This is a genomic window from Pseudomonas sp. AL10 (assembly GCF_029960685.1).
GTDB classification, from domain to species: Bacteria; Pseudomonadota; Gammaproteobacteria; order Pseudomonadales; family Pseudomonadaceae; genus Aquipseudomonas; species Aquipseudomonas lactis.
Genome location: NZ_JASBQZ010000011.1, coordinates 1 through 57,534 on the forward strand (window position 1 = coordinate 1; position 57,534 = coordinate 57,534).

Below are 57,534 nucleotides of genomic sequence, written 5' to 3' on the forward strand. Positions count from 1 at the left end.
GATATGTACACAATCCAACTGTGTCGCCTGCCAGGCCGCCTTCGCGAGCAAGCCCCACATTGGGATGGTGGGGGTGTCAGGGAGATAGCCGTCGGCTGGCAGGGCGTCATCGCAGGCAAGCCAGCTCCCACAATTGGATCGCGGGGCGTCAGATAGATATCCGTAGTCACGGGAGCAAGCTCCTTCGCCACAGGTCCAGCATGCAACCGTGCATAAAAAAGCCCCGCCTGCATCACTGCAGGCGGGGCTTTTTATAGTGCCGGGTAAGGCTGGCTTACATCATGCCGCCCATGCCACCCATGCCGCCCATGTCTGGCATACCGCCGCCAGCTGCGCCTTCTGCCTTCGGTTTGTCAGCGATGGCAGCTTCGGTGGTCAGGATCAAGCCACCGATGGAGGCTGCTGCTTGCAGCGCCGAACGAGTCACCTTGGTTGGATCCAGGATGCCCATTTCGATCATGTCGCCGTAGACGCCAGTCGCAGCGTTGTAACCGTAGTTACCTTTGCCGTTCTTGACTTCGTTGACCACAACGCTTGGCTCGTCGCCGGAGTTGGCAGCGATCTGGCGCAGCGGTGCTTCAACGGCACGACGCAGCACAGCGATACCAACGTTCTGGTCGGCATTGTCGCCGCTCAGGTTGGTCAGGGCTTCCAGAGCACGGATCAGCGCAACGCCACCGCCAGGTACCACGCCTTCTTCAACGGCTGCACGGGTTGCGTGCAAGGCGTCTTCAACGCGGGCCTTCTTCTCTTTCATTTCAACTTCGGAACCAGCGCCAACCTTGATCACCGCAACGCCGCCGGACAGCTTGGCCAGGCGCTCTTGCAGTTTTTCACGGTCGTAGTCCGAGGAGGTTTCAGCAACCTGGGCACGGATCTGCGCGATGCGGGACTCGATGTCACCTTCAACGCCAGCACCGTCAACGATGATGGTGTTTTCCTTGGAGATGGTCACGCGCTTGGCGCTACCCAGGTTTTCCAGGGTGGCGCTTTCCAGGCTCAGGCCGATCTCTTCGGAGATAACGGTACCGCCAGTCAATACGGCGATGTCCTGCAGCATGGCCTTGCGACGGTCGCCGAAGCCTGGAGCCTTGACGGCTGCAACCTTGACGATACCACGCATGTTGTTCACAACCAGAGTCGCCAGGGCTTCGCCTTCAACGTCTTCGGAAACGATCAGCAATGGACGGCCGGCTTTGGCAACGGCTTCCAGTACTGGCAGCATTTCGCGAATGTTGGAGATCTTCTTGTCGACCAGCAGGATCAGCGGGCTGTCCAGCTCGGCAACCATGGTCTCAGGCTTGTTGACGAAGTACGGAGACAGGTAGCCACGGTCGAACTGCATGCCTTCTACAACCGACAGTTCGTTTTCCAGGCCCGAGCCTTCTTCAACGGTGATCACGCCTTCTTTACCGACTTTTTCCATGGCTTCGGCAATGATGTCACCGATGGAGCTGTCGGAGTTGGCGGAGATGGTGCCTACCTGAGCGATGGCCTTGGTGTCGGCGCATGGCTTGGACAGATTTTTCAGCTCGGCAACGATGGCGATGGTCGCCTTGTCGATGCCACGCTTGAGGTCCATCGGGTTCATGCCGGCAGCGACGGCCTTGTAGCCCTCGTTGACGATCGCCTGAGCCAGGACGGTAGCGGTGGTGGTGCCGTCGCCTGCGTCATCGTTGGCACGGGAGGCAACGTCTTTGACCAGCTGCGCGCCCATGTTCTCGAAACGGTCTTCCAGTTCGATTTCTTTTGCTACGGAAACGCCGTCCTTGGTGATGGTCGGAGCGCCGAAGCTCTTCTCGATGATCACGTTACGGCCTTTCGGGCCCAGGGTCGCTTTTACTGCGTCAGCCAGAACGTTGACGCCAGTGAGCATTTTTTTGCGGGCGGAGTCGCCGAATTTAACTTCTTTAGCAGCCATGATCGATATTCCTTAAATACTTTGTAGTAACGGGAAAATGAGCGAGGAAATCAGTCTTCCAGAACGGCGAGAATTTCGTTCTCAGCCATTACCAGCAGGTCTTCGCCGTCTACTTTCACAGTGTTGCTGCCGGAGTAAGGGCCGAAAACAACCTTGTCACCCACTTTCACGGCCAGTGCGCGTACATCACCGTTCTCCAGGGTTTTGCCTGGGCCAGCAGCGACGATTACACCGTGGTTGGCTTTTTCAGCAGCCGAACCTGGCAGAACGATCCCGCCAGCGGTTTTCTTTTCTTCTTCGCTGCGACGGATTACGACGCGGTCGTGCAGAGGACGAAGCTTCATTGTCGATCTCTCCTAATTGTGTTTTTCATCGGCCGGTATCAATTCCGGCGGGTTAAATTCCGGCGGTGCCGGTCGCGGCTCGCGGGGCGAGACGCGGAAGTCTGTCTGATGTCACCACCAGAAACCTTGCGGTGACCGTTACATAAGGGCGCCCAGGCTTATTACAAGGGGCCGGGGATGAAATTTTTTGCGTCGGCTCAAGGGCAAATGCAACACGGCACCCGAAGGTGCCGTGCCAGTGAAGCGGTTACTTAGGGTCGCGGTGTTCGAATTCGCCTTCGATCACATCACCTTCACGCCCCAGGGGTTGGCGTGGAGCCGGACCACCACGGGGTTGCAGGTCGTCGGCGAACGCACGCTGGCGCATCGCGGCCTCTTCAGCACGCTGGCGCATTTTGCCGGCCAGCAGCTTGCGGGTGAACGGCAGCAACAGCACCAGGCCGAGCACATCGCTGATAAAGCCCGGCAGGATCAGCAGGCCACCGGCCAGGGCCATCATCAGGCCCTCAAGCATGGTCTGGGCGGGCAGTTCGCCGCGGTTCAGGCTTTCACGGGCACGCAGCGCGGTCGCCAGGCCGGCGACACGCAGCACCAGCACGCCGAGCATGGAGCCTACGATGATCAGCAGCAGCGCCGGGAAGAAACCGATCGCACCGCTGACTTTAACGAATACGAACAGCTCCAACACCGGAAACAGCAGAAAGAGCAATAAAAAAGGGCGCATCAAATGGTTCCTCAACGCAAGAATGCCTTGCCAGTTCACCTTAGATGACGTCGCCATTGCGTGAATTCAAGCAGTAGCCACGGTTTTTTTCGGCCAGACCTCGGCGTGCGCCAATGAAACCAGGGCTTCGCGTACTTGTGTCGGCGTATTGCAGGGTTCGGCAAACCCTAGCCAATGTAACGATTGGCCAATGCGCAGGTGCATGCCTTCGCTGTCGATACCGGCCAACTGCGCAGGCTCGGTGGTTGGCAAACCGCCCAACTCAACGTAATGGGCGATGGCCTTGGTGTGATCGCTGTTCATGTGCTCGATCATGCTGCGCTCGGCCTTGCCCGCAAACGGGTTGGCCAAGGTCAACTGGTCGACCCAATGGATCGCGCCAAACCCACCGATATAACGGTGGCGCACCGGCTTGAGCACCCAGAAATCAAAATCGTGGGCCTTGTGGTAGTTGGCCGAATCAGGGAAGTAGCGGTAGTAGCGCTCTGCAGCCGCTTCGATGGCGGCGGGGTCTTCCAGCTTCTCGGCTTCGGCCAGGTAGGTCAGGCGCCCGACGGCTTGCACATCATCGGCCTCGCGCTCACCCACCAGCAGCGAACACTTGGGGTCTTTTTGCAGGTTATGGGTGTGCTGGGCAATGCGGCTGATCAGGATCAGCGGGCGGCCCTGCTCGTCCAGGCAGTAGGGCACCACCGAGCCGAAGGGAAAGCCGGGCATGGCTTTGGACTGTGTGGCGAGCGCCCCACGGTATTCCTTGAGCAACAGCTCTCGGGCGTTCTTGGCAACCTGCGTGCTCAATATAGGATTCCTCGGATGTTCCGCGACCCATGGCATATGGGAATGGATCTCAACACAAGGTAATCAATATCTGCGCAGGTTGCCAGAGGGGCCGACGCCGGTTTACCAGGCCACGCCAAAGCCTGCGGTGTAGCGGGTCTTGCTCAAGCTGCTGTCGGAGTCGCCGCTGATGACGTCACGCTCAGCCTTGAGGTTGAGGGACGCCCACTCGGTGACTTTGTAGCGCAGGCCCATCTCGGCATCCAGGGAGTAATCGGCCGGACCGTCCAGAGGCTTGCCCAATTCGCCGTTGGTGAAGAACTCTACGGTCTTGCCCACCAAGTAGCGGTTGTAGTTCCACTTCATGGCCAGAGAGTAGAAGTTGTCCTTGCCGCCGTCGGCATATTCGTAATCGGTACGGTTGACCAGCGACCCGAGGGAGAACGCGCCCAACTCATCGTCCCAGAACTGGTAGCCCGGGCCGGTACCCACGGTGCGCTGGCGCGCCAGGTCTTCGACCTTGTCGCGCTTGTAGGTCAGGCGCCCCTGCCAGAACCAGTGCTCGGTGATAAAGCGGTCCAGGTCGTATTCCAGGGCCCAGTTGTCGGTGGTGGTGACGTCGTCCTGGAACTCGCGGTTGTACTCGCCCTTGCCCGTATGGCGCCACTGGCCGTGACGGGCCGAGGTCTTGAAGTCGATGTCGTAGTCGTTGGTGTCTTTGTCCGCGCGCTTGTAGTCCAGCGCCAGGTCGACGTTACCCTTCCACACCAGGTCTTCGATCACCGGCTTGGGCTTCATGATCTGTTGGATACTTGCCAGTTCCACCGTCTTGGGCGCCTCGCCATTGGCCAGCACCACCTTGCCATCATCGGCTGCCTGCAACGACTTGGCCTTTTCACCGGTGTAGGCGTCCTGCTTGACCAACAGTTCCTGGTCGCTTTCCAGGGTCTTGACCTGTTTCCAGTCCACCGGGATGGAGCCTGCGTAGGTGGTTTGGATCAGCAACTTGCCACCGTCGAAGACTTTGATCTTGCCGGTGAGCCGATCACCGTTTTTCAACCAGACGGTATCGGCGAGCAAGGGCGTGGAAGCACTGAGAACAGCAAGGCACAACAGGGTTCTGGACAACATAAGCAAGTACGGGGCTCAGGATAGGCGAAAAAAAGGGGCGTTATAGTGTTACATGGCTAGAACTGACTCAAGGATTTATATTGAGTTCAATACTCATCGCCATGTTTACAGACGTTTCTGACAAAACAACGACGATCTCAACGGATATGCCCACAGTGATCTCACCTGCCGACACGCCACAAAGCCCCGCCGAGATACGCCGCACTGCCCTTTACCTGACACTGTCGCAGGTGCCCGAAGGCTGCGTGGTCAGTTACGGCGAGCTGGCACACCTGGCAGGTTTGGGGCGTGCTGCCCGTTGGGTCGGGCGCACCCTGAGCCAGTTGCCGCAGGACACGCGATTGCCCTGGCATCGGGTGCTGGGTGCCGGCGGTCGGATAAGTCTGCCGGTGGGCAGTGCCTCGGGTGACGAACAACGTGCGCGTTTACGTAGCGAAGGCGTCACTATCCTGAACAATCGTGTTGATATTCAGCGTCATGGCTGGCGCCCGGTAGAGCACAGCGGTTAGAGTGCGCGCTTTGTTTCCGCAAATCTGAGGCAGACTCCAGCCCATGCCCCGTAAAACCTGGCGCGCCGCGCTCGCCGCCTATGCCAGCCCTTCGACGTTAGTGCTGTTGTTGCTCGGTTTCGCCGCCGGCATGCCTTACATGTTGGTGTTTTCGACGCTTTCAGTGTGGCTGCGTGAAGCCGGTGTGGCCCGCGAGACCATTGGCTATGCGAGCCTGATCGGTCTGGCCTACGCCTTCAAATGGGTCTGGTCGCCGCTGCTCGACCAATGGCGCCTGCCGTTGCTGGGTAAACTGGGGCGCCGTCGCTCGTGGCTGGTGCTGGCCCAATCGCTGGTGATCCTCGGATTGATCGGCATGGGTTTTTGTGACCCGCAAAAACACCTGTCCTGGTTGATCGCCATTGCGGTGGTCGTCGCCTTCGCGTCGGCCACCCAAGACATCGCTGTGGATGCCTACCGCCTGGAAATCGCCGACGACAGCCGTCAGGCCGCCCTGGCGGCAAGCTACATGTCTGGTTATCGCATCGCCGCCCTGCTGGCCACGGCCGGTGCGCTGTTCTTTGCCGAAGGCTTCGGCTCCACCGGTTTCAACTATAAACACTCGGCCTGGACCGGCACCTATGTGCTGTTCGGCGTGTTGATGGTGCCGGCGTTGCTCACCACGTTGTTTATGCGTGAACCCGATGTGCCACTGCGCACCCAACTGCAGGCCGGGCGCTACAGCTTCGCGCACCAGTTGGTGTCGGTGTTTGTACTGATCGTGCTGTTGGTCTCGGTGCCGGCGATGTTTACCCAGCTGTATAACACCGACTTTGCCAGCGTACTGTTCCAGGGCGTGAGCCTGTGGGAACTGCTGATGGAAGACCGCGCCTTCCTGCGTGCCATCCTCTATATCACCCTCACTGCGCTGTGCCTTTCGGCCATGGGCCGCCGGGGCCTGGCGCCGGTGCTGACGCCGGTCAACGACTTTATCCTGCGCTACCGCTGGCAGGCGCTGCTACTGCTCGGGCTGATTGCGACCTATCGCATGTCCGACACCGTGATGGGCGTCATGGCCAATGTGTTTTATATCGACCAGGGTTTCACCAAGGACCAGATCGCCGGGGTGAGCAAGATCTTCGGCCTGATCATGACCCTGCTCGGTGCCGGCATGGGCGGGCTGTTGATCGTGCGGTTCGGGATATTGCCGATCCTGCTCATCGGCGGCGTGGCCTCGGCCGGCACCAACCTGCTGTTCGTGATGCTCGCCGACATGGGCCCCGACCTGCAGATGTTGATCGTCACCATCTCCCTGGACAACTTCAGTTCGGGCATGGCCACCTCAGCATTCGTGGCTTACCTGTCGAGCCTCACCAACCTCAAGTTCTCCGCAACCCAATATGCGTTGCTCAGCTCGATCATGCTGTTGCTGCCACGTTTGATCGGTGGGTATTCAGGGGTGATGGTGGAGAAGTTCGGCTATCACAACTTCTTTCTGATCACCTGCCTGCTGGGCGTGCCGACGCTGCTGCTGATTGCGCTGCACTGGTTCCAGGAGAACCGCCGCGCCCGGCTGAATCCCCCGCAGGAAGACTGATACGACTCGGTCAATGTGGGAGCTGGCTTGCCTGCGATAGGGATGGTGAACCCAACGCCGCTATCGCAGGCAAGCCAGCTCCCACACAAGCGACGGTTACGACAGATACACCCTGCCACCTCACGCCTGTACTCCGGCGACAAGCGCCCGTACAATCCCAAGTCATTTCAAGTCCAAGCAACCGACAACGGCCTACCATGCGTACCAGTCAATATTTGCTCGCCACACAGAAAGAAACGCCTTCCGACGCGGTTGTGATCAGCCATCAGCTGATGCTGCGCGCCGGCATGATCCGCAAACTGGCCTCGGGCCTGTACACCTGGTTGCCCATGGGCTTGAAGGTGATGCGCAAGGTCGAAGCCATCGTTCGTGAAGAAATGAACGCTGCCGGCTCTCTGGAAGTGTTGATGCCGAGCACCCAACCGGCTGAGTTGTGGCAGGAATCCGGGCGCTGGGAAGAGTACGGCCCTGAGTTGCTGCGTTTTAAAGACCGTCATGGCCGCGATTTCTGCGCCGGCCCGACCCACGAAGAAGTCATCACCGACCTGATGCGCAATGAGCTGAGCAGCTATAAGCAGTTGCCGCTGAACCTGTATCAGATCCAGACCAAGTTCCGTGATGAAATCCGCCCACGCTTCGGCTTGATGCGTGGCCGCGAATTCATCATGAAGGACGCCTATTCGTTCCACGCCGACCAGGCTTCCCTGCAAGCGACCTACGACCGCATGCACCAGGCCTACTGCAACGTGTTCACGCGCCTGGGCCTGAAGTTCCGCCCGGTTGAAGCGGACAACGGCTCCATCGGCGGTGCCGGCTCTCACGAATTCCACGTGCTGGCCGAGTCTGGCGAAGACGATATCGTGTTCAGCAACGGTTCCGACTACGCGGCGAACATCGAGAAGGCCGAAGCCATACCACGTGAAACCTCGCGCCCTGCTCCCACCGAGGAGCTGCGCCTGGTCGACACGCCAGACACCAAAACCATCGCGGCCCTGGTGGAGAAATTCAATCTGCCGATTGAAAAGACCATCAAGACCCTGATCGTGCGCGCCGAAGAAGAAGGCAAGCTGATCGCCCTGGTGATCCGTGGCGACCACGAGCTCAACGAAATCAAGGCCGCCAACCAGCCTGGCGTAGCCAGCCCGCTGGTCATGGCCACCGATGCCGAACTGCGCGACGCCATTGGCGCCGGTGCCGGTTCCCTCGGCCCGCTGAACCTGCCGCTGCCGATCATCATCGACCGTTCGGTAGAGCTGATGAGCGACTTCGGTATCGGCGCCAACATCGACGACAAGCACTACTTCGGCGTGAACTGGGAGCGTGACCTGCCGGTTCCGACCGTGGCCGACCTGCGCAACGTCGTGGCCGGCGACCCGAGCCCGGATGGCAAGGGCACCCTGGAGATCAAGCGCGGCATCGAAGTCGGGCACATCTTCCAGCTGGGCAACAAGTACAGCAAGGCGATGAAGTGCGAAGTACTGGGCGAGAACGGCAAGCCGATCACCCTGGACATGGGCTGCTACGGCATCGGCGTGTCCCGCGTGGTTGCCGCTGCCATCGAGCAGAACAACGACGAGAAAGGCATCATCTGGAGTGACGCCCTGGCGCCGTTCCAGGTGGCCCTGGTGCCGTTGCGCTATGAAACCGAGCAAGTGCGCGAAGCCACTGACAAGCTGTACGCGGAGCTCACCGCTGCCGGTTTTGAAGTGCTGCTCGATGACCGGGACAAGAAAACCAGCCCGGGCATCAAGTTCGCCGACATGGAACTGATTGGCATCCCGCACCGGATCGTGGTCAGTGACCGCGGCCTGGCGGATGGCAATCTGGAATACAAGAGCCGGACCGAAGCCGAAGCCCAACCGTTGCCGGTGGCTGACGTGCTGTCTTTCCTCCAGGCGCGTATTCGTCGCTGAAAACCAGATCAAGAGAAGTCATGTTCAAGCGAAACACCAGAGCCCTGGGGGGCGCCGCCTTGTGCGGCGCCCTGCTGGTCAGCGGCTGCGCCAATCAGATGTCGCAACGCAGTGAGCACGAGGAGCGGGTCGAGCGTAAGTTGCTCGACCACAGCCTGCAGATCGATGTAGGCGAGCCTAAAGTGCTGGAGCTGCCGCAACGCCGGGTTCGCATTCATGAGCAGAAGACCTTCGAGGTCACCGAATTCGAAGTCACCCGTCGTTACGACCGCTACACGCCCTACCAACCCTGGCGCAAACTCTATGAGATGCCGTTGGGTGCCGTGGCGCTGGTGGCGGGCGTGGGTGCCAACGTGGTGAATATCTTCGCCCTCGGCAACCTGCCCACGAGCGTGACCCGTGACTGGCTGAGCTACGGCGTGGACGGCATCAACCCGTTCATGAACGTGCAATCCCACGGCCGTGCGCAACAGAACCTGGCGGCTATCGATGAAGTCCAGCGTGACAAGCGCCTGGAGTATTCGAGCCTGCCCTGGAGCGAGCGCCCGGTACAAGTCACCGCCGGCAAGCAGACCCACGAACTGACCACGGACCGCAACGGCATACTGCGCCTGAACCTGTTGGACAGCCCGTTTGCCGAGCAAGACCTGAACCGCGTCACCACGCTGAAAATCAGTGTGGAGGATGGCCAGGACGACGTGCATACCGACTCGACCCTGGCGGTCAGCAACACGCTGCGCAGCAAGTTGCTCGAAGCCCATGCCCTGATCTACGACGACCTGGAAGATGACGAAGTGAACCAGTGGGTACACCGGGTCAAACGCTTGTCGGAGCTGGGCCTGGAAGAAGAAGCCAGCGAGCTGGAACAAAGCCTGATTGAACTGACGCGCAATGACCCGGAGTTGCAGCAGGAGTTTGTGCAGGCGCTGACCAAGGATGCGGGGCGGTTAGTCGCCGATCCTGGCGCACGCTGATCGTGCAATACCTGTGAAGATCAAACTGTGGGAGCTGGCTTGCCTGCGATAGCGGTGTATCAGTTAAAGCATTCTTGACTGACACTCCGCTATCGCAGGCAGGTCAGCTCCCACATTTGTTTCGGGTTTTTACCAGGAAAACTCGAGCTGTTCGTTGCCGCCGCTCAGGTCTAGCAACCGCACCCCTATCCCCAGCAACCGCACCGGCTTGCCCCCGCGATTGAACGCCTGGGTCATCAACTGTTCATAACTCTCCAGATCCCGCCCTGCCCCGGCCTGCTCCAGCGTCGTCTGGGTAAAGTCATGAAACTTCACTTTCACGAACGGCTTGCCCGCCCGGTAGCTGCTGTCGATACGCGCCATACGCCCGGCCAGGGTCTCCATCAGCTCCGGCAGTTTCGCCAGGCAGCTTGAAAGATCCGGCAAGTCCACATCGTAGGTGTTTTCCACGCTAATCGATTGCCGACGGCTGTCGTTTTGCACCACACGGTCATCAATTCCACGGGCCAGGCTCCAGAGGCGCTCGCCAAAACTGCCGAATTCGCGCACCAGCGCCAGTTTGTTCCAGTCGCGCAATTGCAGGCAGTCTTCGATGCCCAGGCGCGCCAGCTTGTCGGCGGTGACCTTGCCCACGCCATGCAGCTTGCTGACACGCAACTGCGAGACAAAGTCTTCGACTTGGTCCGGCGTGATCACGAACAGGCCGTTGGGTTTTTTCCAGTCGCTGGCGATCTTGGCCAAAAACTTGTTGGGCGCCACGCCGGCAGACACGGTGATATGCAACTGGTTGGAGACCCGGCGCCGAATGTCCTGGGCAATACGCGTGGCGCTGCCGCCAAAATGCGGGCTGTCGGACACGTCGAGGTAGGCCTCGTCCAGCGACAACGGCTCGATCAAGTCGGTGTAGTCGCGAAAAATCAGCTGGATTTCTTTGGATGCTTCTTTATAGGCATCCATGCGCGGCTTAACGATGGTCAAGTCCGGGCACAGCTTCAAGGCATGACGTGACGACATGGCCGAACGCACCCCATACGCCCGCGCTTCGTAGTTGCAGGTGGCGATCACGCCGCGCCGATCTGCCGAGCCACCGACGGCCAAGGGCTTTTGTGCCAGGCTCGGGTCGTCGCGCATCTCGATAGCGGCGTAGAAGCAATCACAGTCGACGTGGATGATTTTGCGCTGCGTCATATAAACGGGGTGTTAACCAACGGGTGGCCAGTATCGCACTCACCCCTGTATATAGCACCAGTAGTTTGAATCTTCTGCCTGAGCGGTAGGAAATTTCGTAGATGAATATATTTTCTCAATCGAATATCGCATCCCAATAGAGCTGAAAGCCTTGCCCTGCCTGGCTTCAAGCCCTCAAGAGGCACCTCATCAAGCGCTAACCGATTGAAGCACAAGCGCTTTTCTTGAGTTTACGGGTTGACACACTCGCGTTCCTCTGTAGAATGCCGACACACAGACGCGGGATGGAGCAGTCTGGTAGCTCGTCGGGCTCATAACCCGAAGGTCGTCGGTTCAAATCCGGCTCCCGCAACCAAACATCAAAAAAGGCTACTCGAAAGAGTGGCCTTTTTTGTGCGCGTCTGTTTTTGCCTGCACAATGCGCCCAACACCTTGATTTCAGAATAATTAGCGCTTATTTCAGCGATCGGCTCATTAACGGTTGACACCCTGCCGCTGGGCTGTAGAATGCCGCCCACAGACGCGGGATGGAGCAGTCTGGTAGCTCGTCGGGCTCATAACCCGAAGGTCGTCGGTTCAAATCCGGCTCCCGCAACCAAACATCAAAAAAGGCTACTCGAAAGAGTGGCCTTTTTTGTATCTGACGAAAAAGTTCTTCTGAAACAATGACATGGCATCTTTCATGAAACCGTAGACGGTTTGCAGAGTCCATCTCATTGCACGCTATGCTCACTGCTCAAGCGCTCCCCCTCTACGACCAATGGCCGCAGTCGCCGCGCCCGGTGATCCGCGTTAATATTTGTAATTATTTTGTCCATAGGGATTGGTAACTTGGCTGGATACCTCCATCCTGTCGCGCACAATCCACGAGGTGATTGATGCGCGCCAACTCGTCTGAACCACAAGACACCGTCACAGCAGAACAACCGATCACTCCCACCCGTTTGCGGTGGCTGGACCTGTTGAGCAAGTATCGCCAGCCCATCGGCCTGGCCGTGACGCTTCTGCTGTTTGCAATCGCCCTGATCGCCTGCCGGCACCTGCTGCTGGAGCTGGACCTCTATGCCCTGCACGATTCGATCCTGGAAGTGCCCAAGCCCGCCCTGTTGGGTGCCTTCGCGGCAGCGGTCGCCGGTTTTGTAATCCTGCTCGGCTATGAGTTCTCCGGCGCGCGTTATGCCGGCGTGCAATTGCCCGCCAAGACCCTGGCCCTGGGTGGTTTCACCGCCTTTGCTATCGGCAACGCCATTGGCTTGTCGATGCTCTCGGGGGGTTCGGTGCGTTACCGTTTATATGCACGCCATGGCATCGGCGCCTCGGAAGTGGCGCACATGACCGTATTCGCCAGCCTGGCCCTGGGCTGTGCCCTGCCACCGCTGGCCGCGCTGGCCACGTTGAGCAACTTGCCGGCCGCTTCCACTTACCTGCATTTATCGCAAAGCCTGCTCGGTGGCATTGCCGGCGCCGTGCTGCTGTTGTCGGTGCTGCTGTGCATCGGCATCTATCGCCGCCGCCTGCCGGAACAGCCCTACCCCGACAACCTGCTGGTCAAGGCCGGGCGCCGTACCCTGCGCCTGCCAGGCCGACGCCTGACGTTCCTGCAACTGATCATCACCGCACTGGACGTCGCCGCAGCCGCTACCGTGCTGTATCTGCTGTTGCCGGAAGCGCCGCCCTTCGGCCCGTTCCTGTTGGTGTATCTGCTGGCCCTGGCCGCCGGTGTGCTCAGCCATGTGCCGGGCGGCGTGGGCGTATTCGAAGCGATCCTGCTGGCGGCCTTTGCCGACAAACTCGGTGCCGCGCCCCTGGCCGCGGCCTTGCTGCTGTACCGCATGATCTACGTGGTGCTGCCTCTGCTGATCGCCTGTGTGTTCCTGCTGGTCAACGAGGCCCAGCGCCTGTTCCAGACCCAGCAGAGCCTGCGGGTAGCGTCGGGGCTGGCAGCGCCAGTACTGGCCGTCCTGGTTTTTTTGTCCGGCGTGGTCCTGCTGTTTTCCGGCGCCACGCCAGAAATCGACTCACGCCTGGAAAACATCGGCTTCCTGATCCCTCATCGTCTGATTGACGCGTCGCACTTCGGTGCCAGCCTGATCGGCGTGTTGTGCCTGTTGCTCGCCCAGGGCCTGCGCCGGCGGTTGTCGGCCGCCTGGATGCTGACCATGGTGTTGCTGCTGGTTGGCGCCCTGCTCTCGCTGCTTAAAGGCTTCGACTGGGAAGAAGCCAGCCTGATGACCATGACCGCAGTGCTGCTGGCCATCTTCCGCCGCTCGTTCTACCGCGCCAGTCGCCTGACCGAGTTGCCGTTTTCGCCGCTGTACCTGGTGGCCAGTGTGTGTGTGCTCGGTGCCTCGATCTGGCTGCTGCTGTTTGCCTATCAGGACGTGCCCTACAGCCATCAACTCTGGTGGCAGTTCACCCTCGACGCCAACGCCCCACGTGGCTTGCGTTCGCTTCTCGGCGCCGCCGTGTTGCTGGTGATCGTGTCGCTGACCTGGCTGCTGCGCACGGCACGCCCGGTTATCCACCTGCCGACCCCGGAAGAACTGGAACGCGCCAGCAAGATCCTGATGGCCTCGTCCCAACCCGACGGAGGCCTGGCACTCACCGGCGACAAGGCGCTGCTGTTTCACCCCAACGATGAAGCCTTCCTGATGTATGCCCGTCGCGGGCGTAGCCTGGTGGCCCTGTACGACCCGATCGGCCCGACCCAGCCGCGCGCCGAGATGATCTGGCAGTTCCGCGACCTGTGCGACATCCACCACGCCCGCCCGGTGTTCTACCAGGTACGCGCCGAGAACCTGCCGTACTACATGGATATCGGCCTCACCGCGATCAAGCTGGGTGAAGAAGCCCGCGTCGACCTGAAACGCTTTGACCTGGAAGCCAAGGGCAAAGAAATGAAGGATTTGCGCTACACCTGGAACCGTGGCACCCGGGACGGGCTGTCCCTGGAGATCTGCGAACCGGGCAAGGCGCCAATGGATGAATTAAAAGTCATCTCCGATGCCTGGCTTACAGGTAAGAATGTGCGGGAAAAGGGCTTCTCCCTGGGCCGTTTCAGCGATGATTACCTCAAGCACTTTCGTATCGCGATCATTCGCTTCGAAGGGCGCCCGGTGGCCTTCGCCAACCTGCTCGAAACCTACAACCATGACCTGGCCAGCCTCGACCTGATGCGTGCCCACCCGGACGCGCCCAAGTTGACCATGGAATTCATGATGGTGGGCCTGATTCAACATTATAAGAGCCACGACTACGCGCGCTTCAGCCTCGGCATGGTGCCGTTGTCGGGCTTGCAACCGCGCCGTGGCGCACCGCTGACCCAACGCCTGGGTTCGATGGTGTTCCGCCGTGGCGAGCAACTGTATAACTTCCAAGGTTTGCGCCGCTTCAAAGACAAGTTCCAGCCCGACTGGGAACCCCGTTACATGGCTGTGCCCGCAGGACTGGATCCGCTGGTGGCATTGGCCGATACCGCCGCCCTGATCGCGGGCGGCTTGACTGGATTGGTGAAACGCTGATGATTCGACGCTCCTGGCGGTATGTATTGGCTTTAGTGGTGCTGCTTGCGCTGATCGCGGCGGGTGGCTTCTGGTACTGGAACCGCCCTGCCCCGCAGCCGACCCTGGAGCACTTGCCCCAGGCCGACGGTTCGGTAATGACCCGCGTGACCCCGGCCAGCAACGCAAAAGCCCGCGTGGCCGTGGCGGTGATGGCCGACGAAACCCTGACCGACAGCCAACTGATGGCCCTGAGCCAGGGCGGTGCTGCGCAACTGGTTCAGGTGGTGCTGCCCAAAGATGACTGCGCATTGCAGGAAAAAGCCCTGCAAGACGCCCTGGCCCAGCTCAAAGGCCCGGCGACCCTGGTCAGCGGCATCGGCCCTGGCGCCGCACTCGCCTGGCGCTGGCTGGCCACCCAGAACGACGACAAGGCCAACGCCATCTCTGTGGGCTTCGCCCTGAAACAGGAAGGCTGCAACGACCCGCTGCCGAAAACCGCCGCCCATGGCAACTGGCTGGTGGCGTGGAACGATAACCCCGACGATGAGAGCGCCAGTTTCGTACGTGACACACCGCGCGCTACGACCAGCATCAGCGACTACGACATTCATTACCCACAGGTGCTGAACAACGAACTGCGCAAGCAACTGGTCGGTTCGGACAACGGCGGCCTGGCGATTCCGGTGGTGGAAGTGCCTGCCGGCCAAGCCAAGGACACCGTGACCCTGTTCCTCTCCGGTGACGGCGGCTGGCGCGACCTGGACCGCGACGTGGCGGGCGAGATGGCGAAGATCGGCTACCCGGTGGTGGGCATCGACACCCTGCGCTATTACTGGCAGCACAAGAGCCCCGAGCAAAGCGCCAAGGACCTCACCGAGCTGATGCAACACTACCGGCAGAAATGGGGCACCAAGCGCTTCGTGCTGACCGGTTACTCGTTCGGCGCCGACGTACTGCCGGCGATCTACAACCGTATGCCAGAGAACGAACAGCAACGGGTAGACGCGATCATCCTGCTGGCCTTCGCCCGCACCGGCAGCTTTGAAATCGAAGTGGAAGGCTGGCTGGGCAACGCCGGCAAAGAAGCCGCCACCGGCCCGGAAATGGCCAAGCTGCCGCCTGAAAAAGTCGTGTGCATCTACGGTGCCGAAGAAGTCGACGAGAGTGGCTGCACCGACAAGACCGCCGTGGGCGAAGCCATGAAGCTGCCGGGCGGGCATCACTTCGATGAGAACTACCCGGCGCTGGCCAAGCGCTTGGTGGAGATTATTGTCAAGCATCAGGCCAAAGCCGAATAATTCCAGCTTAATCCAAGACCCAATGTGGGAGCGGGCTTGCCCGCGATAGCGCGGGCTCAGTTACAGTAGCGTTGACTGACAGTCCGCCATCGCGGGCAAGCCCGCACACAGTGGTACGTGGTGTTGATGAAAACTAGCGCGGTTCGATGTGCGCAATCATCAGTTGCACCGTCTCATTGCCACGAAACTCATTCACATCCAGTTTGTAGGCCAACTCCACCCACCGCACGGTCGGGTTCGGCCACACTTCGCGGTCCACGCCAAAGGCAATGCCATCGAGCTTCACCGACCCGCATTCGCTCTTGAGCACCACTTTCAAATGCCGCTCGCCCACCACCCGCTGCTCCACCAACTGAAATACCCCGTGAAACAACGGCTCGGGAAAGTGCTGCCCCCACGGGCCGGCATGGCGCAGGGCGCGGGCCAGTTCCAGGTGAAACTCTTCCACCGCCAGGGTACCGTCTGAAAGCAGGCGGCCGGTGAGGTCTTCTTCGCGCAGTTGCCGACGCACTTCGGCATCAAAGGCTTCGGCGAACAACGGGAAGTTGGCTTCAGGCAAGGTCAGCCCCGCCGCCATGGCGTGGCCACCGTATTTGGTGATCAGGTTGGGATGCTGGCTGGCGACGACTGCCAGCGCATCGCGGATATGAAAGCCCTGCACCGAGCGTCCAGAGCCCTTGAGCAGGCCATCGCCGGCATCGGCGAAGGCGATGGTCGGGCGGAAATAACGCTCCTTCATGCGTGACGCGAGGATGCCGATCACCCCCTGGTGCCACTCCGGGTCGAACAGGCACAAGCCGTACGGCATCGACTCCACCGGCAAGTCCTTGAGCTGGGCCAGGGCCTCGCGCTGCATGCCTTGCTCGATGGATTTACGGTCCTGGTTCATGCCGTCCAGTTGCGCGGCCATTTCCCGTGCGGCGGCGAAGTCGGTGGTGAGCAGGCATTCGATGCCCAGGCTCATGTCATCCAGGCGTCCGGCGGCATTCAGGCGCGGGCCGAGGATAAAACCCAGGTCGGTGGAGGTGATACGCGCATGATCACGCTTGGCGACTTCCAGAATCGCCTTGATCCCCGGCCGTGCCCGACCGGCCCGAATACGCTCCAGGCCCTGGTGCACGAGGATGCGGTTGTTGGCGTCCAGCGGCACCACGTCAGCGACGCTGCCCAGGGCCACCAGGTCAAGCAGTTCACCGATGTTCGGCTGGGGCTTGTTGTCATACCAACCCAGGCTGCGCAACCGCGCACGCAGGGCCATCAACACGTAAAAGATCACGCCGACCCCGGCCAGGGCCTTGCTGGGAAACGTGCAGCCCGGCTGGTTCGGATTGACGATGGCGTCGGCGGCCGGCAGTTCATCACCGGGCAAGTGGTGGTCGGTGACCAGCACCTGCAACCCCGCCGCCTTCGCCGCCGCCACGCCTTCGACGCTGGAGATGCCGTTGTCCACGGTGATCAGCAACTGCGGCTCGCGCTGCAGGGCCACCGCGACGATTTCCGGGGTCAGGCCATAGCCGTATTCGAAGCGGTTGGGCACCAGGTAGTCGACATGGGCCGCGCCGAGCAAACGCAAGCCCAGAGTGCCCACGGTGCTCGCCGTGGCGCCATCGGCGTCGAAGTCACCGACGATCAGGATGCGCTGGCGCTGCTCCAGGGCCGTCACCAGCAAGTCCACCGCGGCGTCGATACCCTTGAGCTGCTGATAGGGAATCAACCGCGCCAGGCTCTTGTCCAGCTCGGCTTCCGATTGCACCCCGCGTGCGGCGTAAAGGCGGGTCAACAGCGGCGGCAGTTCACCGAGAAAAGGCAGGACGGCGGGCAGTGGGCGGGGATCGATACGCATACGGTGGTGATAACTTCTCTTTAATCATTGTAGGAGCGAGCTTGCTCGCGAAGGTGGTTAACGATGACGCGTGTGCCTGGGTGATCGTGGTGCCCTGGAGTTTTTCGCGAGCAAGCTCGCTCCTACAGGGAGCCGGGTTCAGCCAAGGTTTAACCGCGCTCGCCGACCAGCCATTGCAGTTGCACTTCATGCTGGCCACGGTCATCGGTCACAAAGATCGTGCCTTCGCTGATCATCACGTCCCACTTGATGACGCGGGGCATGTCCTTGGCCAGGGTCTCCAACACTTCCTGGGGCACGGCAGCGATATGTACGTTTTTCAGGTTGTTGGCCACCGGCACCACCTTGCCTTCCCACACGCGCAGGCTGCCATAGGCCAGCAGGCTGGTGCGTTCGGTGCGGCGCGAGCACCAGGTCAGGCGGTCGGCATCCGGCTGGCCGACTTCGATCCAGTGCAAAACCCGATCATCCAGGCTCTTTTCCCACAGGGCTGGTTCGTCCACATCCGACAGGCCACGCCCGAACGCCAATTGCTCGTTGTACCAGAGGGCGTAGGCCAGCAGGCGCACGGTCATGCGCTCTTCGGTTTCCGAAGGGTGGCGGGCGATGGTCTGTTTGACGCTCTCATACACCGAGCGGTCGAGGTCGGTGAGGTTGAGTTCGAATTTGTAGGTCGTGGACGGCTGGGCCATGAACGGGCTTCTAAAGACAAGGAAAGACGGCCAGTCTAACCGATGGCGAGGGCATTGAACGAATACTGCGCTGCATCCACGCAGCTCGCCTATGTTAAAAAGCAGTACATCATCGTCCCGCGCTTGTAAGGATCCCCATGTCGCTTAATGCCAAACCACTTGCCGGCCTGAAAGTCATCGAACTGGGCACTCTGATCGCCGGCCCGTTTGCCTCACGCATCTGCGCCGAATTCGGCGCCGAAGTGATCAAGGTCGAATCCCCGGACGGCGGCGACCCGCTGCGCAAATGGCGCAAGCTGTATGAAGGCACTTCGCTGTGGTGGTTCGTGCAGGCCCGCAACAAGCAGTCGCTGACCCTCAACCTCAAGCACCCTGAGGGCCTGGCGATTCTCAAGCAACTGTTGGCCGACGCCGACATTCTGATCGAAAACTTCCGCCCAGGCGTGCTGGAGAAACTCGGCCTGAGTTGGGAAACCCTGCACGCCCTCAACCCCAAGCTGGTGATGGTACGCCTCTCGGGCTTCGGCCAGACGGGGCCGATGAAGGACCAGCCGGGGTTTGGCGCGGTGGGCGAGTCCATGGGCGGCTTGCGCTATATCACCGGCTTCGAAGACCGCCCGCCAGTGCGCACCGGGATTTCCATCGGCGACTCGATTGCCGCGTTGTGGGCGGTGATCGGCGCGCTGATGGCACTGCGTCACCGCGAGGTCAACGGCGGTCTGGGCCAAGTGGTGGATGTGGCGCTGTACGAAGCCATCTTCGCCATGATGGAAAGCATGATCCCCGAGTTCGATGTGTTCGGGTTTATCCGTGAGCGCACCGGCAACATCATGCCCGGCATCACCCCGTCCTCGATCCACACCACCGCAGACGGCAAGCATGTGCAAATCGGCGCCAATGGCGATGCGATCTTCAAGCGCTTCATGCAGGTGATCGGCCGTGACGACTTGGCGAACGACCCTGCACTGGCCAGCAATGACGGGCGTGACACTCGCCGCGACGAGCTGTACGGCGTGATTGATCGCTGGGTCAATTCGCTGTCGCTCGACCAGGTGATTGAGCAACTGAATAAAGCCGAGGTGCCCGCCAGCCGTATCTACAGCGCCGAAGACATGCTGGGTGACCCGCAATTCCTGGCCCGGGAAATGTTCCTCAAGGCGCAGTTGCCGGGCGGCAAGGACTTCAAGATGCCCGGCATCGTGCCCAAGCTCTCGGACACTCCGGGCAGTTGCGAATGGGTTGGCCCGCAATTGGGTGAACACAACAGCGTGGTGCTCAATGCCCTGGGCTATGACGCGGCGGCTATCACTCGCCTGCGCAAGGATGGCGCAATCTGACAAATTGCAGGCAAAAAGAAACCCCGAGCAGTGGGGAGACAACTCGGGGTTAAACGTGGCCTACAAAGACCAGTACAGCAAGCTACAGACACCGGAGCACAATGCCTGCTCTTGCTGTTACAAACTCTGACTGACCACCGTGTAGGAAGGTTCCGAAGAAAAATAATGTTTCATGCCAGTGCGCCGCCACGGGTTTGTGAGGCGTTGCGCAAGGCAGCGATGACTGAAGGTTCCAGGCGCCCTTCGGCAATTTTCAGGTCGCGAAGCAGGCAATCCACCACATCCACCAGCGCGCGCTTGTCGCTCAATTGCGCACGATCGACTTCACGTTCAACCACGATGGCGCCACCGGGGTTCTTCACGGTTACCAGGCAGTCGTCGCGCATACCGGCAGAGGTCAGCGTAACCTGATAAGGGCTCAGTGCTTGGCTGAGCAATAGGTTGATACTTTCCATCTCGATCACCACTCAATCATTCGAAAAAGGTTCGAAAAACAAAAATGTCACGAAGAGGCTGACATTCAAGTGACCCGTGCTCAAAGCAGAAAGTTCTACCTTTTGTGTAATCCACTGCTTGAGGAAAACGAGCATGCACGGAAAAGATGACAGAGAAAAAACAACGGCGCACAGGCTAGAATCCCTGGATTATCCCGGGAGCCTGCCTTGAGAGCCGCGTCTGAACCGCCCTTGCGTATCGTGATTGCCGACGATCACCCGATTTTCCTGATTGGCCTGCGCGCCGTGCTCGAACGTGACCCGCACATCAGCATCGTCGGCGAGGCCAATTCCCCCCAGGCCCTCAGTGCGTTGTTGCAACACAGTACCTGCGATGTGGTGGTGACCGACTTCATGATGCCCGTCGAGCCCCAGGCCGACGGGTTGCGCTTGATCGAGCAACTGCGCCGGCACTATCCGCACCTGCCCATTGTAGTGGTGACCATGCTCAACAATGCCGGGTTGTTTCATTCCATCCTGGCATTGGGTGTGATGGGCCTGCTGAGCAAGGCCAGCCTGGCCGATGAGCTGCCCCAGGCGATCCGCCAGGTGCGCCAGCAACGCACCTACGTGGCCCAAACCATCCGCCAGGCGCTGAGCCTGGCCGGGGAAGTCGGCGCTGATCGACTGCATTCCCAGGAGCACCTGTCACCCCGGGAGCTGGAGGTGATTCGCCTGTTGGCCGGTGGCATGACGGTGGGCGAGATCGCCGCGCACCTGCACCGCAGCAAGCAGACCGTCAGCGCGCAAAAAGTCAGCGCCATGCGCAAGCTCGGGCTGGTCAATGATGCCGCCCTGTTTATTTACGTGCAGGAACACGGGCTGGCCTAGCCTGAAATGCGATCCATTGCTTGAGCGCCGCGGCCTCCATCGGCCGCGCGATAAAGCAGCCTTGCAGCCACGCCGCGCCCAGTTCGCCCACGGCGTGATAGTCGGCGGCGGTTTCCACGCCGGTGACCACTACCGCAACGTCCAGGCGCGCCGCCATGCTCATGGCGCCCGCCACCACCGCGGCCTTGCGGTCATCATTGGCCATCCCACAGGCAAACGCCGGGGGGATTTTCAGCTCGGTAAAAGGCAGTTCCAGCAAATGCTGCAGGCTGGTGCCGCCCATGCCGAAGTCGCCGATGGACAACTGGCAACCCAACATGCGCAAGCGCAGCAACCCGGTGACATGGGCGCTGTCGGTTTTCAGCGTCGAGGTTTCCACCAACTCCAGGGTCAGGCTATGGGCGGGCACACCATGAAGTTGCAGCAAACCTTGCAGCACCTGGGGGAAGTGCTCACGCTCCAGCATGCGCCCGGGAATATTCACGGCCACCGGCAGCACTTGGCCGCTGTCGCCCATCACCTGGTTGGCCAGGCCAAGCGCCTGCTCCAGCACATGCCAGGTAAACGCCTCTTCCATGCCGGCAAACTCCAACACCGGCAGGAACTCGTCAGGCAGCAATAGCTCACCGTCCTGCAACTGCCAACGCGCCAGCGCCTCCACCCCTTGCAACACACCGGCCTGACTGACGATGGGCTGGTACCAGACCCCGCCACAGGCTGCGATAGTCGCCTGGCTGACATCCGCCGAGGGCGGCAGTTGTTCCTGCTCGCTCAAGCTCAGCAGTTGACGGACGCGCTCCCAGGACAGCACCGCTGGCCCTGGACGCAAGTGCTCCTGACAGTCGCTCAGTACTTGCCCGATCAGCTTGGCCGAAGCCGGCTTGGGCAAGCACGCCAAGACCTTGAGCCCCAATTGGCGCGCCATGTTCGCCACGCCTTCCAGAACGTCGGGCTCGGCGTTGCTGAGCAGGATCAATACTTGGGCCAGGCGGCGTTCCGCCAACTCACGGATCAACGCCAGGCCATCGCCCTGCTCCAGGTACAGATCGCAGATGGCGATATCCACCGGGCCTTTGCTGTCCAGGGATTGGCGGGCGATTTCGACCGTTTCCGCGGCGCGTACATTGAACACGCCGTTGGCATTGAGCATCTGGTGCAGGGCCATCAGTTGAAACGGGTTGTCTTCGAGGATCAGGACGTTCAGGGATCGCATGGGTAAGGGTGTCGGTACAGAGAAAGTCCTGCACAGTAGCCATACGCTACGCCGTGTCCCATAGGACGTGTCCTAAAAGCTTCTTTAAATGTGGGAGGGGCAAGCCTTGTCGGTCAAGCGCAGACCTCCTGTGGGAGCTGGCTTGCCTGCGAAGGCGGTGTGTCAGTCGCTACATCTGTTACTGCACTACCGCTATCGCCGGCAAGCTAGCTCCCACATTTGATCTTCGTTGCCTTGAGCATTGCGTTCGCTTGGCTGATCGGCATACGGGCTGGGTTACGCATCCAGATAAGGTTGCAGGTCGCGACGAAACGCCTTGAGCACCTCGGACAAGCGCAACCAGGGTGCTTCAAGCTCGGCGCCGCGCTGTTCACGGGCGCACTGCTCAAGGGCGACGCAGGCCTTGGCGAGTGGCAGTGCGTCCACCAGCGAGCAAATGCCCTTGAGCCGGTGCAGCGATGCATTCAAGCGTGCCACGTCGCGCTCGGCCAGGGCACCCGCCAATACCTCGTGTTCGTGGTCCAGGCTCTTGGCCAGTTCCTGCAACATGCTCTGTAGCACCGGCCCGTCGGCCTGGGTCATGGTGCGCAGGGCCTGGATATCGAACGAACGCAGGGGCGCCACGCGGGCCAGCACTTGGGTCCAGTGTTCCAGAGTCACGGGCTTGACCAGCAGTTCATCCATACCGGCGTCCTCGCAGCGGCGTTGTTCATCTTTCATAGCGTTCGCGGTGCAACCGATCAGCGCAAGACGAGGCCGTTGCTCCTCGGCTTCGAGGCGTCGGATCGCCGCACTCAAGGCATAGCCGGACATGCCGGGCATCTGGCAATCGGTGACCAGCACGTCAAAACGCTGCTCACGCCAGCGTTGCAACGCGGCCTCGGCCGACTCCAGGGCGACCACCTGGTGACCGAGGAACTGCAACTGCTGCGCCAGCACCAGGCGGTTGGCCGCCAAATCGTCCACCACCAGCACCGACAGGCTACGCCCCGTCGGTGACAACGTCGCGGTAGGCATTGCCGGCACATCATCGGTGCTGACCCGGTCCAGGCGCAGGTCAATGCACACCACCGTCCCCTCGCCCACCACACTGTCGAGGTAAATGCTCCCGCCCATCAATTCCACCAGTTGCTTGCAGATACTCAGGCCCAGGCCAGTGCCGCCGTGTTGCGCGGCGGTCAAGGGGCTTACCTGGGTAAATGGCTTGAACACCCGCGGCTGTTGCTCGGCGCTGATGCCCGGGCCGCTGTCCTTGACGCACAGGTGCAGGTATTCACTATCGCGCTCATCCCGCTGGCAAGTCACGCTGAGGTGAACCCCGCCCCGCTCGGTGAATTTGAGCGCATTGCCCAACAGGTTGTGCATCACCTGGCGTAACCGCAGCGGGTCGAACCAGTAATAGCCCTGAGCAGCCGGATCAAACGCCAGGGTCAGATGCAGGCCCTTCTTTTGCGCCGTGGCTTCGAACAGGCTCTGGATACCCTCGAAAAAACTTTTGAGCTCGGTGGTCTGTGGCGCCAGTTGCAGGTGACCGGCCTCGATCTTGGCCAAGTCCAGGCTGTCGCCCATCAGCGCAATCAGCTCGCGCGCCGAACGATGGGCCACTTGCAGCGCCTCGGAAACCGGCTGGCCGCTTGCCAGGCAACGCTCTTGCTCCAGTTCGAGCAAGCCAATGATGGCGGTCATGGGGGTGCGAATCTCATGGCTCAAGGCCGAGAGAAATGCACTTTTGGCGTAGTTCGCCTCATCGGCTGCCTGGCGGGCGTCCATCAGCTGGCGCTCCAGGTCTTTGCGTTCGTTGATGTCGATCCAGCCGCCCAACAACCCCTGCAAGCGGCCCTGAGCGTCGAAAAAGGGCACGGTCCACTGGTAGACGTGATAAGTACCGCCATTGAGCTCCAATTGCCGGTCGACAAACAACGACTGCTGCGTGGCCAATTGCTCCATGTGCCCTTCGTGCAGGCGCGCCGCCGTGGCGTCGGGCACGACCTTGCTTTCCATCAGCGTCAGGCCCTGGATCAGCTCCAGCCGGGTCGCCAGTTGCTGTTCATAGCTTTTGTTGCAGGTTACCAGCCGCCCATCCAGGTCGCGGACAAAGAGCGGGTTGGGCATACCGTCGAGCAATGCGCGCTTGAACGCCAGCTGGTCATTGAGCCGTTGCTCGGCCTCCAGCCGTTGGCGGATCTGGCGCTTGAGCCGGCTGTTCCACACCAACGACACCAACACAAACAGCAGCGCCGTGGCCATCGTCCAATAGGCCCAGGGCGGTACACGCTGCCAGACTGGCGGGGGAATCGTCACGGCACCGATCCAACGCAGGCGCAAGGCACTCAACTCAGCCACCGGCAACGCCTCCAGGGCTTTGTTCAGAATGTTCAGCAATTCAGGCTGGTCCTTGCGCACCGACAGGCAGTTGGACGACCACTGGCCGTCGACACTGCGGCCCATACGCAGGCCTTCCTGCGCATAACTCTGCACTTCCACTTCAGTCTGTATCGTGGCGGCGGCCTCGCCCCGTCGTACCAACTCACGGGCCTGGGTGTAATTGTCCACCAGGCGCAACTTGATGCGCGGGTGGTCATGGCGAATCTGGCTCTCCATGACGTGGCGTGCCGGCAATGCCAGCACCTTGCCGTCCAACTGGTTCAAACCCGTCAGGGGCGCGGCATCGGCACGTTCGATAAACACCCAGCCGGAGCCGCCAAAACCATGGCTGAAGTTGAGCAGCGCACTGCGCTCCTGATTCACCGCCAGGGTGGTGTTCATCTGCGCCCGGCCGGTTTCCAGCCATTCCAGGGTTTGTGCGGTAGAACCCACCTCTTCATAAATGAACTGCAAACCGGTCATGCGCGAGATGCGATTCAACAGGTCGACATTCAAGCCAACCCAGTGGCCGTCCTGGTCCCTGAAGATATAAGGCGACATTTGCTGGGCTACCACCACGACATGGGGATGCTCGCGCACCCAGGCCCGTTCCGATGTCGACAACGCAATGCGCTCACCACTGATGCCGACACCGAGCCCGGTGGTCCAGCGTGCGAGGATTTCGCGCTGCACCGACTCGTCGAGGCTTGCCAGCGCGCGGTTCATCATCGCCCCCAACAACGGATCGGCCTGGCGGGTGGCGAAGGCAAAACCGATGGGCGCCAGCCGGCTTTGCTCCTTGATCTGCAACCCCAGATAAGGCCGCAGCGATTTATAGGCGCGCACAATCACTTCATTGCCGATAAACGCATCGACATCGCCTTGCTTCAGGGCTTCGAGGCCGCTGTAGAGGTTGGGCGCGAGCATGATGTGGCTGTCGGGGTAGGCGGCGTGAACCTTCTGCACGTTGGCGTAGCCGTCGAGTAATACCAGCTTCTTGCCGGCCAGATCGTCGCCTTGGGTATCGTCGCGGCGCAGCACCACCACTGAACGGTCGGGCATGTAGTCCGGGGTGAACTGCAGGCCGGGTACATCTCGCTCGTAGCCATTGGCACTGGTGAGAATATCGATGGTGCCATTGCGCAGCGCTTCAACCGCCTGGGCGCGCTCGGAGAAGCCCAGCACTTGCATGGGCACACCCAGCCGCGCGCCGACCAGGCTCAAGTAATCGGCGCTGATGCCTTGGTAGCGATTGCGGTCGCGGGTGATGTCGATCGGCTGGTAGTCATCGATCGAGATGCCCACCTTCAATGTCCGATGCGCCGCCAACCACTGCTGCTCGGTCGGCGCCAGGGGCATAGGTTCAAGCGCGATAAACGCCGGCACCAGTTTGAACGGCAGGCTGACAGCGGCCAGGCTCATGGGTACCTGGGTGAGCCACAACAGGCACACCAGCTTCAACGTCCATTGGATCAACACCTGCACCGGTTGGGTTTCCTTGATTGGGCGAATGGGCAAGTATGGCTCGCCAGAATGAAAAAGCCCGTCACGAGGACGGGCTTGGCCGACTGCAAAAAAAGCTGACTGTTGCCCCACCATGTCTTGGGTGGATGAAATCAGCTTGAATGTGGGGCAGCACAAAGATGCCCCTCGGCCGTCAGGCAGCCCTGTCGATCAGAGCGGCTTGCCCCGATTGCCGTGCTGGCTGACGAACGCCTGCACCGCCTTCAGGTCATTGGCCAACACGGTGCAGCGCTCTTCGCGCTCGAACAGGTCGGTCAAATGCTCCGGCAACTCCAGGGCCTTGCCAATGCCGGCCTTCTCCACCGCTTCCGGGAACTTGACCGGGTGCGCGGTACCGAGGATCACCATTGGAATATCCAGGCTGCGGCGGCACTCGCGGGCGGCTTTCACGCCGATGGCCGTGTGCGGGTCGAGCACTTCGCCGGTCTCGGCGTAGACTTGCGCGATGGTTTCGCAGGTTTGCGCGTCGTCCACGGCCAGGGAATCGAACAGCTTGCGGGTTTCGGTCCAGCGCTCTTGCTCGACGCTGAAACCGCCACCTTGCTTGAAACTGTTCATCAGCTCGGCCAGGGCTGCGCCGTTGCGACCGTGCATGTCGAACAGCAGGCGTTCGAAGTTCGACGACACCATGATGTCCATGGACGGCGACAGCGTGGCGTGCAGGGTTTCCTTCACGTACTGGTTGCCGCTCATGAAGCGATGCAGGATGTCGTTGCGGTTGGTGGCGACGATCAACTGGTTGATCGGCAGGCCCATGTTGCGCGCCAGGTAACCGGCAAAAATATCGCCGAAGTTGCCGGTCGGCACCGAGAACGACACCGAACGCGCCGGGCCGCCCAACTGCAGCGAGGCGTGGAAGTAGTAGACGATCTGGGCCATGATCCGCGCCCAGTTGATCGAGTTCACCGCCACCAGGCGCGTGCCCTTGAGGAAGCTCTGGTCAGCGAAGCTGTTCTTGACCATTTCCTGGCAGTCATCGAAGTTGCCTTCGATGGCGATGTTATGGATGTTCTCACCGAAGATGGTGGTCATCTGGCGACGCTGAACTTCGGACACACGCTTGTGCGGGTGCAGGATGAAGATGTCGACGTTCTCGCAGTGCTTGCACCCTTCGATGGCTGCCGAGCCGGTATCGCCGGAGGTGGCGCCGATGATCACCACGCGCTCGCCGCGCTTTTCCAGCACGTAGTCGAGCAGGCGACCGAGCAGTTGCAGGGCGAAGTCCTTGAACGCCAGGGTCGGGCCGTGGAACAGCTCCAGCACCCACTCATTGCCGTTCAGTTGGCGCAGGGGCGCGATGGCGTTGTGGGAAAACACGCCATAGGTTTCTTCCAGAATCTTCTTGAAGTCCGCATCCGGAATGCTACCGGTCACGAACGGGCGCATCACGCGGAAAGCCAGCTCGTGATACGGCAGGCCGGCCCAGGAAGCGATTTCTTCCTGGGTGAAGCGTGGCAGGTTTTCCGGCACATACAGGCCGCCGTCGGTGGCAAGGCCTGCCAGCAGAACGTCTTCGAAATTCAGGGCCGGTGCCTGGCCGCGGGTGCTGATATAACGCATGACTGGCTCCTCTAAAACATTCTCGAACAGGGGCCGCCGAATGGACGGGGCCCCTGGAACAAATTGGTTAGTTCAAGTGTTCGACGCGAATCCGCACCACCGGGCCCACTACGCCTTGCAAGGCTTCCAGGGCATGGATGGCATCGTTGATGTGCTGTTCGAGCACGCGGTGGGTCAGCAGGATCATCGGCACCTGGCCGTTTTGCTCCTCGACTTCCTTCTGCATGATCGACTCGATATTGATACCGCGCTCCGACAGGATGCTGGCCACCTGGGCCAACACGCCTGGATGGTCCTGGGCCTGGATGCGCAGGTAGTAGGCACTTTCGCAAGCTTCGATCGGCAGGATCGGGTGGGCCGACAGCGAGTCCGGCTGGAAGGCCAGGTGCGGCACGCGGTTTTCCGGGTCGCTGGTCATGGCGCGAACCACATCCACCAGGTCGGCGATCACCGACGACGCGGTTGGCTCCATGCCGGCACCAGCGCCGTAGAACAGGGTGGAACCGGCGGCGTCGCCGTTGACCATCACCGCGTTCATCACGCCGTTGACGTTGGCGATCAGGCGGTCGGCCGGGATCAGCGTCGGGTGAACCCGCAACTCGATACCGGCTGGGGTGCTGCGCGCCACGCCCAGGTGTTTGATACGGTAGCCCAGGGCTTCGGCGTAGTTGACGTCGGCGGTGGTCAGCTTGGTGATGCCTTCGGTGTAGGCCTTGTCGAACTGCAGCGGGATACCAAAGGCAATGGACGCCAGGATGGTCAGCTTGTGGGCCGCGTCGATACCTTCCACGTCGAAGGTCGGGTCGGCTTCGGCGTAACCCAGAGCCTGGGCTTCGGCCAGCACGTCTTCGAAGGTACGGCCCTTCTCGCGCATTTCGGTGAGGATGAAGTTACCGGTGCCGTTGATGATGCCGGCCACCCAGTTGATGCGGTTGGCGGACAGGCCTTCACGGATCGCCTTGATCACCGGGATACCACCGGCCACCGCGGCTTCGAACGCCACGATAACGCCCTTCTCGCGGGCCTTGGCGAAGATCTCGTTGCCGTGCACGGCGATCAGCGCCTTGTTGGCGGTGACCACGTGCTTACCGTTCTCGATGGCCTTGAGCACCAGTTCGCGGGCCACGGTGTAGCCGCCCACCAGCTCGATAACGATATCGATCTCAGGGTTGGTGGCCACGGCGAACACATCGTTGGTAATCGCAATACCGGTCGTTTCGAACTGAGGCTTTGGCGAACGCGTGGCAATCTGCGCCACTTCAATCCCGCGACCTGCGCGGCGGGAAATTTCTTCAGCGTTACGCTGAAGTACGTTGAAGGTACCGCCACCGACGGTCCCTAACCCACAGATGCCTACTTTGACCGGTTTCACTGAAGAACTCCCCATGAAACGGCCGACGCTAGGTCGGCCGTGAAAACAGCCGCACAACTGCGGCTCTCAATTAATGACCCACCGACGGTTCGGCGGGCCATGATCGTCAAAGGCTCAACGATAAATGCTTACTTGGCACCCAGTGCCAGTTTGGCAACTTGCGGCGCCGGCTGGTAGCCCGGAATCACCTGGCCGTCGGCCAAAACGATGGCCGGTGTACCGTTCACACCAATGGACTGGCCCAGGGCGAACTGCTTGGAAACCGGGTTGGCGCATTTGGCCGACTTGATTTCCTTGCCATCGACCATCTTGTCCATGGCCGCTTTCTTGTCGGCCGAGCACCACACCGCCTGCAACTGCTCGTCACCCGGCGAACCCAGGCCCTGGCGCGGGAAGGCAACGTAGCGCACTTCCACGCCCAGCTTGTTCAGCGCCGGGATTTCAGCGTGCAGCTTGTGGCAGTACGGGCACGTGGTGTCGGTGAACACGGTGATGTGGGTCTTGGTTTCGCCAATAGCGGGGTAAACCACGGTTTCAGCCACCGGAATGCCGTTGATCAGCTTGGACACGCCCAGGCGCTCGGCCTTCTCGGTCAGGTTGACCGGCTTGCCGTCCTTGAGCTGGAACAGGTAGCCCTGGACGATGTACTGGCCATCGGCACTGGCGTACAGCACGCGGCTGCCCTTGAGCTTGACTTCGTACAGGCCGGCCATGGGGCTGGCGCTGATGCTTTCGATAGGCGTGTCGAGCGCCAGGTTGGCCAGGCTCTTGCGGATGGTCTGCTCGGCCGCATCATCGGCGAGCGCAAAGGTGGAAACCAACGCAATGGCTGCGGCGGCAATAATCTGGGTCAAGCGCATGGGAACTCCTGAAGGCAGAGGCAGGGACGGGAGCAGAATACTGATCTGGACCACAATGGATGCCGTCCCCTTTGCGAACCGGCAAAGCCTACCACAGTTGGGCGGGAGGGCAGCCCGCGACAGGTAAAATGGGCCATTTCTGACGGTTTTATCCGCGTGGGTGGTGCTTGGCGTGCATGTCCTGCAAACGTGCGCGCGCCACATGGGTGTAGATCTGGGTTGTGGATAAGTCGCTGTGCCCAAGCAGCATTTGCACCACGCGCAAATCCGCGCCGTGGTTGAGCAAGTGGGTGGCGAACGCATGGCGCAGGGTGTGGGGTGACAGCGCCTTGCCGATCCCGGCCACTTTGGCCTGGTGCTTGATGCGGTGCCAGAAGGTCTGGCGGGTCATCTGCTCCCCGCGCAGGCTGGGGAACAGCACGTCGCTGGGGCGCCCACCGAGCAGTTCGTGGCGCGCATCGCGCATGTAGCGCTCGACCCACACAATCGCCTCCTCGCCCATGGGCACCAGCCGCTCCTTGCTGCCCTTGCCCATCACGCGCAACACGCCCTGGCGCAGGTTGACCTGCTCCAGGGTCAGGCTGATCAGTTCGGTGACGCGCAGGCCGCAGGCATACAGCACCTCAAGCATGGCGCGGTCGCGCTGGCCGATGGCCTCGCTCAGGTCCGGGGCCGCGAGCAAGGCATCGACGTCGGCTTCCGACAAGGACTTGGGCAACGGCCTGCCGAGTTGCGGCATGTCGATTTGCAGGGTCGGGTCGACGGCGATGAGTTTTTCCCGCAGCAGGTAGCGATAAAAGCCACGTACACCGGAGAGAAATCGCGCGGTGGAGCGTGGTTTGTAGTTCTGCTCCAGGCGCCAGGCCAGGTGATCGAGGATCAGCTCGCGCCCGGCATTGATCAGTTCAAGGTTTTTCTCCTGCAGCCAGCCGTTGAACAGCGCCAGGTCGCTGCGGTACGCCTGGCGTGTGTTGTCCGAGAGGCCTTTTTCTAACCAAAGGGCGTCGAGGAAGCGGTCGATCAGGGGATGGTCAATGGCTGGCATGGGCACTCAAGCGACTTAGCACAAGGCAATACGCGAATTATTTAGTGAACTGTGGCAAGAGCCATTAGTCTTTCATAGCCCGCTATTTCAAGGAACAGGAAGCTTTAATGAACGAACAACAGATTTTGTTGGCTTTTGGCGGTATTGGCGTGGCCGCACTCGGCTGCCAGTGGCTGGCCTGGCGCCTGAAACTGCCGGCGATTCTGTTTCTTCTCCTGAGCGGGATTCTGGCAGGGCCGATACTCGGATGGCTCGACCCGCAGGAAATGTTCGGCCCTCTGTTGATGCCATTGGTGTCGTTGGCAGTGGCGCTGATCCTGTTTGAGGGCAGCCTGACCCTGCACCTGTCGGAATGGAAGGAAATCGGCAGCGTGGTGCATCGCCTGGTCACGGTTGGCGCCCTGTCAACCTGGGCAGTGATCACCCTGGCCACCCACTGGCTGCTGGGTTTTGACTGGATGCTGGCGCTGCTGTTCGGCACCCTGACACTGGTCACCGGCCCGACGGTGATCGTGCCCATGTTGCGTGTGGTACGCCCCAAAGCCTCCATCGCCAATATCCTGCGTTGGGAAGGCATCGTCATCGATCCGATTGGCGCACTGCTGGCGGTAGTGGTGTATAGCTTCATCATCGCCAGTGCGTCGGGCGACGGCTTGAGCCACAGCCTGCTGACCTTCGGCGGCGTCATCCTCTGCGGCAGCCTGTTCGGCATCGCCGGTGGCTGGGTGCTGGGGCAGATCATGCGCCGCCAGTGGTTGCCGGAATACCTGCATAACCTGGCGACGCTGGCCGGTGTACTGGGCATCTTCATCGCCTCCAACCAGGTGATGCATGAGTCCGGCCTGCTGGCGGTCACGCTGATGGGCATGTGGATGGCGAACATGAAAGGCGTGGATGTACGGCACATCCTGCACTTCAAGGAAAACCTCAGTGTGTTGCTGATTTCCGGGCTGTTCATTCTGCTGGCGGCACGCCTGGACCTGAACGCCATGATCGCCCTGGGCCCGTTTGTGTTGATCCTGCTGTTGATCATCCAATTCATTGCTCGCCCGTTGAACGTGGCGCTTTCGACCTTTGGCTCCGGGCTGAACTGGCGCGAGCGTGCGCTGCTGGCCTGGATCGCCCCACGGGGCATTGTGGCGGCGGCGGTGTCAGCGATCTTTGCGATCCGCCTGGATGAGGCCGGCCACGAAGGTGCGTTGTTGCTGGTGCCGCTGACCTTCGCAGTGATCATCGGCACCGTGGTGCTGCAAAGCGCTACGGCACGCCCCTTGGCCCGCCTGCTCAAAGTCGCTGAGCCGGCACCCAGCGGCTTCCTGATCGTGGGTGCGAACGGCCCGGCGCGGGCGCTCGGCAAGGCGTTGCAGCAGTTGGGCAGCCGCGTACTGCTGACCGACTCAAGCTGGGAAAACATCCGCGCCAGTCGTATGGAAGGCTTGCCTACGTACTTCGGTAACCCGGCCTCCCAGCATGCCGAGTCCCATCTGGACCTGGTCGGCCTGGGGCATCTGCTCGCGCTCTCGCCTTCTGGCGAACTGAATGCCTTGGCCACCATGCGTTTTCGCCATGACTTCGGCCATCGCCTGTTCGCCCTGGCCAGCAGCCAGGAAAACCGTCGCACCGACAAGCACAAGGCCAGCCATGAACACCGCGGACACTTGCTGGGCAGCCAACCCTTGAGCTACACCAAATTGGCCAGCCTGCTGGGCCAAGGCGCCGAGTTGTACAGCACCAGCCTCACCGACGGCTTTGGGTGGGAGCAGTACCAGGCGTTGCACGGCGAGCGCGCCACCTTGCTGTTTGCCAGGGACACCAGCGGCTGGGTACACGTGGTCTCGCCCGAGAGCAACTTGAAGCCTGTAGCGGGCTGGACCTTGCTGGCGGTCATTCAACCGCAGGCCAGCACCGCCGAATAATCAGTCAACAAAGCCTGGCAGTACCGGGACAGGGCGTTTATCTGCGTCAATCGCGACGAAGCTGAACACGCCCTGGATCGCTTTTTCACGGCCATCAGCGCTCATGCTCTCCACGAACACTTCAACCTCGACCTTGAGGCTGGTGTTGCCAACCTTAATCACCCGACCGATCAGCTCAACGATAGAGCCAGCCGGGATCGCGTGGTTGAAGTCGATACGGTCAGTGGAGACCGTCACCAAAGGTAAGCGGCAGAAACGCGTGGCGGTGATGAACGACACTTCGTCCATCCATGCCAGGGCGGTGCCGCCGAACAGGGTGTTGTGGTGGTTAGTGGTGGGCGGGAACACGGCCTTGGTCACGTGAGTGACCGACAGATCGGTGCGGCGCTGGATTTCTTCGAGGCGGGTGGTCATGGTCAATACCAACAGATAGGCAAATTTCAGGCACAAAAAAGCAGCCCGTAGGCTGCTTTTTTCTGCATCGGGAAGCTGGACTTAAGCCAGTTTTTCCTTGATGCGAGCTGCTTTACCGGACAGGTCACGCAGGTAGTACAGCTTGGCTTTACGTACGTCACCGCGACGCTTAACGGCCATGCTGTCGATTTGCGGGCTGTAGGTCTGGAAAGTACGCTCTACGCCAACACCGTTGGAGATTTTACGAACAGTGAAAGCACTGTTCACACCACGGTTACGCTTGGCGATTACCACGCCTTCGAACGCTTGCAGACGCGAACGGTCGCCTTCCTTCACTTTCACCTGAACGACAATGGTGTCGCCCGGGGCAAAGGTAGGGATCTCTTTGGTCATCTGCTCTGCTTCGAGTGCAAGGATGATTTTGTTAGTCATGCTGTGCTCCTAAGGTAAGTCAATGGACCTACCATCGATACGTTGTTAACTATCGTCCCGCGCGAGGATGTATTCCTCGAGCAGCTTCTTCTCTTCTCCAGAAAGCGAGCGGCTTTCCAGAAGATCGGCGCGTCGTTCATAGGTCCGACCAAGGGACTGCTGTAAACGCCAACGCCGGATGTGTGCGTGATTGCCACTTAGCAATACGTCGGGAACACGCTGATCCACATACACCTCCGGACGGGTGTAGTGCGGGCAATCCAGCAAACCATCCGTGAAGGAATCTTCCTCCGCGGAGTCCGCATGCCCTAAAGCTCCGGGCAGCAGTCGTGTAACCGCATCTATCAGGACCATCGCCGGCAGCTCGCCGCCAGACAGGACATAGTCCCCAATCGACCACTCTTCATCGACATGAGCTTCAATAAAACGCTCGTCAATGCCTTCATAGCGACCGGCAATCAGGATCAAACTTTCCTCATTCGCCAGTTCGCGTACCGCCGCCTGTTTCAGCTGACGGCCTTGAGGGGACAGGTAAATTACCTTCGCCTTCTCCCCGGCGGCTGCCTTGGCCTGAACCAACGCATCTTCCAGGGGCTTGATCTTCATCACCATGCCCGGGCCACCGCCAAATGGGCGATCGTCCACAGTGTGATGTCGATCCGTCGTGTAGTCTCGCGGGTTCCAACAGGTGAGCTGCAACAGCCCCTGTTTCACCGCCCGACTGGTGATGCCGTACTCGCTGATGGCGGAAAACATCTCGGGAAACAAACTGATCACTTCAATGCGCAAATTAGCCACGCTTAGAAGTCCGCGTCCCATTCCACCTTCATCTCGCCCGCTGCCAGGTCGACGGCCAACACGCATTGCTCGGTATAGGGCAACAGGCGTTCACGGTCATCCAGGCTGCCAGCGCAAGGCTTGACCACCATTACATCATTGGCGCCGGTTTCCAGAAGATGATCGATTTTCCCCAGCAATTGCCCGAGTTGATCAATAACCTTCAGACCTTCCAGCTGGTACCAGTAGTACTCGCCGTCGGTCAATTCAGGGAACAGGTTGCGCGGCACGCAGATCTCATAACCGGCCAGAAGACGAGCTTCTTCACGGTCATCAAGACCCTTGAGCTTTGCGACCAGGAACTTGTCGCTCCCGCGTCCACTGACCAGCTCAACCTGCTTCACACTCCCTTCGCGCTTGAGCGTCCAGGTTTTGTACTGCAACAGGTTTTCAGTCGGATCAGTAAAGGAATACACCTTCACTTCGCCGCGAACGCCATGAACAGAGTAAATCTTGCCGATAACGATCAAATCATCAGCAACAGCTGGCGTCGCGTTCATATTGCTCAGGCTGCGGCCTTAGCCGAGTCCTTCAACAGTTTTGCAACGCGCTCGGATGGCTGTGCGCCAACGCTCAGCCAGTAGGCTACGCGCTCTTGGTTCACGGACAGACGAACTTCTTGACCACGAGCAACAGGGTTGAAGAAACCAACCTGTTCCTTGTGCGAACCGTCACGCGGGTTGCGGCTGTCGGTTACGGTCAAGTGGTAAAACGGGCGCTTTTTGGAGCCGCCAAGGGCAAGACGGATTGTTAGCATGTGAACATCGTTCCTGTAGTCGGTGCTGCAAATCTAAATGCACAGCGGGCATAGGTGCCCGAAAGGCCGCATATTCTAAGGAATATCCGGACTTTTGCAAATGTCTTTTTCTGGCGCCTATCAGCGTGCCATTCAGATCTGCTATAGAGCCGTCGGTTAAAACGGCGAGTCAGCGCCCGCCAACGGCGGGTTTGCTGGAGATCCCACATCCCTGTGGGGCGGAGCGCAAGCAAGGCTTGCGCTCGAATACTTTACATTTTCGGCATGCCGCCGCCGGGCAACATACCGCCCATGCCGCGCATCATCTTGGCCATACCGCCCTTGGCGGAGAATTTCTTCATCATCTTCTGCATCTGCTTGTGCTGCTTGATCAAGCGACCGATGTCCTGCACCTGGGTGCCGGAGCCCATGGCGATCCGGCGTTTGCGCGAACCACTGATCAGCTCAGGGTCGCGGCGCTCGGCCGGGGTCATGGAGTTGATGATGGCTTCCATCTGCTTGAACTGCTTCTCTGCCGCACCCTGGGCGTTGCCCATTTGCGCCAGGTTCACACCGCCGATGTTGGGCAGCTTGTCCATCAGGCCGCCGAGGCCGCCCATGTTCTTCATCTGTTGCAGCTGGTCGCGGAAGTCTTCGAGGTCGAAGCCCTTGCCCTTCTTCAGCTTCTTGGCCAGTTTGTCGGCCTTGTCCTTGTCGAGCGTGGCTTCGGCCTGCTCGATCAGGCTGAGTACGTCACCCATGCCGAGAATGCGCGAGGCGATACGCTCAGGGTGGAACGGCTCGAGCGCTTCGCTCTTCTCGCCCATACCGATGAACTTGATCGGCTTGCCAGTAATGGCACGTACCGACAGCGCGGCACCGCCACGGGCGTCGCCGTCGACCTTGGTGAGGATCACGCCGGTCAGCGGCAGTGCGTCACCAAAGGCCTTGGCGGTGTTGGCCGCATCCTGGCCGGTCATGGCGTCGACCACGAACAGGGTCTCGACCGGGTTGATCGCGGCATGCAGCGCCTTGATCTCGCCCATCATCTCTTCGTCGATGTGCAGGCGACCGGCGGTATCGACGATAACCACGTCGATGAACTTCAGCTTGGCTTCTTTAATAGCGGCGTTGGCGATGTCGACCGGCTTCTGGCTCAGGTCGGACGGGAAGAAGGTCACGCCCACTTCGCCCGCGAGCATTTCTAACTGCTTGATGGCCGCCGGACGGTACACGTCGGCCGACACCACCATCACGGATTTCTTCTTGCGCTCTTTAAGGAAGCGCGCCAGTTTGCCGGCGGTGGTGGTTTTACCCGCACCTTGCAGGCCCGCCATCAGCACGACGGCTGGCGGCACGGCGCTGAGGTTCAGATCTTCGTTGGCCGCGCCCATCAGGCTTTCGAGTTCGGCCTGGACGATCTTCACAAAGGCCTGGCCCGGGGTCAGGCTGCGGGACACTTCGGTGCCGACCGCACGTTCCTTGACCGAGTTGACGAAGTCCTTCACCACCGGCAAAGCCACGTCGGCTTCCAGCAACGCCATGCGCACTTCACGCAGGGTGTCTTTAATATTGTCCTCGGTCAGCTTGGCCTTGCCGGTAACGTGGCGCAGCGTCTGCGAGAGACGGTCAGTCAAGTTTTCAAACATGCGCGATCCTTTCAGGCCCTACTCATCGAAATGCAGGTAGACCGAGGTAATGGCGGCCCAGGCTGGGGGAAAGCGCTATTAAAAACAGCGTTCGCCGAGCCTGCGGCGTGGGCAGGTCGCGGATTATAGCGAAGACTGCGCCCATGCACACCCGCTGTCTGGCGCGGGAGTCTTTCGTGCAACGCAGGTGTGTGCCAAACTCAACGCCTTTCGGGCTTGCCTACCAGGATTTATGCTCCCTTTGTCACCCAGTTTGCTACCCAGCCTCGCCGCCGCCATTTTGTATGCCGCTGCGACCCTCTATCAGGGCACTCGTCTGGCCCAAGGCGCCAAAGCGGACAAACGTCTGCTCGTCGGCCTTGGCGTGCTGGCCCTGCTGGCCCATGCCGCCAGCCTGTTCACCCACCTGATGACCCCGGTTGGCCTGGGCCTGGACTTTTTCAGCGCCGCCAGCCTGATCGCCGCGGCCGTCATCGCGCTGACGCTGCTGGCCTGCTACCGGATTCCGGTGGAGAACCTGCTGGTGCTGCTATTCCCCCTGGGAATGCTCACGGTGCTGCTGGCGCAGTTCACCCCCACCGGCACCGTACAGGTGATCGACGAGGAGCCGGGCATCCTCGCCCACATCCTGCTGTCGATCCTTGCCTACGGCATGTTCACCATCGCGGTGTTCCAGGCCCTGCTCCTGCTGCTGCAGGATCACCAGCTCAAGCACAAGCACCCCTCCGGGCTGATCAAGAACTTCCCACCGCTGCAAACCATGGAAAGCCTGCTGTTCGGGTTCCTGTGGGCCGGCTGGACGCTGCTGTCGCTGTCGCTGATCTCCGGCTGGCTGTTCGTCGAGAACCTGTTTGCCCAACACCTGGTGCATAAAACCTTGCTGGCGTGCCTGGCGTGGGTGGTGTTCAGCGTGCTGCTGTGGGGGCGCAACCGCCTCGGCTGGCGGGGGCACAAGGCCATCCGCTGGACCCTGGCCGGTTTCTGCCTGTTGATGCTGGCCTATTTCGGCAGCAAGCTGGTTCGCGAATACATCCTGCATATCTGACGAGCAGTGATCATGGACAACTTGCCCTTAGGGCCGATGCTCGCTGTAATTGCCCTGCTTATTCTATGGGCAGCACTGTTTACCGCCATCGAAGCCGCACAACAGCATCTGTTGGCCCTGCGCCCCGGCACCCGCCAGGGCGACAAGGCGGCCGCACGCCTGAGCTTCCCGCGCCATAGCCTGATCCTGTGCAACAGCCTGTGCCGCGCCGCCGTGGTGATTCTCTGCACCCTGCTGGCGATCTATGCCTGGGCAGAGAACGGGCCCTGGCTGGGCTGGCTGATTTCCTGCGCAGGGCTGCTGGTGCTGGCCGACTACCTGCCCCGCACCCTGGCCACCCGTCACCCGCAAGCAGTGCTGGGCTTTGGCAATACATTGCTGGGCGTGCCGCTGAAAATCCTCTACCCCCTGGCCTGGCTGCTCAATGGCATCAGCCTGCTGTTATTGCGCCCGTTTGCACGCAAATCCGGCGTGGTGAAAAACAGCGACGAGCCCCTGCCAGACCATGATGACGACCCAGAGCCCGACACCGACGCCGACCGCACTCCCGGCCTGCCCGGCATCCATGCCCTGGACAACATCACGGTCAACGACATTCTGGTGCCGCGCAGCGAAGTGGACGGCATCAACCTCGATGAGCCGATAGAGGACATTATCGAACAGTTGCGCACCTCACCACGCACCCGTTTGCCGGTGTTCCACAGCGACATCAACCAGGTGCAGGCCGTGCTCAATACCCGGCAGGTCCAACACCTGCTGCCTGACGCCAGCCTGACCAAAGAGGCCCTGCTCGCCGCCTGCCACGAGCCTTACTTCGTGCCGGAAAGCACGCCGTTGCAGCTGCAACTGCTGAACTTCCACAAGCAGCAGCGGCGCCTGGGCATGGTGGTGGACGAGTACGGTGAAGTGTTGGGCATCGTCACCCTGGAAGATATTCTGGAAGAGATCGTCGGCGAATTCGAAAGCGATCAGGCTGTGGATAACCCGCATATCGAAGCCCAGCCCGATGGTCGCTACATCATCGATGGCGCCGCCTCGATCCGCGAACTGAACAAAAGCCTGGGCTGGCACCTGCCCAGCGACGGTCCCAAGACCCTCAACGGCCTGGTGACCGAGGCGCTGGAGACCATCCCCGATTGCGCGGTGTGCCTGAAAGTCGGCCGTTATCGCCTGGAAATCCTCGAGACCGAGGACAACCGGGTGAGCAAGGTGTTGATCTGGCATACCAGCCATGTGCCGGTGGCCGCCTGACCTCAGCAGGCTCAACCCGGTCAATGTGGGAGCTGGCTTGCCTGCGATGCAGGCGACTCGGTCCTTCAATTGAACCGAGGTGATGCTATCGCAGGCAAGCCAGCTCCCACATTGATCCAGTTCCAGGCCATAGATCCTCACCGGCCCCTTGTTGGATCCTTAGCCCCCTTCCTATAATCCCTGCGGCTTACCCAAGCCCCGCCCGACCGCGTGCTACCCGCACCCAGCGTGTCCTGGCACCGCCTTACCATGTCCGACCGGTGTTTGCTCCCATCCCGAGCCGCCCCGCGCACAGCCCTGATCCATGGGTGTTCGACCAATAATAATCCGCGTCCAAACGCGCAATAACCGTCAGGGATAACGTTATGAGCACCACCTACCAAGAGGCCGCGAGCGCCGCACCTGCCAACTCGACCGCCCGCGTCGCCACGGCGAGCATCGTCGGCACCGCCATTGAGTTCTACGATTTCTACATCTACGCCACGGCTGCCGCCCTGGTGATCGGTCCGGTGTTCTTCCCCCAGACCTCCGGCACCGCGCAGATGCTGGCCTCGTTCCTGACCTTCGGCATCGCCTTTATCGCCCGCCCGTTGGGGTCGGCGTTGTTCGGCCACTTCGGCGACCGTATCGGCCGCAAATCCACCCTGGTGGCTTCGCTGCTATTGATGGGGGTATGTACCACCTTGATCGGCTTGCTGCCGGGCTACGACAGCATCGGTGCCTGGGCGCCGATTCTCTTGTGTGTTTTGCGCTTCGGCCAAGGCCTGGGCCTGGGCGGGGAATGGGGCGGTGCGGCCTTACTGGCAACCGAGAACGCGCCCAAGGGCAAACGCGCCTGGTTCGGCATGTTCCCGCAGTTGGGCCCGTCGATTGGCTTCCTGGCGGCCAACGGCTTGTTTCTGATTCTGGCCATGAGCCTGAATGACGAGCAATTTCGCAGCTGGGGCTGGCGAATTCCGTTCATCCTCAGCGCCGCACTGGTGATGGTGGGCCTGTATGCGCGCCTCAAACTGCATGAGACGCCGGTATTCGCCAATGCCGTGGCCAAGGAAAAACCGGTGAAAGTGCCGCTGGTGGAGCTGTTCAGCCAGCATTGGCTGCCGGTACTGCTGGGCGCCGCGTCGATGGTGGTGTGCTACGCGCTGTTCTATATCACCACGGCGTTTTCGTTGAGCTACGGCGTTTCCACCCTGGGCTACAGCCGTGAAACCTTCCTCGGCCTGCTGTGCTTTGCGGTGCTATTCATGGGGCTGGCGACACCATTGGCCGCCTTGGCCAGTGATCGCTACGGGCGCAAGCCGGTGTTGATCGTCGGTGCGGTCCTGGCGATTCTGTCGGGCTTTACCATGGAGCCGCTGCTGACCCATGGCTCCACCTGGGCCGTGGCGCTGTTTTTGGCCCTGGAGCTGTTTTTGATGGGCGTGACGTTCGCACCGATGGGCGCCCTGCTGCCGGAATTGTTCCCGACCCGCGTGCGTTATACCGGTGCATCGGCGGCGTATAACCTGGGCGGGATCGTGGGGGCCTCGGCGGCGCCGTTCTTCGCGACCAAGCTGGTGGCGATGGGCGGGCTGAGTTATGTCGGGGGGTATGTGTCGGCGGCAGCGTTGCTGAGTTTGATTGCGGTGCTGTGCCTGAAAGAGACGCGGGATAATGATTTGAACAAGGTTGCCTGACCCCATGCTCGTTCCCACGCTCTGCGTGGGAATGCAGTTAGGGACGCTCTGCGTCCCCAAGCGCGACGCAGAGCGTCACAAGAGGCATTCCCACGCAAAGCGTGGGAACGAGCGTGGCGGCTTAGAGCTCTACAACAACTGCTTGGGAAGCACGGGTCGCCTTGGCACGAGCCGCTTCAATCGACTCGTCCCGCGCCAGTGCCACGCCCATGCGGCGCTGGCCGTTCACTTCAGGTTTGCCAAACAGACGCAACGCTGTATCCGGCTCGCTCAGCGCGGCGCCAAGGTTGGCGAATGCGGTCTGGGTGGACTGCCCTTCCACCAGAATCACCGCCGACGCCGAAGGGCCGAACTGGCGGATCAACGGGATCGGCAGGCCGAGAATGGCGCGTGCGTGCAGGGCAAACTGCGACAGATCCTGGGAAATCAGGGTCACCAGGCCAGTGTCATGGGGGCGCGGCGACACTTCGCTGAACCACACCTGATCGCCCTTGATGAACAATTCCACACCAAACAGACCACGACCGCCCAAGGCTTCGGTTACCGCCTTGGCAACGCGCTCGGATTCTGCCAAGGCAACCGGGCTCATAGCCTGTGGCTGCCAGGACTCTTGGTAATCGCCCTTCTCCTGGCGATGCCCCACCGGCGCGCAGAAAGTAGTACCACCGATGTGGCGCACGGTCAGCAGGGTGATTTCGTAGTCGAAGTCGATAAAACCTTCGATGATCACCCGGCCCTTGCCGGCACGCCCGCCCTCTTGGGCGTAGTCCCAGGCTTTCTGCACGTCGTCGGCGCTGCGCAACAGGCTCTGGCCCTTGCCCGACGAACTCATCACCGGCTTGACCACGCACGGAAAGCCCAGGTCCTGGACCGCCTTGCTGTAGTCTTCGAAGGTATCGGCGAAGTGGTACGGCGAGGTCGGCAGGTCCAGCTCTTCGGCGGCCAGGCGACGGATGCCTTCACGGTTCATGGTCAGCGACGTGGCGCGGGCGGTGGGGATCACGGTGAAACCTTCGGCCTCCAGCTCGACCAATGTCGCGGTGGCGATGGCTTCGATTTCCGGCACGATGAAATGCGGCTTCTCCGCCTCGATCACCGCACGCAATGCAGCACCGTCGAGCATGTTGATCACATGGCTACGGTGCGCCACCTGCATGGCCGGCGCATTGGCGTAGCGATCCACGGCAATCACTTCAACGCCCAGGCGCTGCAGTTCGATTACCACTTCCTTGCCCAGCTCACCGCAGCCACACAGCAAAACGCGGGTCGCGGTTGGCGACAATGGAGTTCCGATTCGGGTCATCTCAGGTCCTCAGGGGAGCGGATCATGGGGGAGAAAGGCCGGCATTTTACATGAACTGCAAAAATTGGCCTCAGTTGGCGACAGCCCGCCGGCGGATGCGCCAGGCCATGATCAGCCAGACCACGGTGACCCCGGCGAATTTGGACACCAACGCCGTGCCCGCCACCGCCGGCGTCAGTGCGCCGATCAGGCCGAAAAAGATAAAGGTGTCGAGGGGAATGCTCAGCGCCGAACTTATCCACAGGCGGTCATGCAGCGGGCGCTTGGTGATGCTGAACACCAGCCAGTCAATGCACTCGGACACCGCAAACGCCGTGGCACTGGCCAGGGCGATGGACGGGTCGGAGGTGATATAGGACAGCACCAGCGCCGCCAGCATGGCGATGATTGCGCCGTGGCCGAAGCGGGTTTGCACCATGTCACGCAGGATAAATACCAGGCCGCCCCAGGCGGACCAGATAACGTCCAAGTGCGGGGCGGTGGAGAAGGCGAAGTTGATCAGCACGACGCTGCTGATGTAGGCGATCAGGAAAAACATGGGGATGGACCTGTGGGTAATGCCGCACAGGGTACACAATTACAAGGATGTCGTCTGGCAGGGCCTCATCGCAGGCAAGCCAGCTCCCACATTTGACGGTATTCACACATCAAGGGTGGGAGATGGCGGCCTGTCAGGCGCCGGATTTCCCAGGGGTCATCCACATCATCCCACTCGCCACCGCCCGTTCATGGCACAACCCCAGCACCACCCGGCGCTCGGCGTTGTCCATGCGGCTCCAGCGCGTGATTTCATCCACATTGCGCTGGCAGCCGGTGCAGATATCGTCATCATCCAGTGCGCAAATGCTCACGCAGGGCGAGGCGACCGGTCGTTCAATTGTGCTCATTCCTGCTGCTCAGCCAGGTCACGGGCATAACGCTGCGCGTTATGCACATAGTGCGCGGCGCTGGCTTCGAGCATGCGCTTTTGCGCCTCGGTCAGCTCACGCACCACTTTGCCTGGCGAGCCCATGACCAGCGAGCCATCGGGGATTTCCTTGCCTTCGCCGATCAGCGAGTTAGCGCCAATGATGCAGTGCTTGCCGATCTTGGCGCCGTTGAGGATCACCGCGTTGATACCAATCAGGCTGTAGTCGTCGACGGTGCAGCCGTGCAGCATGGCGTTATGGCCAATGGTCACGCCAGTGCCCAGGGTCAGCGGGTAGCCCATGTCGGTGTGCATCACGCTGCCGTCCTGCACGTTGCTGTTCTTGCCGATCAGGATCAGCTCGTTATCGCCACGCAATACCGCGTTGAACCAGACGTTGGCGCCCTCCTCCAGCTTGACCTTGCCCACCAGGGTGGCATTGGGTGCCACCCAGCTGTGGGGGTGCATCTCGACGCGGGCGTCGCCCAGGCGGTACTTCATGGTTTTTCCTCACGGCTTGCCATTTAAACGATGGCTTATAGATTGATGAAGCTCTTGGGTGGCTGGTGCAGGCTGATCTTGGCATCGTCATAGAGCAGGTTGATCAGTTCGACAATCATGATTGCCGTCAGCCCCCAGATTTTGTATTCGCCGAACCGGTAGCTGGGCACATACCAACTGCGGCCCTGGTAATCAATGCGGTGGGTATGTTCGCGTGGGTCCTGTCGGAAAAAGTCCAAAGGCACGCTGAAAACGGCGGCAATCTCGGCGTCGTTGGCCAGGTATTCGACGTAATCGGGGACCACGCCCACATAGGGCGTTACGCGGATGCCGTGCAGGGAAATCAGCGGGCTCAACGGGCCAATGACTTCAACCAGCCCCGGCGGCAGGCCGATTTCTTCTTCGGCTTCGCGCAAAGCGGTAAAGATCAGGTCCGGGTCTTCGGGGTCGCGGCGCCCGCCGGGAAAGGCCACTTCGCCACCGTGGGTCGACAGCCCGCTGGCGCGCAGGGTCAGGATCAGCTCGGGTTCGTCACTGCGGGTAATCGGCACCAGCACCGCCGCCTCGGGGAAACGCCCGTCGGTTTCCAGGGTATGGGGGGTGTGATTGCTTACCCGGCGAAGTAGCTCGTCCAGCATGAGTCATCTCGGTCTGTTGGCTACCTTGCATCATGCACCAAAGCGTGCGAGCGCCCAACCCCAAAACCGCAGAGCTGTCGCTAAACGACAACTTGCAGGAACGCCCGGCACCAAGCCAAGATGTGCCCATTCTCCAGGAACCCCAGCATGAATTTCTGCAGCCAGTGCGGCAAACCGGTGACCCAACGTATTCCCGAAGGCGACGCGCGCCTGCGTTATGTATGCGATCACTGCTCGACCATTCATTACCAGAACCCCAATATCGTCGCCGGTACCGTGCCGGTGTGGGGCGACCAAGTGCTGCTGTGCCGCCGCGCCATCGAGCCACGCCTGGGTTACTGGACCCTGCCCGCCGGCTTTATGGAAAATGGCGAGACCGTCGAACAGGCCGCCATGCGTGAAACCCTGGAAGAAGCCTGCGCCCGGGTGCGCAACTTAAGCATCTATACCCTGATCAATGTGCCGCACATCAGTCAGGTGCATATCTTCTACCGCGCCGAATTGATCGATCTGGACTTCGCCGCTGGCCAGGAGAGCCTGGAAGTGAGGCTGTTCGACGAAGCCGATATCCCTTGGTCCGAGCTGGCTTTCCGCACGGTCGGGCGTACCTTAGAATGCTTCTTCGCTGACCGTCGCCAACAGGCGTACCCGGTACGTAGCGAATCTGTGCCACCGCTGTCCAAGCCCGCCCAATAACAAGCCGGCCAATGTCGCCAAAGGGATACCGTTTCAATGCGTTGGTTGCTTGCTCTGATCTGCCTGTCGTTCGCCACGCTGTCCCCGGCCTCCACGGTGCAAACCCTTGGTGGTAAAACGGTCGAGAAAGTCCTGGTACTCAAGTCCGCCCACCAGCTGCAGTTGATCAACGACGGCAAGCCGTTCAAGACCTATCGCATTTCCCTGGGCAAGAACCCCAAGGGCCACAAGCTGATCGAAGGCGACCGCCGCACGCCCGAAGGCCTCTACTGGCTCGACTGGCGCAAGACCAGCGACCGCTTCAACCTGGCCATGCACATTTCCTACCCGAACATCAGCGACGCCGCCCGCGCACGCCGCGAAGGCGTGAAGCCGGGCAGCATGATCATGATCCATGGCACCCCCGACACTGAAGACTACCCGGAACAGTGGTTTCACACCCTGGACTGGACCGACGGCTGCATCGGCATGCGCAACGTGGATATGCGCGAAGTGTGGAACCTGGTCAAAGACGGCACCCTCATCGAGATTCGGCCGTAATCCCACGCCGTTCGTAAAATAATTCGAAAATAATTCCTGCCCCAGGCAGCGCTTGCCGGTGAATACCAGTTCACCGCGCGGGACCCTGCACTTATGCGCGCCACAAAGACCTCTCTAATACCACTTGATACCAAGCCCCATTAAAGTGCCTTGAAACCGGGATTCGCACCGTTTTGGTAGCATTGACATGGTATTTAAGTGGTATTAGTTTTCGGCCATTACCGGGCGACAACACTCCAATAACGCATCGGAAACCTGACAGATGAACCCCATCCTGGCCCTGCGCCCCGACGACAAGCAATCCACGCCGCTGTACCTGCAACTGGCCCGCAGCCTTGAAGCAGCGATCCATGCCGGCCAGTGGAAATCCGAACAGGCCCTGCCTTCGGAACGCGCCCTCAGCGAGCAGTTGAGCATCTCGCGGGTCACCGCTCGTAAAGCGCTGGAAGTGTTGCTGGCTCAAGGCCTGATCCGTCGCAGCCAAGGCTCCGGCACCTTTATCACGCCGCGCCTGGAACAACCCTTGTCGCGCCTGTCGGGGTTCAGCGAAATGCTGCGGCTCAAGGGTTTTGTGCCCACATCCCAGTGGCTGGAACGCGACATCACCCCGCCGACCCATGAAGAACTGATCCGCCTGGGCCTGTCGCCCACCGACAAAGTGGCGCGCCTCAAGCGCCTGCGCAAAGCCGATGACACGGTGATGGCGATTGAAATGACTGCCATGCCAGCGTCGGTGTTGCCCCACCCCCAGGCCATCGGCAATTCGTTGTACGAATACCTGGAAAGCATCGGCAAGCCCATCGTGCGCGCCTTGCAGCATATCCAGGCGATCAATGCCTCGGATGAGTTTGCCGCGCTGGTGGGCATCGCCCCCGGCACCGCCATGCTGCTGATGACCCGCGTGGGCTACACCGCCGACAACACGCCGATTGAGATCACCGACACCTACTGCCGCAACGACTACTACGACTTTGTCGCAGAGCTGCGCCGCCATGATTATTCCGCCGAATTGCGAACTTAGAGAACTGCCCATGACTGAAGACAATATCCTCACGCCCAGCGGCTGGATGCGCGGTCGCCTGGTGCATGAGCACGGCAAGGTTGTCGCCATTGACGGCACGCCGTGCGACCCGGCCGACAACGACCTGCCCTACCTGCTGCCGGGCTTTATCGACCTGCATGTGCATGGCGGTGGCGGCGCGGACATCATGGAAGGTGCGGGCGCCTTCGAGACCATTACCCGTACCCACGTGCGTTTTGGCACCACCTCGCTGCTGGCCACCACCATGACGGCGCCGGTGGAAGAAATCTCCCGGGTACTCGGTGAGCTCGGCACGTTCTGCGAACAGCGGCCAGCCGGCAGCGCCCGCGTACTCGGCGTGCACCTGGAAGGCCCCTACATCAATCCGGGAAAACTCGGCGCCCAACCCAACTTCGCCCACACCGCGTTGATGCAGGAAGTGGAAGCCTACCTGCGCCTGGCGCCGATCCGGGTGATCACCATCGCCCCGGAAATCGCCGGCCACGACGCTCTGATCCGCGCCCTCAGCGAACGCGGCGTGCGCATGCAGATCGGCCACACCCTGGGCAGCTATGAAGAAGGCGTTGCCGCCCTGGCCGCTGGCGCCACCAGCTTCACCCACTTGTACAACGCCATGAGCCCGCTGCATCACCGCGAACCCGGCATCGTCGGCGCCGCGCTGGCCCACGCCCAGTACGCCGAGCTGATCCCGGACTTGCTGCATGTGCACCCCGGCGCCATGCGCGTGGCGTTGCGCTCGATCCCCTGCCTGTACTGCGTCACCGACTCCACCGCCGCCGCCGGTATGCCCGATGGCGAATACAAGCTGGGCAGCCACACCGTGACCAAATGCCTGGGCGGCGTGCGCCTGGCCGACGGCACCCTGGCCGGCAGCACCCTGACCATGGATCAGGCGCTGCGCAACCTGGTGAAAATCGGCCTGCCAATCAGTGAAGCCTCACAACGCCTGTCGCAATTTCCTGCGGACTACCTGGGCCTGGAAGAACGCGGCCGCCTGCAACCCGGCAGCTTTGCCGACTGCGTGCGCCTGGACCGCTCCCTGACACTCACCGACGTAATGGTCGAAGGAGACACCATTGACTTCAAAAATGCTTGAAGAGGCCCTGGCCTCCTGCGACGCCGTCGCGGCCCAACTGCAACGCCTGAATCCCATGCTGGAAGAAGTCGCCGGGCGCCTGCGCCGCCAGCCACCGCAAGTGGCGATGACCATCGCCCGCGGCAGCTCCGACCACGCCGCCAGTTACTTCGCTTACCTGGCCATGCAGCACGTGGGCATTCCCGTGGCGTCGCTGCCGATGTCGGTGGTGACCCTGTTGCAGGCGCCGATGAAAGTCAGCGGCCAGGTAGCGTTTGGTTTCTCCCAATCGGGGCAGAGCCCGGATCTGGTCAATAGCCTGCGCCTGTTACGCAAACGTGGCGCCTTGAGCATCTCGCTGGTCAACGCCGAAGACTCGCCACTGGAAGCCGCATGCGAATTCCATGTGCCGCTGTGCGCCGGGCCGGAACTCAGCGTGGCCGCCACCAAAAGTTTTATCGCCACCCTCAGCGCCAGTGCGCAACTGATCGGCCACTGGAATCAGGAAGCCGACTTGCTGCAAGCCTGTCAGGCCTTGCCCGATGGCCTGCGTGACGCCGCCACACAGGATTGGCGCACGGCCATCGACGCCCTTAAAGGCAGCCAGCGCTTGATGGTCATCGGCCGAGGCGCCGGGTTTGCCATCGCCCAGGAAGCCGCGCTCAAGCTCAAGGAAACCTCGGCGATCCAGGCCGAAGCCTTCAGCAGCGCCGAAGTGCGCCACGGGCCGATGGCGCTGATCGACGAGAACTACCCCTTGCTGGTGTTCGCCCCACGCGGCGCCGAGCAGGCCGGCCTGTTGAGCCTGGCCGCCGATATGCGCCAACGCGGTGCCCGCGTGCTGCTGGCTGCGCCGGATGACATCGCCGAACGCGACCTGACCCTGAGCCGCGCTGAACACCCAAGCCTGGACCCGATCCTGGCGATCCAGAGTTTCTACGTGATGGCCGCAGGCCTTGCCGAGGCGCGAGGTATGGACCCGGACCAGCCGCGTCACCTGAGCAAAGTCACCCGTACGCACTAAAGCGGCGTTTTCCTGATGAGTACCGTGCCCATGCCCAACAACAATAATCCATTGACCCTTAGCGCCCCCTTGAGTGGGCCGGTGCTGGCCCTGAACCGCGTCCCCGACGAAGTGTTCGCCAGCGGCGCCATGGGCGACGGTCTCGCTATCGACCCGCTGAACGATTGCCTGCAGGCGCCCTGCGACGGCGTGATCATCCATGTCGCCCGCACCGGGCATGCGCTAACGCTTCGCGCCGACAACGGTGCCGAAGTGTTGATGCATATCGGCATCGACACTGTTGAGCTCAATGGCGAAGGCTTTGCCTTGCTGGTGAAGGAAGGCGCACGGGTAAGCGAGGGCCAGCCGTTGGTGCAGTTTGACCTGGATCGTATTGCGCGCCAGTGCAAGAGCCTGGTGAGCCTGATCATCCTCACCAACAGTGACCGCTTCGAGCTGCAACCCATCGCGAGCAAGACCGTGAAGGTCGGTGAAGCGCTGATGCGCATTGCCCTGCGCACATCCGCGCCGGTTCAAACCGCTGTGGATAACTCGGTCGCAGAAGTGAGCGCCACGGTGCGCATCACCCACCGTGGCGGCTTGCATGCGCGCCCTGCCGCGCTGATCCGCAAGACTGCCCAGGGCTTCAGCAGCCAATCGCAGCTGCACTTCGGTGATAAAACCGCGGCTTGCGACAGCCTGATCGGCCTGATGGGGCTGGGTATTGGCGAAGGTGACGAGGTACGGGTGACCTGCCGTGGCAAGGATGGCGAGGCGGCGTTACAGGCATTGGTCGCCGCGCTGTCCGTGGCGATCCACGCGGAGCATCACGCGCCGGTCGTTGCCACACCACGCCGAGCGAATACCGAAGCCAATGTGCTGCAAGGCGTATGCGCGGCACCGGGCCTGGTATGTGGGCCATTGTTCCGCCTGACGGGCATCGAGCTGCCGCAAGACAGCGGCAATCATAGCGTCGACGAACAACTGCAACGCCTGGATGCCGCCCTTGACCAAGTGCGCGGCGAAATCCGCAACACGCTGGACCAGGCGCGCCAACGCAAGAATGTCGAAGAAGAAGAGATCTTCGCCGCCCACCTCGCCCTGCTGGAAGACCCGGCATTACTCGACGCAGCCACCGCTGCCATCGAACAAGGCAGCGCCGCCACCCACGCCTGGCGTGATGCGATCCAGGCCCAATGCGCCGTGCTGTTGGCGTTGGGCAAGCCGCTGTTTGCCGAGCGTGCCAATGACCTGCGCGACCTGCAACAACGGGTGCTGCGGGCGTTGCTGGGTGAAGCCTGGCATTTCGAATTGCCGGCGGGGGCGATTGTCAGCGCCCATGAGCTGACGCCTTCGGACTTGCTGCAACTGAGCGCGCAACAGGCCGCTGGCATCTGCATGGCCGAAGGCGGTGCGACCTCCCATGTGGCGATTTTGGCCCGGGGCAAAGGCCTGCCGTGCCTCGTCGCCCTGGGCAATGAAGTGCTCGACGTACCCCAAGGCCAGCGGGTGGTGCTCGATGCCGCCAACGGCCGCCTGGAACTGGCCCCCAGCGAAGCGCGCCACACCGAAGTTCACCAGATTCGCGAAACACAGAAATTACGACGCCAGCAGCAACAGGCCCAAGCCCAACAACCGGCGAGCACCACCGATGGCGTGACGGTTGAAGTCGCCGCGAATGTCGCCTCCAGCGCCGAAGCCAAGGTGGCGTTTGACAACGGCGCCGACGGCATCGGCCTGCTGCGCACTGAATTTCTGTTCGTCGACCGCCGCACTGCGCCGGATGAACAGGAGCAACGCCAGGCCTATCAAGCCGTGCTGGATGCCATGGGCGACAAGTCGGTAATCATCCGCACCATCGACGTGGGTGGCGACAAGCAACTCGACTACCTGCCGCTGCCCGTCGAGGCCAACCCGGTGCTGGGCCTGCGCGGCATTCGCATGGCCCAGGTACGCCCGGAACTGCTCGACCAGCAACTGCGTGCCCTGCTGCAAGTCGCGCCGCTGGGGCGTTGCCGCATCCTGCTGCCGATGGTCAGCGAGGTGGATGAACTGCTGCAGATTCGCCAGCGCCTGGATGAACTGTGCGTGGAGCTGGAACTGACGCAGCGCCCCGAACTGGGCGTGATGATCGAAGTGCCCGCCGCCGCGCTGATGGCCGAGCAGTTGGCCAAACACGCTGACTTTTTGTCCATCGGCACCAATGACCTGTCCCAGTACACCCTGGCCATGGACCGCGACCACGCAGGCCTGGCCGCCCGGGTCGACGCCCTGCACCCGGCACTGTTGCGGTTGATTGCCCAGACTTGCACCGGGGCGGCCAAGCATGGTCGCTGGGTCGGCGTATGCGGTGCCTTGGCATCTGACCCACTGGCCACGCCGGTACTGGTCGGCCTGGGGGTCAGCGAACTGTCGGTAAGCCCGCCGCAGATCGGCGAAATCAAGGACCGCGTCCGCCACCTGGACGCGGCGCAATGCCGGCAACTGAGCCTTGAGCTGCTCGACCTGAGCAGCGCCAAGGCCGTTCGCCAAGCCTGTCAACACCACTGGCCGCTGAGCTGAAAACAACAAGAATAGGGAGACACGCCATGTACCAACACTTTATCGAAGGCCTGCAACGCCTGGGCCGCGCGCTGATGCTGCCGATTGCGATCCTGCCAATCGCCGGCCTCTTGCTGCGCCTGGGCGACACCGACTTGCTCAACATCGCGGTGATGCACGATGCCGGGCAGGCGATCTTCGCCAACCTGGCGCTGATCTTCGCCATCGGCATTGCCGTGGGGTTTGCCCGTGACAACAACGGCACTGCGGGCCTGGCCGGGGCGATTGGTTACCTGGTGATGATCTCCACGCTCAAGGTGATGGACACCACCATCAACATGGGCATGCTCGCCGGTATCGCCAGCGGCTTGATGGCCGGCGGGCTGTACAACCGTTTCAAGGACATCAAGTTGCCGGAGTACCTGGCGTTCTTCGGTGGGCGACGCTTTGTGCCGATTGTCACCGGCTTCAGCGCGGTGGGCCTGGGCGTGATCTTCGGCCTGATCTGGCCGCCGATCCAGCACGGCATCAACAGCTTCGGCGTGCTGCTGATGGAAAGCGGCAGCCTGGGCGCGTTCGTGTTTGGCGTGTTCAACCGCCTGCTGATCGTCACCGGCTTGCACCACATCCTTAACAACATGGCCTGGTTCGTGTTCGGCAGCTTTACCGACCCGGTGACCGGCGCGGTGGTGACCGGCGACCTGACCCGCTACTTTGCCGGCGACCCGAAAGGCGGCCAGTTCATGACCGGCATGTTCCCGGTGATGCTGTTCGGCCTGCCGGCTGCGTGCCTGGCGATGTACCGCAATGCGTTGCCGGAGCGGCGCAAAGTGATGGGCGGCATCTTCCTGTCGATGGCGCTGACCTCGTTCCTCACCGGGGTGACCGAGCCGATTGAATTTGCTTTCATGTTCCTGGCGCCGTTCCTCTACTTGCTGCATGCGCTGCTGACCGGCCTGTCGATGGCCGTGACCAACATGCTCAATATCCACCTGGGCTTTACCTTCTCCGGTGGTTTTATCGACATGGTGCTGGGCTGGGGCAAGTCCACCAATGGTTGGCTGGTGGTACCGGTGGGCTTGGCTTACTCGGTGATCTACTACACGGTGTTCAGCTACTGCATCCGCCGCTTCAACCTGAAGACACCGGGCCGGGAAGATATCCAGGTGGTGCAGGCTGAAGCGATGAGTGATAACCAGCGTGCGACGGCTTATATCCAGGCGTTGGGTGGGGCTGAGAACTTGCTGAGTGTGGGTGCTTGCACCACGCGGCTGCGCTTGGACATGGTGGATCGCAACAAGGCGGTGGATGCAGCGTTGAAAGCGCTGGGCGCCATGGCTGTGGTGCGGCCGGGGAACGGCGGCAGTTTGCAGGTAGTGGTTGGGCCAATGGCCGATAGCATTGCTGATGAGATTCGCTTGGCGATGCCGGGGTTTGTTGCCGCAACGCCTGTAGCGGTTGCGCCTGTGGATAAGCCGGTGGCGGTGAATGTACACGAGGCCGAAAAGTGGCTGAATGCCCTGGGTGGCCGAGAGAATGTGCGCCAACTGGAAGCGGTAGCGATGACCCGGTTGCGGGTGGAGTTGGGGGATGATTCGGTGCTGTCTGAAGCGGACCTCACTGCGCTGGGTTGCAAGGGAGTGAGCCAGCTGGATAGCGGGGTTTGGCACTTGTTGATTGGTGACAAGGCTTTAGGTTTGGGTGAGGCTTTGGAGCGGTTGGTTACCCGCCCTATCAACGCCTGACCGATCGTTCCCACGCTCTGCGTGGGAATGCCGCCCCGGACGCTCTGCGTCCCGCCCTGCGCAAGGGTGACGCAGAGCGTCACAGGATGCATTCCCACGCGGAGCGTGGGAACGATCAATGTGGGAGCGGGCTTGCTCGCGAATGGGTTTTAACTGGCGTCGGAAGGTTTAAGCTCGGGCACTTCGTTCAAGTCCAACACCCGATCCACCATGAGCTGAATACCCTCCAGCATCCGGCAAATTGCCAAGACAACATCACGCTGCGCGCCAGCGACTTCAAACGCCAGCTGGCTGGTTAGCGCCTGCAGCGAAGCGATGTCCTGCGAGGTATTGGCGAGCAAGGTTTCGCTATCGATACTGCGTCGTACGCTGAATAACTGATCTGAAGGGGGATTGGGACTGTCTTTGATCATGGTAAACCTCTGGTGTGAAGTAAGAACTACCAGCATCACTTGCAGATGATGGGTGGCAGCTGTGTGCGGGCCTGCAAGACCGAGAGTCACCAGCAAGTCTCGGTAGACCCGAAGGTCTCCCGCACACAGCCGCCATAAATGGCGACCATGAAAAAGCGCCGCAATTATAAAGGCGCTTGTGACTAACTGGTGAGGTTTCGGCGGGCTTGCAGTCCCGGTCACTGAATTGGCAGCGACTGGCGAAGGTTAGTTGTGCGAGTTCCGACGGACAACCTGAAAGGCTTGTCGGAAATCTCCGAGAGCTGAAGATATCGCAGACAGCAAAAACTCGGCCTAAGCCGTAATGCCGTTCAGTTAAGGCATTTTGTAGGAGCGAGCTTGCTCGCGAAAAACTCACAGGCGCCGCGTTCATTCAGGAAGCACGCGTTATCGTTGACGCTTTTCGCGAGCAAGCTCGCTCCTACAGAGGGCGATATACGCTTAACTGAACGGCATTAGGCCTAAGCCGAGTTCTTTGATAGCTATCTATACCTAGGCAGACTTCGCACGCTGGTCGGCTTCATAGTGGCGGGTCTGAAAAGGCATCAAGGTCTGAACCTTCAAACCCAGACCCTCACTTAATCCCCAGGACATTGCCAGTTCGTCACGACGACTGCGCAACGCAACAGCGCCTTGGGATTTCACGTATTGCCTTGAGGCTGAGAACAGTTCAAGCGCCTTCAACGCTTCCTTTACCCGACTATCGGTCGCACACGAAAAGCGTGTGAAGCGCTCAAGCAAATAGCCTGCGCGACGAAGCTCTACCTCACTGGAGTGCTCCTGAATGAACGCCCTCACCTCGCCCACAAGATTGGTATCCGAATACCACACAGCTTTCGCTGCACTGACCAAGGCAGCATCATCAGCCTGATTCAAGGGGCTTTTGACCAGTGTGTCCAAGGCGGAAGAGAGGACCGGACCGTTAAAGGGCTTCGCCATCTGCAGTCTCCAGATAATCGTGCAAGATATTGGTCAGTATGGATCTGGGTGGCTCTTTGTTGCCAACATACATATCAATCGCCTGCAATGCCAGCTGACGGAGCTCAGCGGTCACTATGAAGCCAGCCCTGAGCAACGCCATGATGTCATCTACATCCTGATCAGTGGCTCTGCCCAATTTGGAGATTGCAATGTCGATAGGCGCAGCTACATGAAGATGCAACGCAGACTCAAGAGGAAACTCTTCCAGGGGAAGACTTCGCTCCCAGTAGTCTTCGTGGAGCGGACCAAAGCTAGTGTTGTATTGGAGGTCATAGTTCAACTCCATGACACGGCCAGACTGCTCATCGAAAAACTGTTCTGGAAACTCTGCAAGCAATGTTCGTAGGCGCAGCGTGTCTTGAGTATTTGCGCAATAAATCTCCGCATCCACGTCGGTGGACACACGGTGGTGGGTATATAAATGAACAGCACAACCACCGAATACAATGACCTGGACCGCGCCCGGACTGGCGCCTTCGAGCGTCAATTCCATTTCAATGGCTCTGAACATTGAAATCAGAGCTTGCCCTAGCGCAGAGCTGGTATTGAGGCGAGGAACAACGAAATCTGGAATTTGCATATTGAATTTCAAACCGTACGCAAGATCATTGCTGGACGGGTCTTGAATTCAAGCCCCGATCACTGAGTTATCAGCGACCGATTGAGGCTAGGGAGACAGATTCCGACGGACAACCTGAAAGGCTTGTCGGAAAGTTCTGAGGCGCTTGCACCGACGCCATCGCAGGCAAGCCAGCTCCCACATGGGATTGATGTACGGTCTGACAACGGGGTCAAATGTGGGAGCTGGCTTGCCTGCGATTGGCACTTACAGCCAACAAAAAACCCGCCGACCAAACTGGCCCAGCGGGTTTCTTGTTTATGCAGCCAACAGATCAAAAATCCGCCAACTGCCACACCTCATACGCCGGTGTCTCATACGGGTGACTGAGTTTCAAAGCAGCCACGACAGCCACGATCAATTCATCCGCCACCACCAACTCAACCTTCCACTCTTCAACCACTTCAACCTGGCCCACCTGCCCGATAAACGGCTGGCTGCCGTCCAACGCGCGGAATTGGCCCTGACCCAGCACTTGCCAGGCGCAGCTGTCGTAGTCGCCGATGCGCCCGCCGCCGGCTGCGAAGACGGCGGTTTTTACCGTCTCCACATGGCTGTCGGGCACGAAGAAGGCGAGCTTGTACACGGCCTTAGTTCACCCACACGCGGGCGTTGCGGAACATGCGCATCCAGGCGCCGTCTTCGTTCCACTCTTCCGGGCGCCATGAGTTCTGCACGGCGCGGAACACGCGCTCCGGGTGCGGCATCATGATGGTCACGCGGCCGTCGCGGCTGGTAAGGCCGGTGATCCCACGCGGCGAGCCGTTCGGGTTGGCCGGGTAGCTTTCCGTGACCTTGCCGTGGTTATCGACAAAGCGCAGGGCAATGGTGCCGGACAGGTCGGCTTCAAGCAGCGCTTCTTCGCTGCTGAATTCGGCATGGCCTTCACCGTGGGCGATGGCGATTGGCATGCGCGAACCGGCCATGCCCTGCAGGAAGATCGAGTTGGATTCCTGCACCTGCACCATGGCGACGCGGGCTTCGAACTGCTCGGAACGGTTGCGCACAAAGTGCGGCCAGAACTCGCTGCCCGGGATCAGCTCGCTGAGGTTGGACATCATCTGGCAACCGTTGCACACACCCAGGGTGAAGCTGTCGTTGCGTTCGAAGAAGCCCTGGAACGCATCGCGGGCACGGCTGTTGAACAGGGCCGACTTGGCCCAGCCTTCACCGGCACCCAGCACGTCGCCGTAGGAGAAACCACCGCAGGCCACCAGGCCTTTGAACTCATTGAGGTCAACGCGACCAGCGAGGATATCGCTCATGTGCACGTCGATCGCATTGAAGCCGGCGCGGTCGAACGCGGCCGCCATTTCCACCTGGCCGTTGACGCCCTGCTCACGCAGCACGGCAACCTGTGGGCGGATGCCCTTCTTGATGTAAGGCGCGGCGATGTCCTGGTTGACGTCGAAGCTGAGCATGGTGCTCAGGCCCGGGTTGTCTTCCTCCAGGATCACGTCGAATTCCTGCTCGGCGCAGTCGGCGTTATCACGCAGGCGTTGGATCTGGTAGCTGGTCTCGGCCCACTGGCGTTGCAGCAAGCGGCGCTGGCCGGTAAAGACCGTGTCGCCGTTGAACGAGATATTGACTTCGCCGTTGTTGATCGGCTGGCCAATCACCGCCACGCACTCGGCCAGGCCAGCGGCGCTGAACTGCGCGAGCACGTCTGGGGTAGCGTCCTGGCGCACCTGGATCACCGCACCCAACTCTTCGTTGAACAGGATGCCGTTGATTTCGGCAGCATCCTCGGCAACGCTGTCGAGCACGATGTTCAAGCCGCAGTGACCGGCGAAGGCCATTTCGACAACGCTGGTCAGCAAACCACCGTCGGAACGGTCGTGGTAAGCCAGCAGGTGGCCGTCGGCATTCAGGCCCTGGATCACGGCAAAGAAGGCTTTGAGGTCTTCGGCGTCATCGACGTCCGGGGCCTGCTTGCCGAGCTTGCCGTGGGTTTGCGCCAGGATCGAGGCGCCCATGCGGTTCTGGCCACGGCCCAGGTCGATCAGGATCAAGTCAGTGGTGCCCTTGTCCATGCGCAGTTGCGGGGTCAGGGTCTGGCGGATGTCGGTGACCGGCGCAAAACCCGTGACGATCAACGACAGCGGCGACGTGACGCTCTTGTCGGTGCCGTCTTCGTTCCAACGGGTGGCCATGGACATGGAGTCCTTGCCCACCGGAATGGTGATGCCCAGTTCCGGGCACAGCTCCATGCCCACGGCTTTAACCGTGTCGTACAGGCGCGCATCTTCACCGGGGTGGCCGGCAGCGGACATCCAGTTGGCCGACAGTTTGATGTCGGAAAGCTTGCCGATACGCGAGGCCGCGATGTTGGTGAGGGTTTCACCAATGGCCATGCGGCCCGACGCCGGAGCGTCCAGCAGGGCCAGCGGTGTGCGCTCGCCCATGGCCATGGCTTCACCGGTGTACACATCGAAGCTGGTGGCGGTGACGGCAACGTCGGCCACCGGCACCTGCCATGGGCCGACCATTTGGTCACGAGCCACCAGGCCGGTGATGGTGCGATCGCCGATGGTGATCAGGA

The 57,534-nt window shown here is 60.9% G+C and carries 50 protein-coding genes and 2 tRNA genes (1 of these 52 only partly in view); 21 read left to right on the forward strand and 31 right to left on the reverse strand.

Annotated features, from left to right (window positions below):
• Window positions 1-274: 274 nt before the first annotated feature.
• From groL to QK296_RS13265, 5 genes are all read right to left on the reverse strand, one after another.
• Window positions 275-1,921, reverse strand: coding sequence for a chaperonin GroEL (gene groL, locus QK296_RS13245; protein WP_057710498.1), 1,647 nt, complete (start codon window positions 1,919-1,921; stop codon window positions 275-277).
• Window positions 1,922-1,971: 50 nt separating this feature from the next.
• Window positions 1,972-2,265: a co-chaperone GroES gene (locus tag QK296_RS13250; RefSeq protein WP_003193940.1), complete on the reverse strand. Its 294-nt coding sequence runs from the start codon at window positions 2,263-2,265 to the stop codon at window positions 1,972-1,974.
• Window positions 2,266-2,512: 247 nt separating this feature from the next.
• Window positions 2,513-2,989, reverse strand: a complete 477-nt coding sequence (locus QK296_RS13255; protein ID WP_003193941.1) for an FxsA family protein — start codon at window positions 2,987-2,989, stop codon at window positions 2,513-2,515.
• A gap of 66 nt (window positions 2,990-3,055) precedes the next feature.
• A complete protein-coding gene (locus QK296_RS13260; protein ID WP_169856285.1) occupies window positions 3,056-3,787 on the reverse strand; it encodes a HugZ family protein in 732 nt (243 codons plus the stop codon).
• Window positions 3,788-3,889: 102 nt separating this feature from the next.
• Window positions 3,890-4,897, reverse strand: coding sequence for a DUF481 domain-containing protein (locus tag QK296_RS13265; protein ID WP_003193943.1), 1,008 nt, complete (start codon window positions 4,895-4,897; stop codon window positions 3,890-3,892).
• Between the two features lie 146 nt (window positions 4,898-5,043).
• On the opposite strand from QK296_RS13265, the gene QK296_RS13270 reads away from it, so the two are divergent.
• The 4 genes from QK296_RS13270 (at window position 5,044) to QK296_RS13285 (ending at window position 9,869) form a co-directional block, all read left to right on the forward strand.
• Window positions 5,044-5,406, forward strand: a complete 363-nt coding sequence (locus QK296_RS13270) for an MGMT family protein (protein WP_034133585.1) — start codon at window positions 5,044-5,046, stop codon at window positions 5,404-5,406.
• A gap of 43 nt (window positions 5,407-5,449) precedes the next feature.
• Complete coding sequence (locus tag QK296_RS13275; RefSeq protein WP_003193945.1) at window positions 5,450-6,982, forward strand: AmpG family muropeptide MFS transporter; 1,533 nt, start codon at window positions 5,450-5,452, stop codon at window positions 6,980-6,982.
• Window positions 6,983-7,179: 197 nt separating this feature from the next.
• Window positions 7,180-8,895: a proline--tRNA ligase gene (locus QK296_RS13280; protein ID WP_019817246.1), complete on the forward strand. Its 1,716-nt coding sequence runs from the start codon at window positions 7,180-7,182 to the stop codon at window positions 8,893-8,895.
• 20 nt (window positions 8,896-8,915) lie between these two features.
• Window positions 8,916-9,869: a hypothetical protein gene (locus tag QK296_RS13285; protein WP_003193947.1), complete on the forward strand. Its 954-nt coding sequence runs from the start codon at window positions 8,916-8,918 to the stop codon at window positions 9,867-9,869.
• A 129-nt stretch (window positions 9,870-9,998) separates the two neighbouring features.
• Here QK296_RS13285 and dinB read toward each other — a convergent pair whose 3' ends face one another.
• The gene (gene dinB / locus QK296_RS13290) at window positions 9,999-11,057 is read right to left on the reverse strand and encodes a DNA polymerase IV (protein ID WP_014719774.1); all 1,059 of its coding nucleotides are present in this window, start codon (window positions 11,055-11,057) and stop codon (window positions 9,999-10,001) included.
• Between the two features lie 278 nt (window positions 11,058-11,335).
• Here dinB and QK296_RS13295 point away from each other — a divergent pair.
• From QK296_RS13295 to QK296_RS13310, 4 genes are all read left to right on the forward strand, one after another.
• A tRNA-Met gene (locus QK296_RS13295) sits at window positions 11,336-11,412 on the forward strand.
• 166 nt (window positions 11,413-11,578) lie between these two features.
• Window positions 11,579-11,655, forward strand: a tRNA-Met gene (locus tag QK296_RS13300).
• Between the two features lie 280 nt (window positions 11,656-11,935).
• Window positions 11,936-14,578 (forward strand): bifunctional lysylphosphatidylglycerol flippase/synthetase MprF, encoded by a 2,643-nt coding sequence (gene mprF / locus QK296_RS13305; RefSeq protein ID WP_120248577.1) that lies wholly within the window; start codon window positions 11,936-11,938, stop codon window positions 14,576-14,578.
• On the forward strand, window positions 14,578-15,858 hold the full coding sequence (locus tag QK296_RS13310) for a virulence factor family protein (RefSeq protein WP_212614667.1): 1,281 nt from the start codon (window positions 14,578-14,580) through the stop codon (window positions 15,856-15,858). The genes mprF and QK296_RS13310 overlap by 1 nt, the downstream gene beginning before the upstream one ends.
• A 133-nt stretch (window positions 15,859-15,991) precedes the next feature.
• Here QK296_RS13310 and recJ read toward each other — a convergent pair whose 3' ends face one another.
• Window positions 15,992-17,701, reverse strand: coding sequence for a single-stranded-DNA-specific exonuclease RecJ (gene recJ, locus QK296_RS13315; RefSeq protein WP_282391027.1), 1,710 nt, complete (start codon window positions 17,699-17,701; stop codon window positions 15,992-15,994).
• Window positions 17,702-17,850: 149 nt separating this feature from the next.
• Entirely contained in the window at window positions 17,851-18,393 is a 543-nt protein-coding gene (locus QK296_RS13320; protein ID WP_003193952.1) for a YaeQ family protein, read from the reverse strand.
• A 137-nt stretch (window positions 18,394-18,530) separates the two neighbouring features.
• Here QK296_RS13320 and QK296_RS13325 point away from each other — a divergent pair, with 137 nt between their 5' ends.
• Window positions 18,531-19,730, forward strand: a complete 1,200-nt coding sequence (locus tag QK296_RS13325; RefSeq protein WP_003193953.1) for a CaiB/BaiF CoA-transferase family protein — start codon at window positions 18,531-18,533, stop codon at window positions 19,728-19,730.
• 170 nt (window positions 19,731-19,900) lie between these two features.
• Here the strand turns inward: QK296_RS13325 and QK296_RS13330 are convergent, their stop codons facing one another.
• Complete coding sequence (locus QK296_RS13330) at window positions 19,901-20,185, reverse strand: DUF3509 domain-containing protein (RefSeq protein WP_020301357.1); 285 nt, start codon at window positions 20,183-20,185, stop codon at window positions 19,901-19,903.
• Window positions 20,186-20,392: 207 nt separating this feature from the next.
• Between QK296_RS13330 and QK296_RS13335 the strand changes: the two genes are divergently transcribed.
• The gene (locus QK296_RS13335; RefSeq protein WP_057710505.1) at window positions 20,393-21,055 is read left to right on the forward strand and encodes a response regulator transcription factor; all 663 of its coding nucleotides are present in this window, start codon (window positions 20,393-20,395) and stop codon (window positions 21,053-21,055) included.
• Here the strand turns inward: QK296_RS13335 and QK296_RS13340 are convergent.
• The 6 genes from QK296_RS13340 to xerD form a co-directional block, all read right to left on the reverse strand.
• Window positions 21,024-22,268, reverse strand: coding sequence for an EAL domain-containing response regulator (locus QK296_RS13340; RefSeq protein ID WP_282391028.1), 1,245 nt, complete (start codon window positions 22,266-22,268; stop codon window positions 21,024-21,026). The genes QK296_RS13335 and QK296_RS13340 overlap by 32 nt on opposite strands.
• 276 nt (window positions 22,269-22,544) lie before the next feature.
• On the reverse strand, window positions 22,545-26,117 hold the full coding sequence (locus QK296_RS13345) for a transporter substrate-binding domain-containing protein (RefSeq protein ID WP_169856379.1): 3,573 nt from the start codon (window positions 26,115-26,117) through the stop codon (window positions 22,545-22,547).
• Between the two features lie 189 nt (window positions 26,118-26,306).
• Window positions 26,307-27,716, reverse strand: coding sequence for a threonine synthase (thrC, locus tag QK296_RS13350; protein WP_003193958.1), 1,410 nt, complete (start codon window positions 27,714-27,716; stop codon window positions 26,307-26,309).
• Window positions 27,717-27,783: 67 nt separating this feature from the next.
• The gene (locus QK296_RS13355; protein WP_003193959.1) at window positions 27,784-29,088 is read right to left on the reverse strand and encodes a homoserine dehydrogenase; all 1,305 of its coding nucleotides are present in this window, start codon (window positions 29,086-29,088) and stop codon (window positions 27,784-27,786) included.
• A gap of 128 nt (window positions 29,089-29,216) precedes the next feature.
• Window positions 29,217-29,948 carry a thioredoxin fold domain-containing protein gene (locus QK296_RS13360; protein ID WP_003193960.1) on the reverse strand — a complete coding sequence of 244 codons (732 nt, stop codon included), beginning with the start codon at window positions 29,946-29,948 and terminating at the stop codon, window positions 29,217-29,219.
• 148 nt (window positions 29,949-30,096) lie between these two features.
• Window positions 30,097-30,993, reverse strand: coding sequence for a site-specific tyrosine recombinase XerD (gene xerD / locus QK296_RS13365; RefSeq protein WP_003193961.1), 897 nt, complete (start codon window positions 30,991-30,993; stop codon window positions 30,097-30,099).
• A 107-nt stretch (window positions 30,994-31,100) separates the two neighbouring features.
• Here xerD and QK296_RS13370 point away from each other — a divergent pair, with 107 nt between their 5' ends.
• On the forward strand, window positions 31,101-32,909 hold the full coding sequence (locus tag QK296_RS13370) for a sodium:proton antiporter (protein WP_014719784.1): 1,809 nt from the start codon (window positions 31,101-31,103) through the stop codon (window positions 32,907-32,909).
• On the opposite strand, the gene QK296_RS13375 is transcribed toward QK296_RS13370, so the two are convergent.
• From QK296_RS13375 to ffh, 6 genes are all read right to left on the reverse strand, one after another.
• The gene (locus tag QK296_RS13375) at window positions 32,910-33,323 is read right to left on the reverse strand and encodes an acyl-CoA thioesterase (protein WP_003193963.1); all 414 of its coding nucleotides are present in this window, start codon (window positions 33,321-33,323) and stop codon (window positions 32,910-32,912) included.
• Window positions 33,324-33,404: 81 nt separating this feature from the next.
• Entirely contained in the window at window positions 33,405-33,755 is a 351-nt protein-coding gene (gene rplS / locus QK296_RS13380) for a 50S ribosomal protein L19 (RefSeq protein ID WP_003175895.1), read from the reverse strand.
• A gap of 45 nt (window positions 33,756-33,800) precedes the next feature.
• Window positions 33,801-34,574 (reverse strand): tRNA (guanosine(37)-N1)-methyltransferase TrmD, encoded by a 774-nt coding sequence (trmD, locus tag QK296_RS13385; protein WP_153475158.1) that lies wholly within the window; start codon window positions 34,572-34,574, stop codon window positions 33,801-33,803.
• Window positions 34,556-35,092: a ribosome maturation factor RimM gene (rimM, locus tag QK296_RS13390; RefSeq protein ID WP_003175898.1), complete on the reverse strand. Its 537-nt coding sequence runs from the start codon at window positions 35,090-35,092 to the stop codon at window positions 34,556-34,558. Before rimM ends, trmD begins: the two co-directional genes overlap by 19 nt.
• 5 nt (window positions 35,093-35,097) lie before the next feature.
• Window positions 35,098-35,349 carry a 30S ribosomal protein S16 gene (rpsP, locus tag QK296_RS13395; protein WP_003175899.1) on the reverse strand — a complete coding sequence of 84 codons (252 nt, stop codon included), beginning with the start codon at window positions 35,347-35,349 and terminating at the stop codon, window positions 35,098-35,100.
• Between the two features lie 251 nt (window positions 35,350-35,600).
• Window positions 35,601-36,977 (reverse strand): signal recognition particle protein, encoded by a 1,377-nt coding sequence (gene ffh, locus QK296_RS13400; RefSeq protein ID WP_003193965.1) that lies wholly within the window; start codon window positions 36,975-36,977, stop codon window positions 35,601-35,603.
• A gap of 241 nt (window positions 36,978-37,218) precedes the next feature.
• Here ffh and ccsA point away from each other — a divergent pair, with 241 nt between their 5' ends.
• From ccsA to QK296_RS13415, 3 genes are all read left to right on the forward strand, one after another.
• Window positions 37,219-38,022 (forward strand): cytochrome c biogenesis protein CcsA, encoded by an 804-nt coding sequence (gene ccsA / locus QK296_RS13405; protein WP_019817239.1) that lies wholly within the window; start codon window positions 37,219-37,221, stop codon window positions 38,020-38,022.
• 12 nt (window positions 38,023-38,034) lie between these two features.
• Entirely contained in the window at window positions 38,035-39,273 is a 1,239-nt protein-coding gene (locus tag QK296_RS13410) for a transporter associated domain-containing protein (protein ID WP_034133592.1), read from the forward strand.
• Between the two features lie 365 nt (window positions 39,274-39,638).
• On the forward strand, window positions 39,639-40,949 hold the full coding sequence (locus tag QK296_RS13415; RefSeq protein WP_003193968.1) for an MFS transporter: 1,311 nt from the start codon (window positions 39,639-39,641) through the stop codon (window positions 40,947-40,949).
• Window positions 40,950-41,070: 121 nt separating this feature from the next.
• Here the strand turns inward: QK296_RS13415 and purT are convergent, their stop codons facing one another.
• The 5 genes from purT to QK296_RS13440 all read right to left on the reverse strand — a co-directional run bounded on the left by purT (window position 41,071) and on the right by QK296_RS13440 (window position 44,298).
• The gene (gene purT, locus QK296_RS13420) at window positions 41,071-42,252 is read right to left on the reverse strand and encodes a formate-dependent phosphoribosylglycinamide formyltransferase (RefSeq protein WP_003193969.1); all 1,182 of its coding nucleotides are present in this window, start codon (window positions 42,250-42,252) and stop codon (window positions 41,071-41,073) included.
• Window positions 42,253-42,322: 70 nt separating this feature from the next.
• Window positions 42,323-42,790, reverse strand: a complete 468-nt coding sequence (locus QK296_RS13425) for a preQ0 transporter (protein WP_003193971.1) — start codon at window positions 42,788-42,790, stop codon at window positions 42,323-42,325.
• 133 nt (window positions 42,791-42,923) lie between these two features.
• Window positions 42,924-43,139 (reverse strand): DUF1289 domain-containing protein, encoded by a 216-nt coding sequence (locus tag QK296_RS13430; protein ID WP_003193973.1) that lies wholly within the window; start codon window positions 43,137-43,139, stop codon window positions 42,924-42,926.
• Entirely contained in the window at window positions 43,136-43,660 is a 525-nt protein-coding gene (locus QK296_RS13435; protein ID WP_003193974.1) for a gamma carbonic anhydrase family protein, read from the reverse strand. The genes QK296_RS13430 and QK296_RS13435 overlap by 4 nt, the downstream gene beginning before the upstream one ends.
• Before the next feature lie 35 nt (window positions 43,661-43,695).
• A complete protein-coding gene (locus QK296_RS13440) occupies window positions 43,696-44,298 on the reverse strand; it encodes a CoA pyrophosphatase (protein ID WP_003193975.1) in 603 nt (200 codons plus the stop codon).
• 147 nt (window positions 44,299-44,445) lie between these two features.
• Here QK296_RS13440 and QK296_RS13445 point away from each other — a divergent pair, with 147 nt between their 5' ends.
• The 7 genes from QK296_RS13445 to nagE all read left to right on the forward strand — a co-directional run bounded on the left by QK296_RS13445 (window position 44,446) and on the right by nagE (window position 52,940).
• The gene (locus QK296_RS13445) at window positions 44,446-44,994 is read left to right on the forward strand and encodes an NUDIX hydrolase (RefSeq protein WP_003193976.1); all 549 of its coding nucleotides are present in this window, start codon (window positions 44,446-44,448) and stop codon (window positions 44,992-44,994) included.
• A gap of 36 nt (window positions 44,995-45,030) precedes the next feature.
• A complete protein-coding gene (locus QK296_RS13450; RefSeq protein WP_003193977.1) occupies window positions 45,031-45,534 on the forward strand; it encodes a L,D-transpeptidase family protein in 504 nt (167 codons plus the stop codon).
• A gap of 262 nt (window positions 45,535-45,796) precedes the next feature.
• The gene (locus QK296_RS13455) at window positions 45,797-46,555 is read left to right on the forward strand and encodes a GntR family transcriptional regulator (RefSeq protein WP_003193978.1); all 759 of its coding nucleotides are present in this window, start codon (window positions 45,797-45,799) and stop codon (window positions 46,553-46,555) included.
• A 10-nt stretch (window positions 46,556-46,565) separates the two neighbouring features.
• On the forward strand, window positions 46,566-47,672 hold the full coding sequence (gene nagA, locus QK296_RS13460) for an N-acetylglucosamine-6-phosphate deacetylase (protein WP_003193979.1): 1,107 nt from the start codon (window positions 46,566-46,568) through the stop codon (window positions 47,670-47,672).
• On the forward strand, window positions 47,653-48,675 hold the full coding sequence (locus tag QK296_RS13465; protein WP_087149725.1) for an SIS domain-containing protein: 1,023 nt from the start codon (window positions 47,653-47,655) through the stop codon (window positions 48,673-48,675). The genes nagA and QK296_RS13465 overlap by 20 nt, the downstream gene beginning before the upstream one ends.
• Before the next feature lie 30 nt (window positions 48,676-48,705).
• The gene (gene ptsP, locus QK296_RS13470) at window positions 48,706-51,216 is read left to right on the forward strand and encodes a phosphoenolpyruvate--protein phosphotransferase (RefSeq protein ID WP_003193981.1); all 2,511 of its coding nucleotides are present in this window, start codon (window positions 48,706-48,708) and stop codon (window positions 51,214-51,216) included.
• Window positions 51,217-51,242: 26 nt separating this feature from the next.
• Window positions 51,243-52,940: an N-acetylglucosamine-specific PTS transporter subunit IIBC gene (gene nagE / locus QK296_RS13475; protein ID WP_003193982.1), complete on the forward strand. Its 1,698-nt coding sequence runs from the start codon at window positions 51,243-51,245 to the stop codon at window positions 52,938-52,940.
• A gap of 149 nt (window positions 52,941-53,089) precedes the next feature.
• Here nagE and QK296_RS13480 read toward each other — a convergent pair whose 3' ends face one another.
• The 5 genes from QK296_RS13480 to purL all read right to left on the reverse strand — a co-directional run.
• Window positions 53,090-53,353, reverse strand: a complete 264-nt coding sequence (locus QK296_RS13480) for a DUF6124 family protein (protein ID WP_003193983.1) — start codon at window positions 53,351-53,353, stop codon at window positions 53,090-53,092.
• A gap of 531 nt (window positions 53,354-53,884) precedes the next feature.
• Window positions 53,885-54,331: a hypothetical protein gene (locus QK296_RS13485; RefSeq protein ID WP_032900861.1), complete on the reverse strand. Its 447-nt coding sequence runs from the start codon at window positions 54,329-54,331 to the stop codon at window positions 53,885-53,887.
• Complete coding sequence (locus tag QK296_RS13490) at window positions 54,315-54,953, reverse strand: DUF6036 family nucleotidyltransferase (protein ID WP_005791146.1); 639 nt, start codon at window positions 54,951-54,953, stop codon at window positions 54,315-54,317. The genes QK296_RS13485 and QK296_RS13490 overlap by 17 nt, the downstream gene beginning before the upstream one ends.
• Before the next feature lie 313 nt (window positions 54,954-55,266).
• Window positions 55,267-55,578, reverse strand: a complete 312-nt coding sequence (locus tag QK296_RS13495; protein WP_003193986.1) for an NIF3 1 — start codon at window positions 55,576-55,578, stop codon at window positions 55,267-55,269.
• A gap of 4 nt (window positions 55,579-55,582) precedes the next feature.
• Window positions 55,583-57,534, reverse strand: the 3' portion of a protein-coding gene (purL, locus tag QK296_RS13500) for a phosphoribosylformylglycinamidine synthase (protein WP_057710510.1). It continues 1,945 nt past the right edge of the window; only the last 1,952 of its 3,897 coding nucleotides appear in the window; its start codon lies off the right edge, out of view — the gene reads right to left on this strand; the stop codon is at window positions 55,583-55,585.

What these genes read in the sequence shown, in the direction of transcription:
- QK296_RS13360 (WP_003193960.1), bottom strand. Translation starts at nt 29,948, where the DNA reads ATGCGCTTGACCCAGATTATTGCCGCCGCAGCCATTGCGTTGGTTTCC.
- QK296_RS13310 (WP_212614667.1), top strand. Translation starts at nt 14,578, where the DNA reads ATGATTCGACGCTCCTGGCGGTATGTATTGGCTTTAGTGGTGCTGCTT.
- purT (WP_003193969.1), bottom strand. Translation starts at nt 42,252, where the DNA reads ATGACCCGAATCGGAACTCCATTGTCGCCAACCGCGACCCGCGTTTTG.
- QK296_RS13255 (WP_003193941.1), bottom strand. Translation starts at nt 2,989, where the DNA reads ATGCGCCCTTTTTTATTGCTCTTTCTGCTGTTTCCGGTGTTGGAGCTG.
- xerD (WP_003193961.1), bottom strand. Translation starts at nt 30,993, where the DNA reads ATGCCAGCCATTGACCATCCCCTGATCGACCGCTTCCTCGACGCCCTT.
- dinB (WP_014719774.1), bottom strand. Translation starts at nt 11,057, where the DNA reads ATGACGCAGCGCAAAATCATCCACGTCGACTGTGATTGCTTCTACGCC.
- QK296_RS13285 (WP_003193947.1), top strand. Translation starts at nt 8,916, where the DNA reads ATGTTCAAGCGAAACACCAGAGCCCTGGGGGGCGCCGCCTTGTGCGGC.
- ffh (WP_003193965.1), bottom strand. Translation starts at nt 36,977, where the DNA reads ATGTTTGAAAACTTGACTGACCGTCTCTCGCAGACGCTGCGCCACGTT.
- thrC (WP_003193958.1), bottom strand. Translation starts at nt 27,716, where the DNA reads ATGCGTTATATCAGCACCCGCGGCCAGGCACCGGCCCTGAATTTCGAA.
- trmD (WP_153475158.1), bottom strand. Translation starts at nt 34,574, where the DNA reads ATGGGACGCGGACTTCTAAGCGTGGCTAATTTGCGCATTGAAGTGATC.
- QK296_RS13275 (WP_003193945.1), top strand. Translation starts at nt 5,450, where the DNA reads ATGCCCCGTAAAACCTGGCGCGCCGCGCTCGCCGCCTATGCCAGCCCT.
- QK296_RS13455 (WP_003193978.1), top strand. Translation starts at nt 45,797, where the DNA reads ATGAACCCCATCCTGGCCCTGCGCCCCGACGACAAGCAATCCACGCCG.
- ptsP (WP_003193981.1), top strand. Translation starts at nt 48,706, where the DNA reads ATGCCCAACAACAATAATCCATTGACCCTTAGCGCCCCCTTGAGTGGG.
- QK296_RS13340 (WP_282391028.1), bottom strand. Translation starts at nt 22,268, where the DNA reads ATGCGATCCCTGAACGTCCTGATCCTCGAAGACAACCCGTTTCAACTG.
- QK296_RS13435 (WP_003193974.1), bottom strand. Translation starts at nt 43,660, where the DNA reads ATGAAGTACCGCCTGGGCGACGCCCGCGTCGAGATGCACCCCCACAGC.
- QK296_RS13415 (WP_003193968.1), top strand. Translation starts at nt 39,639, where the DNA reads ATGAGCACCACCTACCAAGAGGCCGCGAGCGCCGCACCTGCCAACTCG.
- mprF (WP_120248577.1), top strand. Translation starts at nt 11,936, where the DNA reads ATGCGCGCCAACTCGTCTGAACCACAAGACACCGTCACAGCAGAACAA.
- rplS (WP_003175895.1), bottom strand. Translation starts at nt 33,755, where the DNA reads ATGACTAACAAAATCATCCTTGCACTCGAAGCAGAGCAGATGACCAAA.
- QK296_RS13485 (WP_032900861.1), bottom strand. Translation starts at nt 54,331, where the DNA reads ATGGCGAAGCCCTTTAACGGTCCGGTCCTCTCTTCCGCCTTGGACACA.
- QK296_RS13450 (WP_003193977.1), top strand. Translation starts at nt 45,031, where the DNA reads ATGCGTTGGTTGCTTGCTCTGATCTGCCTGTCGTTCGCCACGCTGTCC.
- QK296_RS13250 (WP_003193940.1), bottom strand. Translation starts at nt 2,265, where the DNA reads ATGAAGCTTCGTCCTCTGCACGACCGCGTCGTAATCCGTCGCAGCGAA.
- rimM (WP_003175898.1), bottom strand. Translation starts at nt 35,092, where the DNA reads ATGAACGCGACGCCAGCTGTTGCTGATGATTTGATCGTTATCGGCAAG.
- QK296_RS13320 (WP_003193952.1), bottom strand. Translation starts at nt 18,393, where the DNA reads ATGGCCCAGCCGTCCACGACCTACAAATTCGAACTCAACCTCACCGAC.
- QK296_RS13265 (WP_003193943.1), bottom strand. Translation starts at nt 4,897, where the DNA reads ATGTTGTCCAGAACCCTGTTGTGCCTTGCTGTTCTCAGTGCTTCCACG.
- QK296_RS13370 (WP_014719784.1), top strand. Translation starts at nt 31,101, where the DNA reads ATGAACGAACAACAGATTTTGTTGGCTTTTGGCGGTATTGGCGTGGCC.
- QK296_RS13490 (WP_005791146.1), bottom strand. Translation starts at nt 54,953, where the DNA reads ATGCAAATTCCAGATTTCGTTGTTCCTCGCCTCAATACCAGCTCTGCG.
- QK296_RS13325 (WP_003193953.1), top strand. Translation starts at nt 18,531, where the DNA reads ATGTCGCTTAATGCCAAACCACTTGCCGGCCTGAAAGTCATCGAACTG.
- rpsP (WP_003175899.1), bottom strand. Translation starts at nt 35,349, where the DNA reads ATGCTAACAATCCGTCTTGCCCTTGGCGGCTCCAAAAAGCGCCCGTTT.
- QK296_RS13445 (WP_003193976.1), top strand. Translation starts at nt 44,446, where the DNA reads ATGAATTTCTGCAGCCAGTGCGGCAAACCGGTGACCCAACGTATTCCC.
- QK296_RS13375 (WP_003193963.1), bottom strand. Translation starts at nt 33,323, where the DNA reads ATGACCACCCGCCTCGAAGAAATCCAGCGCCGCACCGATCTGTCGGTC.
- QK296_RS13330 (WP_020301357.1), bottom strand. Translation starts at nt 20,185, where the DNA reads ATGGAAAGTATCAACCTATTGCTCAGCCAAGCACTGAGCCCTTATCAG.
- QK296_RS13410 (WP_034133592.1), top strand. Translation starts at nt 38,035, where the DNA reads ATGGACAACTTGCCCTTAGGGCCGATGCTCGCTGTAATTGCCCTGCTT.
- recJ (WP_282391027.1), bottom strand. Translation starts at nt 17,701, where the DNA reads ATGCGTATCGATCCCCGCCCACTGCCCGCCGTCCTGCCTTTTCTCGGT.
- nagE (WP_003193982.1), top strand. Translation starts at nt 51,243, where the DNA reads ATGTACCAACACTTTATCGAAGGCCTGCAACGCCTGGGCCGCGCGCTG.
- QK296_RS13480 (WP_003193983.1), bottom strand. Translation starts at nt 53,353, where the DNA reads ATGATCAAAGACAGTCCCAATCCCCCTTCAGATCAGTTATTCAGCGTA.
- QK296_RS13425 (WP_003193971.1), bottom strand. Translation starts at nt 42,790, where the DNA reads ATGTTTTTCCTGATCGCCTACATCAGCAGCGTCGTGCTGATCAACTTC.
- QK296_RS13440 (WP_003193975.1), bottom strand. Translation starts at nt 44,298, where the DNA reads ATGCTGGACGAGCTACTTCGCCGGGTAAGCAATCACACCCCCCATACC.
- QK296_RS13280 (WP_019817246.1), top strand. Translation starts at nt 7,180, where the DNA reads ATGCGTACCAGTCAATATTTGCTCGCCACACAGAAAGAAACGCCTTCC.
- QK296_RS13270 (WP_034133585.1), top strand. Translation starts at nt 5,044, where the DNA reads ATGCCCACAGTGATCTCACCTGCCGACACGCCACAAAGCCCCGCCGAG.
- groL (WP_057710498.1), bottom strand. Translation starts at nt 1,921, where the DNA reads ATGGCTGCTAAAGAAGTTAAATTCGGCGACTCCGCCCGCAAAAAAATG.
- nagA (WP_003193979.1), top strand. Translation starts at nt 46,566, where the DNA reads ATGACTGAAGACAATATCCTCACGCCCAGCGGCTGGATGCGCGGTCGC.
- QK296_RS13430 (WP_003193973.1), bottom strand. Translation starts at nt 43,139, where the DNA reads ATGAGCACAATTGAACGACCGGTCGCCTCGCCCTGCGTGAGCATTTGC.